This is a genomic window from Sulfitobacter profundi, from assembly GCF_042661425.1.
Taxonomy (GTDB): domain Bacteria; phylum Pseudomonadota; class Alphaproteobacteria; order Rhodobacterales; family Rhodobacteraceae; genus Sulfitobacter; species Sulfitobacter profundi.
The window spans coordinates 1-57,011 of sequence record NZ_JBHSWA010000002.1; the positions used below are offsets into that span (position 1 = coordinate 1).

The 57,011-nt window shown below is 54.1% G+C and carries 51 protein-coding genes and 8 pseudogenes (1 of these 59 running past the window's edge); 34 read left to right on the forward strand and 25 right to left on the reverse strand.

The features are described 5' to 3' along the window. The 4 genes from ACFQAU_RS17820 to ACFQAU_RS17835 all read left to right on the forward strand — a co-directional run. The coding region (locus ACFQAU_RS17820; protein WP_386284133.1) for a glycosyltransferase family 2 protein at positions 1-322 on the forward strand (322 nt) is incomplete at its 5' end. Positions 323-335: 13 nt separating this feature from the next. Next, the gene (locus ACFQAU_RS17825) at positions 336-2,768 is read left to right on the forward strand and encodes a glycosyltransferase (protein WP_386284137.1); all 2,433 of its coding nucleotides are present in this window, start codon (positions 336-338) and stop codon (positions 2,766-2,768) included. Positions 2,769-2,879: 111 nt separating this feature from the next. Next, positions 2,880-3,716: a nucleotide sugar dehydrogenase gene (locus ACFQAU_RS17830; protein ID WP_386284140.1), complete on the forward strand. Its 837-nt coding sequence runs from the start codon at positions 2,880-2,882 to the stop codon at positions 3,714-3,716. Continuing rightward, positions 3,716-4,183, forward strand: coding sequence for a UDP binding domain-containing protein (locus ACFQAU_RS17835; RefSeq protein ID WP_386284220.1), 468 nt, complete (start codon positions 3,716-3,718; stop codon positions 4,181-4,183). The genes ACFQAU_RS17830 and ACFQAU_RS17835 overlap by 1 nt, the downstream gene beginning before the upstream one ends. Before the next feature lie 123 nt (positions 4,184-4,306). Here ACFQAU_RS17835 and rfbA (ACFQAU_RS17840) read toward each other — a convergent pair whose 3' ends face one another. The 5 genes and pseudogenes from rfbA (ACFQAU_RS17840) to rfbC (ACFQAU_RS17860) all read right to left on the reverse strand — a co-directional run bounded on the left by rfbA (ACFQAU_RS17840) (position 4,307) and on the right by rfbC (ACFQAU_RS17860) (position 8,489). Continuing rightward, on the reverse strand, positions 4,307-5,182 hold the full coding sequence (gene rfbA / locus ACFQAU_RS17840) for a glucose-1-phosphate thymidylyltransferase RfbA (RefSeq protein WP_132446745.1): 876 nt from the start codon (positions 5,180-5,182) through the stop codon (positions 4,307-4,309). A 52-nt stretch (positions 5,183-5,234) separates the two neighbouring features. Then, a pseudogene (gene rfbD, locus ACFQAU_RS17845) lies at positions 5,235-6,109 on the reverse strand (dTDP-4-dehydrorhamnose reductase). Then, positions 6,106-6,846: a class I SAM-dependent methyltransferase gene (locus ACFQAU_RS17850; RefSeq protein ID WP_132446741.1), complete on the reverse strand. Its 741-nt coding sequence runs from the start codon at positions 6,844-6,846 to the stop codon at positions 6,106-6,108. Before ACFQAU_RS17850 ends, rfbD (ACFQAU_RS17845) begins: the two are co-directional and overlap by 4 nt. Before the next feature lie 33 nt (positions 6,847-6,879). Then, entirely contained in the window at positions 6,880-7,920 is a 1,041-nt protein-coding gene (rfbB, locus tag ACFQAU_RS17855; RefSeq protein ID WP_132446739.1) for a dTDP-glucose 4,6-dehydratase, read from the reverse strand. After that, positions 7,917-8,489 (reverse strand): dTDP-4-dehydrorhamnose 3,5-epimerase, encoded by a 573-nt coding sequence (rfbC, locus tag ACFQAU_RS17860; RefSeq protein WP_132446737.1) that lies wholly within the window; start codon positions 8,487-8,489, stop codon positions 7,917-7,919. Before rfbC (ACFQAU_RS17860) ends, rfbB (ACFQAU_RS17855) begins: the two co-directional genes overlap by 4 nt. A 267-nt stretch (positions 8,490-8,756) precedes the next feature. Here rfbC (ACFQAU_RS17860) and ACFQAU_RS17865 point away from each other — a divergent pair. Next, a pseudogene (locus tag ACFQAU_RS17865) lies at positions 8,757-9,496 on the forward strand (IS5 family transposase). Positions 9,497-9,505: 9 nt separating this feature from the next. Here ACFQAU_RS17865 and ACFQAU_RS17870 read toward each other — a convergent pair. Further along, positions 9,506-10,262, reverse strand: a protein-coding gene (locus ACFQAU_RS17870) for an IS5 family transposase (RefSeq protein ID WP_386284148.1) whose coding sequence is annotated in 2 segments (ribosomal slippage) — positions 9,506-9,932 and positions 9,931-10,262 — 759 coding nt in all. Because the reading frame shifts where the segments join, the coding sequence is not laid out codon by codon here. A gap of 829 nt (positions 10,263-11,091) precedes the next feature. Here ACFQAU_RS17870 and ACFQAU_RS17875 point away from each other — a divergent pair. From ACFQAU_RS17875 to ACFQAU_RS17890, 4 genes are read left to right on the forward strand one after another with little or no spacing between them, the layout of a single operon-like run. Next, the gene (locus ACFQAU_RS17875; protein WP_386284223.1) at positions 11,092-12,810 is read left to right on the forward strand and encodes a glycosyltransferase family 2 protein; all 1,719 of its coding nucleotides are present in this window, start codon (positions 11,092-11,094) and stop codon (positions 12,808-12,810) included. Then, positions 12,807-13,391 carry a glycosyltransferase family protein gene (locus ACFQAU_RS17880; protein ID WP_386284151.1) on the forward strand — a complete coding sequence of 195 codons (585 nt, stop codon included), beginning with the start codon at positions 12,807-12,809 and terminating at the stop codon, positions 13,389-13,391. Before ACFQAU_RS17875 ends, ACFQAU_RS17880 begins: the two co-directional genes overlap by 4 nt. Positions 13,392-13,398: 7 nt before the next feature. Then, the gene (locus ACFQAU_RS17885; protein WP_386284155.1) at positions 13,399-14,136 is read left to right on the forward strand and encodes a CatB-related O-acetyltransferase; all 738 of its coding nucleotides are present in this window, start codon (positions 13,399-13,401) and stop codon (positions 14,134-14,136) included. Next, on the forward strand, positions 14,133-14,909 hold the full coding sequence (locus tag ACFQAU_RS17890; RefSeq protein ID WP_132446729.1) for a sulfotransferase family 2 domain-containing protein: 777 nt from the start codon (positions 14,133-14,135) through the stop codon (positions 14,907-14,909). Before ACFQAU_RS17885 ends, ACFQAU_RS17890 begins: the two co-directional genes overlap by 4 nt. A gap of 33 nt (positions 14,910-14,942) precedes the next feature. Here the strand turns inward: ACFQAU_RS17890 and ACFQAU_RS17895 are convergent, their stop codons facing one another. Continuing rightward, complete coding sequence (locus ACFQAU_RS17895) at positions 14,943-15,590, reverse strand: ABC transporter permease (RefSeq protein WP_386284160.1); 648 nt, start codon at positions 15,588-15,590, stop codon at positions 14,943-14,945. Then, a complete protein-coding gene (locus ACFQAU_RS17900) occupies positions 15,584-15,763 on the reverse strand; it encodes a hypothetical protein (RefSeq protein WP_386284163.1) in 180 nt (59 codons plus the stop codon). The genes ACFQAU_RS17895 and ACFQAU_RS17900 overlap by 7 nt, the downstream gene beginning before the upstream one ends. Positions 15,764-16,014: 251 nt before the next feature. Here ACFQAU_RS17900 and ACFQAU_RS17905 point away from each other — a divergent pair, with 251 nt between their 5' ends. Further along, positions 16,015-17,091 (forward strand): KpsE/RkpR family capsule polysaccharide export protein, encoded by a 1,077-nt coding sequence (locus ACFQAU_RS17905; RefSeq protein ID WP_132446725.1) that lies wholly within the window; start codon positions 16,015-16,017, stop codon positions 17,089-17,091. Positions 17,092-17,100: 9 nt separating this feature from the next. Beyond that, positions 17,101-17,760 carry an ABC transporter ATP-binding protein gene (locus tag ACFQAU_RS17910; protein ID WP_132446723.1) on the forward strand — a complete coding sequence of 220 codons (660 nt, stop codon included), beginning with the start codon at positions 17,101-17,103 and terminating at the stop codon, positions 17,758-17,760. 4 nt (positions 17,761-17,764) lie between these two features. Here ACFQAU_RS17910 and ACFQAU_RS17915 read toward each other — a convergent pair whose 3' ends face one another. Further along, entirely contained in the window at positions 17,765-18,688 is a 924-nt protein-coding gene (locus ACFQAU_RS17915) for a glycosyltransferase (protein WP_132446721.1), read from the reverse strand. Positions 18,689-18,860: 172 nt separating this feature from the next. Here ACFQAU_RS17915 and ACFQAU_RS17920 point away from each other — a divergent pair, with 172 nt between their 5' ends. The 4 genes and pseudogenes from ACFQAU_RS17920 to ACFQAU_RS17935 form a co-directional block, all read left to right on the forward strand. Beyond that, positions 18,861-19,676: a PPC domain-containing protein gene (locus ACFQAU_RS17920; RefSeq protein ID WP_386284169.1), complete on the forward strand. Its 816-nt coding sequence runs from the start codon at positions 18,861-18,863 to the stop codon at positions 19,674-19,676. A 211-nt stretch (positions 19,677-19,887) separates the two neighbouring features. After that, positions 19,888-20,766: pseudogene (locus tag ACFQAU_RS17925) on the forward strand (calcium-binding protein); the annotation flags it as partial. A gap of 188 nt (positions 20,767-20,954) precedes the next feature. Further along, positions 20,955-21,104, forward strand: coding sequence for a hypothetical protein (locus ACFQAU_RS17930; RefSeq protein ID WP_386284172.1), 150 nt, complete (start codon positions 20,955-20,957; stop codon positions 21,102-21,104). 99 nt (positions 21,105-21,203) lie between these two features. Continuing rightward, positions 21,204-21,542 (forward strand): annotated as a pseudogene (locus ACFQAU_RS17935) (IS6 family transposase); the annotation flags it as partial. Positions 21,543-21,616: 74 nt separating this feature from the next. On the opposite strand, the gene ACFQAU_RS17940 reads toward ACFQAU_RS17935, so the two are convergent. Continuing rightward, the gene (locus ACFQAU_RS17940; RefSeq protein WP_132446717.1) at positions 21,617-22,501 is read right to left on the reverse strand and encodes an ArdC family protein; all 885 of its coding nucleotides are present in this window, start codon (positions 22,499-22,501) and stop codon (positions 21,617-21,619) included. 488 nt (positions 22,502-22,989) lie between these two features. On the opposite strand from ACFQAU_RS17940, the gene ACFQAU_RS17945 reads away from it, so the two are divergent. Next, complete coding sequence (locus ACFQAU_RS17945; protein ID WP_132446715.1) at positions 22,990-23,328, forward strand: hypothetical protein; 339 nt, start codon at positions 22,990-22,992, stop codon at positions 23,326-23,328. Here the strand turns inward: ACFQAU_RS17945 and mobQ are convergent. Continuing rightward, the gene (gene mobQ, locus ACFQAU_RS17950) at positions 23,318-24,604 is read right to left on the reverse strand and encodes a MobQ family relaxase (RefSeq protein ID WP_132446713.1); all 1,287 of its coding nucleotides are present in this window, start codon (positions 24,602-24,604) and stop codon (positions 23,318-23,320) included. The genes ACFQAU_RS17945 and mobQ overlap by 11 nt on opposite strands. Positions 24,605-25,246: 642 nt before the next feature. Between mobQ and ACFQAU_RS17955 the strand changes: the two genes are divergently transcribed. The 3 genes from ACFQAU_RS17955 to ACFQAU_RS17965 are packed head-to-tail and all read left to right on the forward strand — an operon-like array spanning position 25,247 to position 27,220. Then, positions 25,247-25,570, forward strand: a complete 324-nt coding sequence (locus tag ACFQAU_RS17955; RefSeq protein WP_386284180.1) for a mobilization protein — start codon at positions 25,247-25,249, stop codon at positions 25,568-25,570. Further along, positions 25,545-26,168: a type IV secretory system conjugative DNA transfer family protein gene (locus ACFQAU_RS17960; RefSeq protein WP_386284183.1), complete on the forward strand. Its 624-nt coding sequence runs from the start codon at positions 25,545-25,547 to the stop codon at positions 26,166-26,168. Before ACFQAU_RS17955 ends, ACFQAU_RS17960 begins: the two co-directional genes overlap by 26 nt. Further along, positions 26,132-27,220 carry a type IV secretory system conjugative DNA transfer family protein gene (locus ACFQAU_RS17965; RefSeq protein ID WP_386284188.1) on the forward strand — a complete coding sequence of 363 codons (1,089 nt, stop codon included), beginning with the start codon at positions 26,132-26,134 and terminating at the stop codon, positions 27,218-27,220. Before ACFQAU_RS17960 ends, ACFQAU_RS17965 begins: the two co-directional genes overlap by 37 nt. Here ACFQAU_RS17965 and ACFQAU_RS17970 read toward each other — a convergent pair. Continuing rightward, positions 27,205-28,320: an alpha/beta hydrolase family protein gene (locus ACFQAU_RS17970; protein WP_132446707.1), complete on the reverse strand. Its 1,116-nt coding sequence runs from the start codon at positions 28,318-28,320 to the stop codon at positions 27,205-27,207. The genes ACFQAU_RS17965 and ACFQAU_RS17970 overlap by 16 nt on opposite strands. Before the next feature lie 170 nt (positions 28,321-28,490). Between ACFQAU_RS17970 and ACFQAU_RS17975 the strand changes: the two are divergent. Together ACFQAU_RS17975 and ACFQAU_RS17980 are read left to right on the forward strand one after the other, a co-directional pair. Next, a pseudogene (locus ACFQAU_RS17975) lies at positions 28,491-28,778 on the forward strand (DDE-type integrase/transposase/recombinase); the annotation flags it as partial. Positions 28,779-29,641: 863 nt separating this feature from the next. Further along, on the forward strand, positions 29,642-30,928 hold the full coding sequence (locus ACFQAU_RS17980; RefSeq protein WP_386284192.1) for a replication initiation protein: 1,287 nt from the start codon (positions 29,642-29,644) through the stop codon (positions 30,926-30,928). 40 nt (positions 30,929-30,968) lie between these two features. Here the strand turns inward: ACFQAU_RS17980 and ACFQAU_RS17985 are convergent, their stop codons facing one another. Then, positions 30,969-31,226: a hypothetical protein gene (locus tag ACFQAU_RS17985; protein WP_132446703.1), complete on the reverse strand. Its 258-nt coding sequence runs from the start codon at positions 31,224-31,226 to the stop codon at positions 30,969-30,971. Continuing rightward, positions 31,219-31,857, reverse strand: a complete 639-nt coding sequence (locus ACFQAU_RS17990) for a P-loop NTPase family protein (RefSeq protein ID WP_132446701.1) — start codon at positions 31,855-31,857, stop codon at positions 31,219-31,221. Before ACFQAU_RS17990 ends, ACFQAU_RS17985 begins: the two co-directional genes overlap by 8 nt. A 312-nt stretch (positions 31,858-32,169) precedes the next feature. Between ACFQAU_RS17990 and ACFQAU_RS17995 the strand changes: the two genes are divergently transcribed. Beyond that, complete coding sequence (locus ACFQAU_RS17995) at positions 32,170-32,883, forward strand: IS6 family transposase (RefSeq protein ID WP_132446699.1); 714 nt, start codon at positions 32,170-32,172, stop codon at positions 32,881-32,883. 133 nt (positions 32,884-33,016) lie between these two features. Here ACFQAU_RS17995 and ACFQAU_RS18000 read toward each other — a convergent pair whose 3' ends face one another. The 3 genes and pseudogenes from ACFQAU_RS18000 to ACFQAU_RS18010 all read right to left on the reverse strand — a co-directional run bounded on the left by ACFQAU_RS18000 (position 33,017) and on the right by ACFQAU_RS18010 (position 36,720). After that, a complete protein-coding gene (locus tag ACFQAU_RS18000; RefSeq protein ID WP_132446697.1) occupies positions 33,017-33,574 on the reverse strand; it encodes a recombinase family protein in 558 nt (185 codons plus the stop codon). A 282-nt stretch (positions 33,575-33,856) separates the two neighbouring features. Next, positions 33,857-34,612: an IS5-like element ISPso2 family transposase gene (locus ACFQAU_RS18005; RefSeq protein WP_386284200.1), complete on the reverse strand. Its 756-nt coding sequence runs from the start codon at positions 34,610-34,612 to the stop codon at positions 33,857-33,859. A 239-nt stretch (positions 34,613-34,851) separates the two neighbouring features. Beyond that, a pseudogene (locus ACFQAU_RS18010) lies at positions 34,852-36,720 on the reverse strand (polysaccharide biosynthesis protein). Positions 36,721-36,901: 181 nt separating this feature from the next. Between ACFQAU_RS18010 and ACFQAU_RS18015 the strand changes: the two are divergent. The 5 genes from ACFQAU_RS18015 (at position 36,902) to ACFQAU_RS18035 (ending at position 44,036) form a co-directional block, all read left to right on the forward strand. Further along, positions 36,902-38,323: a mannose-1-phosphate guanylyltransferase/mannose-6-phosphate isomerase gene (locus ACFQAU_RS18015; protein WP_132446691.1), complete on the forward strand. Its 1,422-nt coding sequence runs from the start codon at positions 36,902-36,904 to the stop codon at positions 38,321-38,323. Between the two features lie 436 nt (positions 38,324-38,759). Beyond that, positions 38,760-39,587, forward strand: coding sequence for a hypothetical protein (locus ACFQAU_RS18020; RefSeq protein ID WP_386284203.1), 828 nt, complete (start codon positions 38,760-38,762; stop codon positions 39,585-39,587). Continuing rightward, positions 39,548-42,577, forward strand: a complete 3,030-nt coding sequence (locus ACFQAU_RS18025) for a glycosyltransferase (protein ID WP_386284228.1) — start codon at positions 39,548-39,550, stop codon at positions 42,575-42,577. Before ACFQAU_RS18020 ends, ACFQAU_RS18025 begins: the two co-directional genes overlap by 40 nt. 155 nt (positions 42,578-42,732) lie before the next feature. Then, the gene (locus ACFQAU_RS18030) at positions 42,733-43,569 is read left to right on the forward strand and encodes a nucleotide sugar dehydrogenase (protein ID WP_386284140.1); all 837 of its coding nucleotides are present in this window, start codon (positions 42,733-42,735) and stop codon (positions 43,567-43,569) included. Continuing rightward, on the forward strand, positions 43,569-44,036 hold the full coding sequence (locus ACFQAU_RS18035) for a UDP binding domain-containing protein (RefSeq protein WP_386284220.1): 468 nt from the start codon (positions 43,569-43,571) through the stop codon (positions 44,034-44,036). The genes ACFQAU_RS18030 and ACFQAU_RS18035 overlap by 1 nt, the downstream gene beginning before the upstream one ends. A 124-nt stretch (positions 44,037-44,160) precedes the next feature. On the opposite strand, the gene rfbA (ACFQAU_RS18040) is transcribed toward ACFQAU_RS18035, so the two are convergent. The 5 genes and pseudogenes from rfbA (ACFQAU_RS18040) to rfbC (ACFQAU_RS18060) form a co-directional block, all read right to left on the reverse strand. Further along, positions 44,161-45,036 carry a glucose-1-phosphate thymidylyltransferase RfbA gene (rfbA, locus tag ACFQAU_RS18040; RefSeq protein ID WP_132446745.1) on the reverse strand — a complete coding sequence of 292 codons (876 nt, stop codon included), beginning with the start codon at positions 45,034-45,036 and terminating at the stop codon, positions 44,161-44,163. Positions 45,037-45,088: 52 nt separating this feature from the next. Continuing rightward, complete coding sequence (rfbD, locus tag ACFQAU_RS18045; protein ID WP_132446743.1) at positions 45,089-45,964, reverse strand: dTDP-4-dehydrorhamnose reductase; 876 nt, start codon at positions 45,962-45,964, stop codon at positions 45,089-45,091. Continuing rightward, on the reverse strand, positions 45,961-46,701 hold the full coding sequence (locus ACFQAU_RS18050) for a class I SAM-dependent methyltransferase (protein ID WP_132446741.1): 741 nt from the start codon (positions 46,699-46,701) through the stop codon (positions 45,961-45,963). The genes rfbD (ACFQAU_RS18045) and ACFQAU_RS18050 overlap by 4 nt, the downstream gene beginning before the upstream one ends. A gap of 33 nt (positions 46,702-46,734) precedes the next feature. Beyond that, positions 46,735-47,775: a dTDP-glucose 4,6-dehydratase gene (gene rfbB / locus ACFQAU_RS18055; protein ID WP_132446739.1), complete on the reverse strand. Its 1,041-nt coding sequence runs from the start codon at positions 47,773-47,775 to the stop codon at positions 46,735-46,737. Continuing rightward, positions 47,772-48,343 (reverse strand): annotated as a pseudogene (gene rfbC / locus ACFQAU_RS18060) (dTDP-4-dehydrorhamnose 3,5-epimerase). The gene rfbB (ACFQAU_RS18055) and the pseudogene rfbC (ACFQAU_RS18060) overlap by 4 nt, the downstream one beginning before the upstream one ends. 267 nt (positions 48,344-48,610) lie before the next feature. Here rfbC (ACFQAU_RS18060) and ACFQAU_RS18065 point away from each other — a divergent pair. Next, a pseudogene (locus tag ACFQAU_RS18065) lies at positions 48,611-49,350 on the forward strand (IS5 family transposase). Between the two features lie 9 nt (positions 49,351-49,359). On the opposite strand, the gene ACFQAU_RS18070 reads toward ACFQAU_RS18065, so the two are convergent. Continuing rightward, positions 49,360-50,116 (reverse strand): IS5 family transposase gene (locus ACFQAU_RS18070; protein ID WP_386284148.1). Its coding sequence is split into 2 segments (ribosomal slippage): positions 49,360-49,786 and positions 49,785-50,116, totalling 759 coding nucleotides; the frame shifts between segments, so codons are not numbered across the junction. Positions 50,117-50,945: 829 nt separating this feature from the next. On the opposite strand from ACFQAU_RS18070, the gene ACFQAU_RS18075 reads away from it, so the two are divergent. The 4 genes from ACFQAU_RS18075 to ACFQAU_RS18090 are packed head-to-tail and all read left to right on the forward strand — an operon-like array spanning position 50,946 to position 54,763. Further along, on the forward strand, positions 50,946-52,664 hold the full coding sequence (locus ACFQAU_RS18075) for a glycosyltransferase family 2 protein (RefSeq protein WP_386284223.1): 1,719 nt from the start codon (positions 50,946-50,948) through the stop codon (positions 52,662-52,664). Continuing rightward, positions 52,661-53,245 (forward strand): glycosyltransferase family protein, encoded by a 585-nt coding sequence (locus ACFQAU_RS18080; RefSeq protein WP_386284151.1) that lies wholly within the window; start codon positions 52,661-52,663, stop codon positions 53,243-53,245. The genes ACFQAU_RS18075 and ACFQAU_RS18080 overlap by 4 nt, the downstream gene beginning before the upstream one ends. 7 nt (positions 53,246-53,252) lie before the next feature. Then, the gene (locus ACFQAU_RS18085) at positions 53,253-53,990 is read left to right on the forward strand and encodes a CatB-related O-acetyltransferase (protein WP_386284155.1); all 738 of its coding nucleotides are present in this window, start codon (positions 53,253-53,255) and stop codon (positions 53,988-53,990) included. Further along, complete coding sequence (locus ACFQAU_RS18090; RefSeq protein WP_132446729.1) at positions 53,987-54,763, forward strand: sulfotransferase family 2 domain-containing protein; 777 nt, start codon at positions 53,987-53,989, stop codon at positions 54,761-54,763. The genes ACFQAU_RS18085 and ACFQAU_RS18090 overlap by 4 nt, the downstream gene beginning before the upstream one ends. 33 nt (positions 54,764-54,796) lie before the next feature. Here ACFQAU_RS18090 and ACFQAU_RS18095 read toward each other — a convergent pair whose 3' ends face one another. Then, positions 54,797-55,444, reverse strand: a complete 648-nt coding sequence (locus ACFQAU_RS18095; RefSeq protein ID WP_386284160.1) for an ABC transporter permease — start codon at positions 55,442-55,444, stop codon at positions 54,797-54,799. Then, positions 55,438-55,617: a hypothetical protein gene (locus ACFQAU_RS18100; protein WP_386284163.1), complete on the reverse strand. Its 180-nt coding sequence runs from the start codon at positions 55,615-55,617 to the stop codon at positions 55,438-55,440. The genes ACFQAU_RS18095 and ACFQAU_RS18100 overlap by 7 nt, the downstream gene beginning before the upstream one ends. Before the next feature lie 251 nt (positions 55,618-55,868). Between ACFQAU_RS18100 and ACFQAU_RS18105 the strand changes: the two genes are divergently transcribed. Together ACFQAU_RS18105 and ACFQAU_RS18110 are read left to right on the forward strand one after the other, a co-directional pair. Then, positions 55,869-56,945 carry a KpsE/RkpR family capsule polysaccharide export protein gene (locus ACFQAU_RS18105; RefSeq protein WP_132446725.1) on the forward strand — a complete coding sequence of 359 codons (1,077 nt, stop codon included), beginning with the start codon at positions 55,869-55,871 and terminating at the stop codon, positions 56,943-56,945. Positions 56,946-56,954: 9 nt separating this feature from the next. Next, positions 56,955-57,011: the 5' portion of an ABC transporter ATP-binding protein gene (locus ACFQAU_RS18110; RefSeq protein WP_132446723.1), read on the forward strand. The gene runs 603 nt beyond the window's last position; the window shows 57 of its 660 coding nt (coding positions 1-57); it begins with the start codon at positions 56,955-56,957; its stop codon lies beyond the right edge, outside the window.

The following is a 57,011-nucleotide window of genomic DNA, read 5'->3' on the forward strand; positions in this document are numbered from 1 at the left end:
TTTTTCCGCGCCTGATATTGGCAACGAGAACGATTTGCCGCCCAGCATCTCTGAAGAAGTTTATGCACGTGCTTTTCGTCGTCGCCAAGTGGGACGCTACCCAGAAGTGCCTACGGGCAATGGATTTTGCATGTTGATCCGGCGCGCCGCTCTCAACAAGTTCGGCGGTCTTGACGCCGAAGCCTTTCCACGCGGCTATGGGGAAGAAAACGATTTTTGCATGCGCCCTGCGGGCCGGATGGAAGAATCTCATCGACGACAGAACCTATGTCTTTCACGATCGCTCCAAGAGCTTTGGCGAAACCAAAGACGCAAACGCTAGGCAGGGGGCTGAAGTGTTAGCCGGTCGCTACCCTGAATATAAGCTTGCCACACGAGCTTTTCACGAAGACGAAGCAATCAGATTCAGCCGCATGCAAGCTCGTCAGGCGCTAAAAGACTGTACTCGTGCAGAATCAGTGAAGCCTCGCGCACTTTTTGTGTTTTCGACCCAGTCTGGTGGCACGCCGCAGACCAACAAAGATTTGATGGGGGCTCTTGCTCAAGATTACGATTGCTGGGCATTGCGCTGCAGCGGCGACGTACTCGAACTTAGCCACATGGCCGACGGAGAATTAGAAAGTGTAGTAATACAGCAGCTCAATCGGCCATTAACACCCCTGACTCATATCTCGCAAGAATACGACGAGATCGTCGAGGCTTGGCTGTTACACTATGATATCGAGCTTGTGCATATACGGCATTTACTATGGCACAGCCTTAACCTACCACACATCGTCAGAAAGCTAGGAATTCCTTCAGTTTTCTCATTTCACGATTTCTACACGCTATGTCCTTCGGTCAATCTAGTAAAAGAAGGTGTCTTCTGTGGCGGGGCCTGTACGCAGGTAGGCGGAAGCTGCGATCAAGTACTTTGGCCAGCCAAAATGATGCCAAAAGTTGACTTTGATTGGATCGGAGTTTGGCGAACTCGTTTTGCCGAAGCGCTTGAAGCCTGCGACGCTTTTGTTACCACGTCAAAGGCGGTGCGGGATCGAATACTGACCCACTTGCCCTTGCTACCGCGAGATAGGTTCTTCGTGATCCCGCATGGCCGAAATTTTCCTTTTATTGGCAATGTTGCCGCCGAGCCACAAGCTACTAATGCTCCAATCCGTATCCTCGTACCCGGAAATATTGGATTTAATAAGGGTAGCGATATTATTAAAGAAATTGCCAGACTTGATCAAGGAGAGCGAATCGAGTTTCACGTGTTAGGCAGAATGACTAAGGCGGTGGAACAGCCCGGCATTGTGCTTCACGATCCTTACACACGCGATAGCTTCCTCAGCAAAGTGCAGGAGATCCGCCCGCATTTTGGCGCAGTATTTACAATCTGCGAAGAAACTTTCTGTCATACACTCACCGAAATGTGGATGGCGGGACTGCCAGTCGCGGTATTTGATTTCCCCACTGTTGGAGGGCGCGTGCGCGAATCCGGCGCAGGTTGGGTAATCGATCATACAGATATCCCTACCTTACGCACATCCCTAATCGAAATTGGTGCCCGGCCGGAAGAACTTCGGACCAAGGTGGATTCGGCCATTCGCTGGCGCAACGGCCCAGGCAAAGGTCTTACCACCAATTGGATGGCTGCCCAATATCTTGATGTTTACCGCGTCGCTACCACCCACAGGGCGGGGAAACTACGCATCGACCGGGTGGTGGCCGAAGCCTCCACACCGCGACCCAAGATCGCAGTGGTGGTTCCGCAATCAAACGTAAATTTTACCCGAGGAAATGCTTCCTCACATATTCGGGTGTGGGAACGCACTCGTAATGAGCTCGACCGTGACGTCGTATATATACGAATGCGGCCCGATAACTTGATGGCAGCACTGCATGCAGGTCGAGTAGATGGCGTCATTATTCAACGAAATGCTATCCCCAATCATTGGATAGAAGAATTCTTAGAGACTTTTAAAAAAACAGGTGTTCCCTATGTAGTTGAACTTGATGACGATCTGTTTGACGTCCCGACAGACAAGGATCCAAAAGGACGTTACGCGGCTGCAGCACAAGGATTGGAGCGTTTCGCCAAACAGGCTGCAGGGCTAATCACTTCAACCGAATCCTTAGCTGGGAGGGTGCGGCGGATTCACGATCGAGTAGAGGTTGCACCAAACCTACTCTCCCGGGCGATCTGGTCACTGCCAATTAGCACTCGCCGCTCAGATGGGATGATACGGGCGCTCTACATGGGCTCCTTTACTCATGCCGAAGATCTAAAGATGATACTATCGGCGGTGGAAGGAGTTGCGATGCGTACGCCAGAGTTCCGGTTGCGCTTAATAGGTGTGTGTGAATTGCCGTTACCAGAATGGGTCGAGCGGACCGACCCGCCCGACTCTGCGCGCAATTATCCCGAATTTATTCACTTCCTCGCCGAGCAGAGGTCCGACCTCGATTTCGCTATCGCGCCCTTGATGGATTCACCGTTTAACAACCAGAAATCAGATCTAAAAATCTTAGAGCAGGGAGCGTTAGGCCTTCCAGTGCTTGCCTCGGATACACAGGTGTTTTCTAGTTTTGCCTCCGTCGAGGGCGTGTATCTCGTGAAAAACACCCCCTCTGCTTGGCAAGCTGCGCTCGAAGATCGGATCGCAAAAATTGGCAACTGCCACGCGGAGGGTCGCGCATTGCAGAGCTGGATCCACGCGCATCGAGAACTTGAGCCTTCTCTAGGGGCTTTCGATCGATGCGTAGTAGAACTCTTGAACCTAAAATGAAGGTAGCGGACGCAAACTCAAGACCAATGGAAATAATAGTATGGCCACAGCGAGACCTGTAAATCTGCAGCTTCAGCCGAATTCCCAAGTTCGTACAAACAGGAAAACACGATGACTAATTTATCCGCCAACACAGAGAGCCTACCGGATCCAGATGCTGTGAAAATAGCCGTGCTGGGACTAGGATATGTTGGACTTCCACTCGCTTTAGAATTTTCCAAGGTCTTTCCCACCATTGGTTTCGACGTGCACGAAGAGCGCGTTGCGATGCTTTCAAAGAACGTAGATCTCACTAGAGAGGTGACTTCTGAGGAACTGGCTGCGGCAAAGGGTCTACACTTTAGCGCTCGGCTCGACGATATTTCAGATTGTAACGTTTATATTGTCGCTGTTCCGACACCAATTGATATTAATCATCAGCCCGATCTGCTGCCTCTCCTCAAGGTATCAGAAACTATCGGCCACGTGCTTAAGCGAGGCGATGTGGTGATCTATGAATCGACTGTCTACCCGGGCGCCACCGAAGAAGATTGTATCCCCGTCCTTGAAAAACTATCTGGTCTGACGCTTAACCGAGACTTCTATGCGGGCTATAGTCCCGAGCGGATTAACCCTGGAGACAAGTCTAGACCATTGCCTATGATCCTTAAGGTCACCTCTGGATCCACTCCTCAAGCCGCCCGATTTGTCGATGACCTCTATAAGCGCATTATTTCCGCTGGGACCTATTGTGCCTCTTCAATCAAAGTCGCGGAGGCGGCCAAGATAATTGAAAATACCCAACGAGATTTGAATATCGCCTTGATCAATGAATTATCAATTATCTTTTCGCGATTAGGCCTCGACACCAATGAGGTGCTTGATGCCGCCGCGACGAAGTGGAACTTCGTACGCTATACACCCGGCTTGGTGGGGGGCACTGTATTGGGGTCGATCCTTATTATTTGATGCACCGTGCGACGGCGGCGGGGCACATCCCCGACCTCATCCGCATTGGCCGTGAAATCAACAATGGCATGGCACGAGAAAGCGCAAACCGTCTCGTGCGCGCCATGACAAAAGCGGGTCATCAGATTCTTAATGCCCGCGTTCTAATCCAAGGAGTGACGTTCAAAGAAAATTGTCCTGATATCCGCAACACCAAGGTATTTGAGCTTGCGACAGCGCTTCAAGAATGGGGGATGGAAGTTGATATTTCAGATTCTTGGGCCGATCCAGATGAAGTTGATCATGAGTATGGCATCCGACTGATCCAAGCTCCTAAAGGGACCTATGATGCGTTGATCCTCGCAGTCCCACATAGCAATACTATCTCGGCAGGGAGCGAACCTCTACGTGCACTGTTGAAACAAGGCGGTCTTCTTTTTGATTTAAAAGCAGCCTTCCCCAAGGAGCTGTCAGACCTGCGGCTGTAAACCTTTGACAAAAGGTAACTACGCCATTGACAGCTTACCACAAAGCAGGCCGATGAGGATGAGGCATCCACATCGGCAGTGTCGAAATTTCGTGGCCAGGGCCGGGGAGGGGGAGCTCAAGGATTACCCTTCTAGCAACTCTACCAAGTGCCGCCCGTATGAATTTTTATGGTACCGCATGCCACGCTCGCGCAAAGTCTCCGAGGATATCCAACCCTGAGAATACGCGACCTCGTCCGGACTGCCAGTTTGCAATCCTTGGCGTTTTTCCAAAGTGCGTACGAAGTTGCCCGCATCCAACAGGCTGTCATGAGTGCCGGTGTCGAGCCAAGCATAACCGCGCCCCATTTGCTGCACATTAAGCTCGCCATCGTGAAGATAGCTTTCCAGTAGCGACGTTATTTCCAGTTCGCCTCGCGATGAAGGGCTCACTCCTCTCGCCCGGACAGATGCTGTACCATCAAGAAAATAGAGACCTGTCACCGCATAGTTTGACTGTGGTACCTTAGGTTTTTCGGTGATCCCACGCACTTTCCCGTCAGCGTCAAAGTCAACCACACCATAGCGCTCTGGGTCCGCTACGCGATAACCAAAGACAGTGCCGCCACTGCTATTAAAATTGGCCTCTTCCAACAACTTCGGGAGCCCATGGCCAAAAAAGACATTGTCCCCCAACACCATCGCGCTGGCAGCGCCAGCGAGAAAATCCTCGGCTAGAATATAGGCCTGTGCGAGCCCGTCAGGGCTGGGCTGTTCGATGTAGGTCAGGTTGATACCCCACTGGCTGCCATCGCTCAAAGTACGCTTAAACTGTTCTTGGTCCTGCGGCGTCGTGATTACCGCGATCTCTCGGATTCCCGCCAGCATCAGAACGGAAAGCGGATAATAAATCATGGGCTTATCATAGATTGGCAGAATCTGCTTGGATATCCCCAAGGTAACCGGGTAGAGTCTGGTGCCAGAGCCGCCAGCCAGAATGATACCTTTGCGTGTCTTCATTGTAGATATACCCTTATCTCGACAGTTTATTGGTCCCAAATTGAACCTCGTATCAGTCTTCTCTGTGAGGCTTACTTGTCAGGCTGCCCCCTAAGTCTTTTAGCACTCGATCCAGTCCCACACGCCAATCAGGACGCGCAATACCGAAGCACGCTGTGGTGGTGGAACAATCTAGTTGGGAGTTCAGCGGCCGAACCGCCGGGGTCGGATAGTCCCTTGAAGGTATTCGCGTCACCGCGCAATCTATGTCAGCTTGCTTGAAAATCTCAATAGCAAAGTCGGCCCAGCTGACAGCTGGGGCACCGCTAAAATGATAGGTGCCAGCCTTGCTCGCTTGCTGTCCAAGCTGGTTCGTAATTGTCAAACAAGCGGCTGCAATATCCCCTGCTGCTGTCGGCCCACCGATCTGATCCCCAACAATCGTCAAACTGTCCCGTTCACGACCCAAGCGCAGCATCGTTTTGACAAAATTGTTGCCGTGGGAGGAAAACACCCAAGATGTACGCAGGATAGCAAAGCGCCCGCCTGTTGTCCGGACCGCATCCTCCCCCACCAACTTTGTGCGCCCGTAAGCTCCCAATGGGCCAGGTGCGTCATCAGGTTTCCATGGTGTCTCCCCTGGCCGTCAAAAACGTAATCTGTTGAGATGGTTAGAAATGGTATGTCTCGCGCGGCACAGACTTGCGCCATTGCCGCGGGGGCGTCGCCATTCACCAACAATGCCTGTGCCTCTTCGTTCTCGGCGTGGTCTACGGCTGTGTACGCGGCGGCGTTGATCACAGCGCTTGGCGCATGAGCCTTTACCGCCTCCATGCAGGCAGACGGATTTGTCAGATCAACCTCGTCGCGCCCAATCGCGACAACATTTGCCTGCTGCCGCAGCTCTGTGGCGACTTGGCCAGTCTTTCCAAATACAAGAATTGTCATAAGGACCTCTCCAAGGCATCATCAATCCAAGCTATTGCCTGAGCCCATGTGATCAGCGGAAATCGCTGTACGCGCTCGCTGTAGTAAGCAAAGCTTTCTCTTCCGACCATGTCAGACAAATCGACAAGGACAGCAGCGCTCTCAGTTACCTGAAGGATGCCACATCCATGATCTATCTGAACAATTTTGAAATCAATGCCTTCAGTAACCATCAGTTCCGGCGCAACCTTCCATACATCCCCGTTCCACCGTCCGCTTATGCGAGGCATATGTTCAAACAGCCAACTAGTGGGCAGCATGTCGTGCAGAGCAATAAACCCGCCGGGTTTCAATGCAGCTATCGAATGTACGATGTCCCGATGAACCTGAGTATATTCGTGAAGCCCATCGATCCAGATGACGTCAAATTTTTTTGTGTTGCTGGCAAAGAATTCATCTGATGTTTGCCGGTGCGTACCCCCGCGAGCGGGGTCAACGCCGGTCTTGTCGGCCAGTGGGATTGAATCAAACAACTGGTTCAAGTCACAGCCAATTTCCAGATAAGCACAATTGGGGATGCGGGCTGTGATATAATTGATCAGCGCTATTCGATTATAGTTGATCGACGACCAATCCCAATTGAACTCTTTTTCGTGGGCGTGGTGGCTGAAATGATCGGTCAATGTCTGGCGCTCTAACTTATTGAGATCGCCCCAATCCTTTGCCAGAAGGGTATCAATATCAGGGTTAGCCTTCATGTCTTTTATCCTTCTAAAGGCTAACAGCACAGCCTATACTTTGCCCAAACGAACACCCACGTCGCTACGATCTAGCAGCTGGCTCCACCAATCTTCGTTGTCCAGATACCAGCGCACAGTCTTCTCTAATCCCTCCTCAACTGTAACAGAAGGGCGCCAGCCCAGTTCCTCGCGGATACGGGTGGGATCAATGGCATAACGCGCATCATGGCCAGGGCGGTCGGTCACAAATTCGATCAAATCTGCATAGGGTTTGTCGGCCGGGCGTAATCTATCAAGGATACTGCACAGCATGTGAACCAATTCCAGGTTAGTGCGCTCGTTCTCCCCACCGATGTTATAGGAACGCCCAAGCACCCCTTTTTCCAAGACCAGTAGCAGCGCATCAGCGTGGTCTTCAACATAAAGCCAGTCCCGCACATTGCCCCCGGTTCCATAGATCGGTAGCGGCTTGCCCGCCAATGCGTTTAGGATCACCACAGGTACCAGTTTTTCTGGAAAATGGAAAACACCATAGTTGTTGGAGCAGTTGGTTAGAACCACTGGTAAGCCATAGGTTTCTGCCCACGCCCGCACCAAGTGGTCGCTGGCAGCCTTGGAGGCTGAATAAGGGCTGCGAGGATCATACGGAGTTTCTTCAGTGAATTTCCCGTCGGACCCAAGCGAGCCGAAGACCTCATCTGTAGAAATATGATGGAAGCGGAAATCTTTAGGTTTTCCTTTGGTCTGCCAGTAGCTGCGCGCTGCTTCCAGCATGTTGTAGGTGCCGGTGATATTAGTTTCGATGAAGTCCCCCGGACCATCAATCGACCGGTCAACATGGGATTCCGCTGCCAGATGCATCACTGCTTGGGGAGCGTGATCAACGAAAACCTTATCCATCGCCGCGCGATCACGGATATCAGCCTTTACGAACGTATAGTTCGGTGCCTCTGCCACGCTGGCGACGTTGTCCAAGCACGCAGCATAAGTCAGGGCGTCGAGGTTAATCACCTCGTGGCCGCGCGCCACAGCAAGCCTCACCACTGCAGAGCCGATAAAGCCTGCCCCGCCGGTAATCAAAATCTTGGTCATTCGGTACCTTCGAACACAAACGGGCTTTCAAAGTTTCGCAGCAGGGGTGCTGCAGCGTCTTTTTCCGATAAGATTGGCGCCTGCGTACCTAACCCCCAATCGATGCCAATGTCGGGATCGTCGAAACGGATCGCGCCATCAGAGTCTGGAGCGTAATAATCAGTGCATTTGTAAATGATTTCGGTGTCCGGTTCACGAGTGACAAAGCCATGTAGAAAGCCTGCAGGTACCAGCAATTGCCGTCCATTCTCGGCGGTCAACTCATAACCAGTCCACTGTCCATAGGTTGGGCTCCCCCGTCGCACATCCACCGCCACGTCAAACAGAGATCCCCGACCACAACGTACCAGCTTAGTTTGGGCGTGGGGAGGCGATTGGAAATGTAATCCCCTAACAGTGCCGACCTCACGGCTCAGCGAGAGGTTGTCTTGTACAAAATCGAAATCAAGCCCCGCCTTGGACATGCGGCCTCGGTTCCAGCTTTCACTGAAAAAGCCTCGGGCATCCCCAAAGCGACGCGGTGTTATTAGCACCACTCCCGGTAGGGTGGTTGGCTCAATTTCCAGCATGTGTGGTTCCTTATCTATCGCCACGCCCTGCCTACTGCAGAAAGCGGTTTTCCCAGAGTCCACTATCAATTGCTTGCGCAGATGTCAGCCCGCTTCGTTAAGACACAAGGGCTGTCGATTGAGCAGATGTGGGATCGCCACGAAGCCACTCGATAGCGTAGCGTTGAATGTCAGCCCATCGCCCAGCTAGGCAGCACACCTATTAATTCTTGTTTATGGGCATAGGTTTGTGATTCATTTCGTCCAAACAACGGGGGGAGGATGCAAGTGGCGCGATCAGACATGGGCGATCTGGAATGGGAATTCATCAATCCGTCTTGCCTAACAAAACGCGCGGCAAGAAGCGGGTTGATGACCGCCGCGTGATCAACGGCACTTTCTACGTCCTGCGCACCGGCATCCCTTGGGCCGATCTGCCCAGCGACAACGGTCTATAATCGCTTCAACCGGTGGAGCTACGCGGGCCACTGGGACCGGATCATGGACGCCATCGCCGACGACACAGTGATGGTCGACAGGACTAGCGTGCGCGCGCATCATTCCGCCACGACTCTAAAAAAGACCCGCGCCGCTGTTTAGGTCGCTCACGGGGCGGATTAGGCACGAAAATACATGCGCTTACCAATCAGGGTGGGCTGCCGATCCGATATGAATTGACACCCGGCCAAGCTCATGACGCGCCGCCGTGCAAGACGCTACTGGGCAATTTGTAACCTGGCCAACATGTGCTCGCGGACAAAGCATATGACGCTGACTGGACCAGAGGCTTGATCTGGGAACAGGTCGCTATCGACGTGATCCTTCCCAAGACCAACCGCAAACTACCCGCCGAATTTGATGCTGAAATCTACCGCGAGCGCAACAAAATCGAGCGTTTCTTTGGCAGGCTGAAAGCCTCGTTCCGCCGTATCGCAACCCGATACGAGAAAACGTCACGCAATTTCTTGTCGATGATCAAATTGGCATCGGTCAGGCTGTGGATCGAGTTTTATGAGTCGGCTGCCTAGGGTCAGGATTCATAACCAGTAGATGACGAGGGCGGCGAGGGCGATGGCCGAAAGGAAGACCTTCGGGCATCGGTCATATCGGGTGGCCACACGCCGCCAGTCCTTGAGTCTTCCGAACATGATCTCGATGCGATTGCGCCGCTTGTATCTCCGCTTGTCGTATTTGACCAGCGTCTTGCGCTTTTTTCGGCCTGGGATGCAGGCGCGTATCCCCTTGTCCTGCAACGCTTCTCTGAACCAGTCAGCATCATAGCCGCGATCCCCGAGTAGCCATTTGACCTTTGGCAGGCTGCTCAGCAGGGCCCGTGCGCCGATGTAATCACTGACCTGTCCGGCGGTGACGAACAGGTCGATCGGTCGTCCCTGACTGTCGCAGATGGCGTGCAGCTTGGTGTTCATGCCGCCCTTGGTTCGACCGATCAGGCGACCACGCCCCCTTTTTGGCGGCCATACTGGTCGCCGTTCGGCGGGCTTTGAGATACGTCGCGTCGATCATCACGGTCGTCTTCTCGCCGTGTTCTGCCGCCAGCCCGGCCATCATCCGCGCGAAGATGCCCTTCTCGCTCCACCGCTTCCACCGGCTGTAGAGCGTCTTGTGAGGACCATAGGCAGCAGGCGCATCGCGCCACCGCAAGCCATTGCGATTGATGAAGATAATCCCGATCAGCACCCTCTTGTCATCTACCCGGGGCTTCCCGTGTGACTTGGGAAAGAAGGGCGCCAGACGCGCCATCTGCGCGTCGGTCAGCCAGAAAAGATCGCTCATATCACTGCTCCATTTTCCGAGCGGTGAATCATGCTGTGCGCGCGAAATCAATGCATCCTGACCCTAGTCAAGTGGTTCATGGGAGGTGAAAATATCCATGATACATTATCAATAATGTATCATTATTAAAGGGTTATCTGAATATGTTTCGCGCGCGAAACATTTGAACATTGTATGGGCGAAGTATCCTACGTTGAGATACTTAAGATACACATTGATTGAAGGGAAGTCGTTGAAACCCGATACCTATGACCGGACGCGGGTAGTGGCGCCTGGTTGGGACGTGCGTGTCCTTGAGCAGGAATGGCGGGCCTGGGCTAGCGAGGTTCCAAAGAGGACTGACGCTGCTTTTATTGGGTTCTACAAAAGACGGTTTGTTGAGAGGGACCTGTTCAGGGTCGACCATAGCTTCGGGGGTTAAGAACTTTATAGAAGAAGGTTCCCTCAAACGCGCCGCCTAAAATCCGGTGTAGCTGGGCAATGACATGCCGATTGTCGACTGGATTTGTCGGGCAAAGGTATGACACAAGCACTTGGCAAACAGGTGCCGGAGTGGTTGTAAGTCAATGACTTCAAGGGGCCAAATTTAATATCCTGAAGTGGAAGTAACTTTGCTGGCAAGGCTGATACAATTATTTAAGCGTTATGCTACCCAGCATGGCACGCTGAAGCGGCGTGGGTTTGAACTCATCGATACCGATGGGACGGTGTTTGGATTCCTAGAACAGATTTGCCTAAGGCGCGGCCGTTTGGTGATTGAGGGATGGGCCCATACCGAAATGGTTGGGCTTGTGTGTGGCACCGAACGAACACAGGCTGCTCCTTTTTGGTGCGCGGCGATGTGAACCAAGCGCGCGGCGAGAACAATCATGCCAGCCTTGGGTTCTTACTTGATCTTCCGCTAACGCCCGGCCCCAAGATGTTCTGGGTCAGGCATGCAGATGCACAATACGTTTATGCTCTACCTGATTTTACTGCGCGAGAATTGTCCGGAATGAAGCACCGTTTGGCGCTATCCTTCTTGTGGGATATTTTGCGCGCTCTGCCCGCTGCGGCCAGTTGGTATCGCCGTAGCGATCCCGATGCGCGCCGCCGGATTAAACATATCTTGGGTTTAAACGAACACACACTTACGCAGCTAGTGCCCTCGGAGTTGTTCGCAAAGCCCGATCTGCCACAGGCGCACTTACATCAAGACTGCGAGATTACTATCATCCTGCCCGTCTACAATGCCTTTGATCTCTTGGAAGAGGTGCTCCAGCGGGTAGTCGATTACACCGACCTGCCTTATAGAATAATTTTGATTGAGGATGCTTCGCCAGATGAGCGGGTACGTCCTTTTCTACGCCACTGGCACTCAGGGCTTACAGAAGAGACTGCTGAACGGGTCCGGATTATAGAAAACCAAGAAAATCTCGGGTTCATTCGATCAGTGAATGCGGCCTTCAACGCGGCAATGACCTATGGGAACCATGTGGTCCTACTCAATGCCGATGCATTTGTGCCTAAGGACTGGGCCAGTCGATTGATCGGACCTATTTTAAGAACTGAAAGCGTTGCCAGCGTCACTCCGATGTCCAATGATGCCGAGATTTTTAACGTACCTACCATGGGGCGACGGAGTGATCTGGCGCCGGGGCAGGGGGATGCACTAGATCAAGTTGCGGCACGACTTAATCCAACTTTTACATTGGCCGAAGCACCTACTGGAGTTGGTTTTTGCATGGCTATGAACATTAATTATCTGCAGCTGGAACCCCAGTTCGATACAGTCTTTGGTCGCGGCTATGGTGAAGAAGTCGATTGGTGCCGCCGCGTAAACGAACGACATGGGGGGCGGCATGTGGGGCAGGCGGGACTTTTCGTGGAACATCGGGGCGGTAGCTCTTTTGGGAGCGCAGAGAAGCTCAAACTGGTGCATGCCAACAATAAGATCATCTCGGGACGCTATCCTGATTATGACCAGTCCGTTCAAGATTTCATTCGCCGCGATCCGCTGAATGCAACGCGACTGGCATTAGGGCTGGCTTGGGCCGGGCTACGTCAGGCACCGGTGCCCGTTTATCTGGCGCACGACCTCGGCGGCGGTGCTGAGCATTATTTGGCACAGCGGATCAGAACCGAATTAGGCGATGCCGAGGATGCTGCCGCGGTAGTACTGCGGGTAGGAGGCGCACAGAAATGGCAGATCGAACTGCACAGCTTGGGAGGTGTGTTGCGCGGCGAAACCGATGACACGGCGTTGATTCAGCAGCTGCTGGCCCAGCTTCCCGCGCGCCATGTGGTCTACTCCTGTGGCGTGGGGGCCCGCAACCCGGTAGAGATTCCGGCCATTCTAACCGAGTTGGCCACCGGGGATGCACATTCATTAGAAGTGTTGTTTCACGACTTCCTACCGCTCAGTCCATCCTACACGCTGCTGGACGCCGATGGAGTGTTTCGGGGTCTGCCGGAGGTCGAGGGGCCTCAGGATGAAGCGCATCAGTTCACCTTACCCCAAGGGCCCACTCTGTCGCTGGCCGATTGGCGGGCTGCTTGGGGGAGATGATGCAGACGGCAGATCATCTGACTGTCTTTTCGAATGACAGCGCCAATATAGTGGCCAGTGCATATCCGCAGGTTGCCAATTTCATCCGCATCCAGCCACATGAAATATTGCATCCGGTGCCTAATGTTTCTCCAGGCAAAACCCACGACGGAGTGCCGGTGATTGGAGTGTTGGGCAACATCGGCATACAGAAAGGGGCGGGCCTGCTGCAGTCCCTTAGCCGCGAACTGGCACGCAGCGAGCAGGCGCGACTGGTGGTGATCGGGAAAATTGACCCAGCCTACGTGTTAAGCCGTCCGGCACAGGTGCATGGCAGTTATCAGTTGGAAGATATTCCTGGAATCGTTAAGCAGTACGGCATCAGCCAATGGCTGATCCCTTCAATCTGGCCCGAAACGTTTTCCTATGCGACCCATGAGGCGATCGCCACTGGGTTACCAGTCTGGTGCTTTGATCTGGGGGCGCAAGCGGAGGCGGTGGCCGCAGAAGCGGCACGCAGCGGGAAGGGTGGTACGATCCCTCTTGAAGTGGTGTGTGAGGACGTAACCAAAGTTCTCGATTTTATTTTGCCACAAAACTAGAAAGCTAATGATGAGTAAGATTTCCGTTCCCATAAGTAAGCTGCACGGCAAAGGCATTGAAGTACTGAATCGGGGTATGTCCAAGTCGGTAAACTTACCGGCAAATACCAAGCTCGAGGCCCCGTCGAGTCTGAAGTGGACCGAATATGAGCACTCCATTCATCTGGGGGCTTTTTCTTATCAAGTGTCGGGGTATTGTTTTGCAGCACGGATTGGGCGGTATTGTTCGTTTGGTGAGAATGTACAGATCGGACGCCAAGATCACCCACTGACCTGGGCATCAACCAGCCCCGCATTCTATCTGCATGACCGCTTGTTTGACCTTGATAACGGCTTTGAAGGGGCAGAGAATTACCACAGCTATCGTTTTCCGAACGAAGGCCCACCAACCAAGGTGAAGATTACCACCATTGGCAATGACGTCTGGATTGGCCATGGCGCGATGATCAAGGCTGGAGTGACGATTGGCGATGGGGCAGTCGTGGCGGCGCATTCTGTTGTGGCGCGCGATGTGCCTCCCTACGCGGTCGTGGCGGGTAACCCAGCAGTCATCAAGAAGTCCCGATTGCCGTCCAATCTCATTTCGCCGATGTTGCGCTGTGCGTGGTGGCGGTACGCGCCTTGGCAACTAGACCATCTGCAGCCCTCAAAACCGCTTGACTTCATCATGGGCGTATTCGCCATGCAGGAGAAAGAGCCTCACTTTGAACCCACTTTGGTGGACCTATCCAAGGATGAAATGTGACAACCGTCGTTTTTCTGCATATTCCAAAGACCGCCGGTCAGACCATCCACAACGCTCTGGTGAAAGCGGTTGGAGGCGTAGAGCATGTCAGCCCAGTGCGCACCCATACCCAAGCGCCAAACGGGCCGCAGATGCCAGCAGGATACAGACTTTACTCTGGGCATATTGACTGGGATGAACTCGGGAATTTGCCCCAGGACCGGTTTGTTTTTTCAGTGCTGCGTGAGCCGCGTGAACGGATCGCGTCGTTCTACCTTTATCTGCTCAAGGAAGCCCAAGCGCTGAGCCCGGCGGCTCTGCAGCGTCCTGAAAACCTCGGTAAACGCCGGATTCTCGAAATGTCTGCGGACAATTATTTTTTTGGCGGAGATGCCGCTTGGCAGAACTTTGTGCGCGACCATTACGACAACTTTTATTGCGCCTACTTCGCCACACGTAAAATGCGTGGGCGGCGTGGTCTTGCAGGGTTGAACGCGGCTGAAATGATGGCACGGGCCCGTGAGGGGATGGCACAGCTTGATGGTCTTTACACCACTACTGGACTTACAACATTGGAGACCGATATCGCTGCGCGGCTGGGGCAGCAGATTAATGTGGCACGGAGCTTTCACAATACAGGTGGCCATGCCGCGGGAGAAGCGCGTTGGCCCAAACTCTTGGCGCTGTTTGAACGCGATTCTTCTGCCGCGAAACTAGCTAAGTTCGCCAGCTTAGATACGGAGTTGATGGCCGCGACCCTGCCAAAGGATTGGGCCTTAGGTGAAGATCGGTGATGCCACGGGCCCTATTGTACGCTCATACCTCTTCTACCCATCGTTCAGCAAAGTGCGGTGTTGGCGCCGCAGCAGCAGAAGCCCCGCCATAAACAGCGCCAACGCCAACCCTAGCAGATATAAGATCGATACGTAACTAGCGTCATAGTTGGCATAAAAGCCGCGGCGCACCAGCCCGACGATATGCACCAAGGGGTTATACCACAGGATATCGCGGTAAGGCTGGGGGATGGTTTCAAATAGGAAGAAGATGCACGAAATAATAAACATCGGCCGCATCAGGATGGACCAGATCCGCTGCCAGACTGGAAACCGAGTAAAAAGATAGCAATTCATCGTGCCAACCCCCAAGGCCAGCAGCGCTGTAAAGCTAAAGGCGGCGACAACGGTTGTGTAATCGGGCAGCAACCGAGTGTCGAAAGCCAACAGGATTCCTCCGAGCGTTATATAGGCCACCAGGACTTGTGTCAGCATGTTGACCAAGAAGCGCGCGATGATTGCATCCAGATATGTCACTGCCGGGTAGGCCAATAAGGGCTTTGAGAACAGCAGCGACATCGCCAGCTTTCCGGATATATCATTGAACATCAGGAAAGGAACCATCCCCGTTGCATAGAAAATCGGAAAATTGGTTCCCAAGGCCGGAGATTGAAAGCCAGTCGAAAAGATTAGGGTCAGCAAGGCGATCCCTGCCGCCGGTTCCAGTACAGCCCAGAGATATCCCCCGGCGAGCGGCCATAGGTGGTAACCATTTCACGCAGCATGAGGGCGGTGATTGTGCGCAGGCTGGCAAAGCGCCGCCCTCGTACCACGCCGGTGGCGGACGGTTGGGCTGAAGGGAAGGTGGGCAGCATGGCAGGCCTTAGTGCTGAAGGGTTAGTCGTGGTTCATACAGGCCATTGCACTGGTATTCAAAGGGCAGGGTTTGTAAGACTGCTGAAAATGCCTAACCGGTTGGGAACTACGGATTGACACAACCTGCTGCCACCAACGCCTCGGGGACAAGAGACCCAGCCGAAAAACCTACAAATGGCCCCCCTACGATGCACCCGTGCGCGCGCCAGTGCGCCGTGCTCGGGTGCGCTCACGACACGTAGGCATCCTTATGAGCTTCGTGGCGATGGTTCTTGTGCCCGCGTCGGCAGCAGCTTTTTACTTGTGGTCAATTGCTACGGATCAATATGCTTCTACAGTGGCATTCTCAGTGCGCTCGGAAGAAGTCAGTTCGGCGGTGGAGCTCCTGGGCGGGATCACCGAACTGTCTGGGTCCAGTTCTTCTGACACCGACATCCTGTATGAGTATATCCAGAGCCAGAAGCTGGTTGCGCTGTTGAACGATGAGTTGGACCTAGAAAGTATTTGGTCACGGCCAGAGTATGACCCGGTATTTGCCTATAATCCTTCGGGCACAATAGAGGACCTGGTCGACTATTGGATCCGGATGGTAAAGATCTATTATGATAGCGGCAGTGGGTTGATTGAAATCCGTGTGTTGGCTTTTGATCCCGACGATGCTGAGGCTATTGCCACCAGCATTTTTCGCGAGAGCTCAAACATGATCAATGAGCTGAGCGCTATCGCCCGCGAGGATGCGGTGCGCTATGCGCGGATTGATCTGGACGAGGCGGTAGAGCGATTGAAGACCGCGAGAGAAGCGGTGACAGTGTTCCGAAATAAGAACCGAATGGTTGATCCGACGGTGGATTTGCAGACCCAAGCGAGTCTGCTGGGCACTTTGCAACAACAATTAGCCGAGTCCCTGATCGAACTGGATTTGCTCGATGAGACCACTCAGTCTAACGACCCACGGGTCGGACAAGCACAGCGTCGAGTTGCAGTGATCGAGAAGCGCATCGAGGAGGAACGCCGCAAACGCGGCATTAGTGGTGGGGCCGTCACAGACCAAGAGTTGTTTTCTACTCTTGTCGGCGAATACGAGCGCCTTGTCGTGGATAGGGAGTTTGCCGAAAAAACTTACGTCTCGGCCTTGGCTACTCGCGATGCCAGTCTTGCTGAAGCACGCCGCCAAAGCCGCTATCTAGCTGCACATATCGAACCAACACATGCACAACGCGCACAATATCCTCAGCGTGAGGTAATCTTGTCTCTGCTTGTGCTGTTCCTCTTTGTGTCTTGGGCGATCCTTCTGTTGGTATTTTATTCTCTGAAAGACCGGCGCTGAGGCGTGAATATGATTGAGTTTCGCGACCTTACCAAACGATTTTTCATCCGTGGCCAACGCAAGGTGGTGGCCGACAATATCAATCTGGTGTTTCCCGCCGGACGCGCAGTTGGGCTTCTGGGGCGCAATGGTGCTGGTAAATCGACCCTCCTTAAGATGATTGCCGGTACTATGGATCCGACCGAAGGTCAGATTATCTCGCACGGTACGATCTCTTGGCCGGTAGGGTTCGCTGGATCGTTTCATGGAGAATTGACGGGCGCGCAGAATGCGAGGTTTATCGCTCGGATTTATGGGGTCGATACGGAGGAAATGATCGACTTTGTGGGTGATTTTGCCAATTTGGGTGGACATTTCAACTTGCCATTTCGCACCTATTCTTCGGGTATGAAGTCACGGCTGGCCTTTGGGGTTTCCATGGCCGTACCCTTTGATACCTATCTCGTGGATGAAGTGACTTCCGTGGGGGACGCGGCGTTTCGCAAGAAAAGTGGCGAGGTGTTTCGTGCGCGGATGGAACATGCAGGTGCCGTGGTGGTCTCGCATGGCATGGGTCAGATCCGTGAGATGTGTGACGCGGGCGCGGTGCTCGAAAATGGGAAGCTTTACTATTATGATGATGTGAACGAGGCCATTGATCACCACAATGGAAATATGGCTAAAGGCTAGTGCTTCAGAGCCGTCCTAAAGCAGCAGCGGCATATAGACATGCGGTGCCAAGGCGTCCCTGCCGTGCGATGCCCAAACGACGCAGCTGCGCAATGCGGGTGGGGCCGGCTGCAGGTTCCCGGAAATTTTCAAGTATCTGTCGTGCCATTGGGTCGAGTAGCTGCGCGCGGGTTGCTAGCGCGGCGGCATTGGCGCCCACCCAGTTTCCATATTCCGACCTCAACACCTGACGAGCGCGGGTAATTCTGGCGCGCTGCCCACGATGGGCACCCATCAAGTTGCTGTCATGCTGACGGTAAAGGAGGGCAGTGGCATCATCAACTATAACCTGCCCACCGGCGCCTGAAATCAACAGGTAAAGCCACCAGTCGTGATAAGGGACGCCCATTGGCACTCCAGCGCGGCGCACCAGCTCCAATGCCTCAGCAGAGAGCACGCAGCTGTGGCCGCTGATTACATTCTGCACCAGCGCATTGCCGAAGCTCGGGCGGCTTCCTAAGGTTCTGGAGCGACCGATCGCCCGGAGTGTGTTATCCACATGGAGGCTCTGCGCGCCGTAAATCACCAGCCCCTCATAGTCTTGGATTTGTGCTATCGCGCGGGTGAGTTTGTGATCAAGCCAGACATCGTCTTGATCTGACAGTGCCACCGGACCGGTGGGGAATTCAGGATGACAGAGCAGCGACATAAAATTTGTGGCCACGCCTTGTCCTGGACCCTTGATTACGCGCACCGGATGCCGATTGCCATGGCGGCGATCAAACTCCTGTAGAATGTCGAGAGTGGCATCATTGGAGCCGTCATCACTGACCCAAAGCTGCCAATGTGTATGATTCTGAACCAGATAGCTGTCCAATTGCTCCCGTAGATAAGCCGCCCCGTTAAAAGTGCAAAGCGCTATGGTCAGTAAAGGGGTTTTGGTGAGCATATGTGTATAATTAAACGGTTTTTACATAGAATCCATAGCCTTGCTGTAGAAATGGATCTCTCGCCCTGGTCGAACATTGGAAACAGCTCAGGAAGACTTTACTTCGTGGGTTTAGCTTTAAGGTAAAATAGGCATTAATAGAGTAACGTTCATTTGTTTTAGGAGCAGCACAATGCCCTCAACAGCTTTTGCCAATGTCATAACTGGTCCAGAGGACGATTTGGGACGGCTGAGCTCTGTTACTTCCGAAATCGCGTCGGGGGATGATTTCCCTGCAAGCCCGGCTACGACTGGGGAAGTGACAGTGGATGGCACCGCCACTGGTGATATCGAAACAGCCAACGATCGCGATTGGTTCGCCGTGACTCTAACAGAGGGGCAAACCGTGCAGATTTCGCAGAACGGCGTGGGATTAACTGACCCCTACCTACGGCTGCGCAATGCGAGTGGCACAGAGCTGGCTGCCAACGATGATGGTGGCGCGGGCCTTGATTCCCTGATCACGTTCACCGTTCCCTCCAACGGTCTATATTATATCGAGGCTGGGGCATATGGAAGCAACACTGGAACCTATCAGATCGAAGTGACTGAGGTGCAGCCTGAGGCATATGACCCGCTTGATACGATCAATTGGGGTACACGCGTCTCCAATAATAATGTGACCGTTTATTTTGGCACGGCCGGATTCTCGGAGGGTGGGTTCATCGCCGAAGGTTTCAATGCCTATGAAGTCGCCCGCTTTCGCGCAGCCTTTGACGAGATCGAGGCGGTGAGCAACCTAACCTTCACATTTGCAAACGCACCTTCCGGTGCCGATTTCCGCATGATCTTGGATACCAACGAAATGGAATCCGGGCTGCTGGGTCTATTCTATCCGCCGGGAAATGGATTGCTCAGTGGCCTGGGTGTTTTCAATGGTTCCGAGTGGGACCGCTCATCCGGCGGCACACTGGAAGCGGGGGCTGGGATATCAAACCATCGCACATGAAGTCTTGCATGGCCTTGGATTGGCGCATCCGCATGATACGGGTGGCTCCTCCGAGATCATGCCGGGGGTGAGCGCGCCGTTTAACACCTACGGCCAAGACGGGTTGAATCAAGGCGTCTATACTACGATGTCTTATAACCGTGGCTTTAATCTTGGCGAGGCGGGGACTGGCACATCCTTTGATTACGTGTACGGGGCTGAGGCCGGACCAATGGCGCTGGATATCGCGCTGCTCCAACAGGCCTATGGGGCTAACACAACTACGGCATCGGGCAATAATGTCTATGCCCTTGACAGAACCAACGGCGCGGGAACGCACTGGCATGCCATCTGGGATACCGGGGGCATTGACGTGGTGCGGTATGTCGGGACACAGGATGTCTTTATTGATCTGCGGGCAGCAACGTTGCTCGGGGAAGAAGGTGGTGGCGGATACTTGTCGCGCGCTACAGGGATTGCGGGAGGTTTTACGATTGCTGCGGGGGTGGAGATCGAAAATGCCACTGGCGGATCCGGTGATGACACATTGATCGGCAATGCTGGCGACAACATTTTGCGCGGGGGTGCGGGCGCTGATTCCCTGATTGGCGGCGCTGGTATCGACACAGTGGACTACACAGGCTCTCGGGGATCGCTCCGGGTTGATCTGATGTTTGCCGACATCAACACCAACATCGCTGAGGGCGATACATATGACAGCATTGAGAACCTGATTGGCTCGCAAGGGTTTGATAACCTGCGAGGCACATTTGGCGATAACCAGATCCAAGGGATGGCCAATGTAGATTACATCTTTGGGCGACGTGGTGTTGATACGCTGGAGGGTGGCATTGGCGATGACGTGTTGTTCGGTGGTGTGGGGGCTGATATGCTGATCGGAGGCGTTCATCGCGACAGGGCACAGTATTCCGAAAGCCTAACGGCGCTTGTGTTGGATCTCATGAACAGCGGCAACAATACCGGTGAGGCGGCGGGCGACAGCTATGATTCCATCGAGGATCTGGCAGGCGGGTCTTTTGCAGATGTGATTTATGGAGATCTTAGCGACAATCGGCTGTTTGGCCGTGAAGGATCTGATCAGCTCTTTGGTCGGGCGGGGGATGATTACCTCAATGGTGGAGCCCATGCGGATCGTTTGGATGGGGGGCTGGTAACGACACCCTCCGTGGGGGCAGCCATAATGATACCTTTGTGTTCAACGGCGGCAATGATGTGGTGGAGGACTTCAACCATGCCCATACTGACCGTATCGCGATCCAAGCCTCGGAGATCACTTCCGTGGCAGGACTGACAGCCCAGCAGGTCGTGGATAACTTCGCCAATATCGTTGGTGGGCAGGTGGTGTTCGACTTTGGCGGCGGAAATGCCCTGAGACTGGAATCGTTGGATAGCCTGTCGGACCTCGCAGAGGATGTGCTGATATTCTGAAGCGACGTCGTCGATACTGCGGCCATTCTGTAGGCCCCCAGACGGGGGCTGTTGCGTTAATTGCAGTTCTTAGGGGGATTGTGATTTGTGAGTTCGAACATGCCGCGCAAATCGCCGTTCAAGCATCACCGCTTTCCACGTGAGATCATACTGTGTGCCGTGCGCTGGTATCTGCGATATCCCCTGTCTTACCAAGATGTTGTCGATCTTCTGGAAGAGCGCGGCACGATAGTCGACCGATCAACCGTGTATAGCTGGGTCCAGAAGTTTGGCCCCGAGCTGACCAAGCGAACGGAAAAGCATCTACGCCGGGCCAGCGTCGACTGGCATGTCGATGAGACCTACATCCGTGTCGGCGGCAAGTGGCGCTATCTGTGGAGGGCTGTCGATGCAAACGAACAGATGATTGACTTCCGCCTGACCGCTCGGCGGGATGCCACTAGGATCGCGCCATAACGCAAACGCACCCCGCCTACTGATGGGGGCCTTGATCATTTCGGCGGAACGAGCGTTTACTCTGCGGCCATCCGGTCGGCCTGCGCGGTGCGGTCCATGATGTAATCCACTGCCTTCTGCGCCTCGGACGCGGCGCAGAAAATCGCGCGGCTGTCTTCCTGCATAGCCTCAAGCCATCCTTCGACATAAGCCGCGCTCTGATCAAATTCAGGCTCCACCCCGATTTGCGCGCAAAGCATGCAGTTTCCGATTTCCGCGACCAGCTCTTCGAACGCATAGGCCTTGCGATCACTGAACCGCTCCAAACGGTCCAGCCGCTTTGTCGCCCCTGTCCAGTGGGTCAGCTCATGCGCCAAGGTGCCGTAATACCCTGAGGCCCGATAGAACGTACCAATCGGCGGCATGTGGATGCAGTCGGTCTTGATGTTGTAATAGGCGCGCGGCTCCTCAGTCACGTCGATCTGCGCACCGGTCGCAGCAAATAACGCCTCCAGCTCGGGGTCGGCTACGGTGCCAAGATCACGGGGCGGATCGGGCAGGATGTAGAATTCAGCGGGCAAGCCCTCGATCTGGTCGGCGTTGAACACGCGGTAGGCCTTGGCATAGGGGATCTGGCGTTCTTCGCCGTTCTCGTCCTCGCGCTCGACGGTGCCGTATTTCACCACGGTTGCGGATTTCTCGCCCTTACGGACATGACCCCCAAGCTGCTTGGCCTGATTGAACGTCATCCAGCGGGCTGAGCTGTAATCCTTGGCCATCGCGGTTGCCCAAAGCATCAGGATGTTGATGCCCCGATAGGCCTCGCCGTTGAACCGTTCCGGCAGGCTGACCCCTCCCCCGCCGCCGGTCCACGGCTTGCGCCAAGGCGGCGTTCCCGCCTCGATCTGCGCGATGATCTGATTGGTGACATGGGAATAAACGTCAAACTTCTCTGCGGTCATTTGTGACCCTCCTTCGCGTGACGCGGTCCGGGTCTGCTCCCCTTTCCGCCAATGGGCGGGCCTTCCTGTTCTGATCTTTGGAATGCCCATGCAGTCCGAAGGGCAGAGTAGGTAAGGGCAAAGCCCGTCCTGCGGCCTGGCGGGGCCGTGACAACCGGGTGGAGGGCGTGAATTTGGGAGGGAACCGCGCGCCTGCGCGTGGGAGGAACCGGAATTCTCGACCGGAACCGACGCCAAGGGCGGCGCTTGCCGGTTTTCTCGGACCTGCCGGGATGGCAGGCGGATCAACAGGATTTGGAACCTGTCAGGACCGGGGTGAGTGGGTGTCAGCCCGTCGAACCCCTGCCCTGTCTATCGCTCAAAGCGAGACCGGCGTGCGCCGGGATCACTGAACTCTATCGAGCCACATCTAACTCGATAATATACGATTGATGCCTTCGTTAGATTCAGGCACAAGACGACCATCATTGTTTCTGTTGGTATGCGCGATGAACCAGACGATTGACCTCGAACTAAACGTCACCACCGAACAAGGCCTTCGGGCACTTGCTGAGGAGGGACACACGGTCGAAGTGCTGTGCAAAGCCGATCCTGAACGCAAGGGACCAAGCTGGTACGGCCTGTGGATCATGCGGACGGTTGGGAGTGATGGGCAGGAGAAAATCCTTGTCACTGCCAGAACGCGCATGACGCAGAATGCGATCAGGATGCGCGAATTCAAGACGGCAACCGGCGTGATTTCATTCCTTGTTGGTGTCGGGTTCTCTCAGGCGAGCATTCCCATGAAGAATGGGGAAACGACCTCTCATCGCCTCGTCAGTGACTGAGACCTGGATCACGGTCGATATCCCTATCCTTCTCGACCTCCTGATCCTTCTCCTGGTCGCGCTCGTCCTCAATTTCTAGCCGCTCGCGCGGTTTGTTCAGCACATCCTTCAGCCGCTCGTTGACGGACGGCTTGCGCGCCTCGCGGCTTGTGTCCTCGCCCAGATCATACTCGCTGTGACCGTCCAGCTTGTGAACCGCCGCCTGGCCGTCGCGCCCGGCGTCCTTCTCCATGATCTCCTTCAGCCGCTCTCGCGCGTAATTGCGGCCTTCCGGCTTCGGCGTGTCGTCCTGATCCCGTGACCGGCCCACGACCTGCGCCAGACGCTCCCCGAAATCCTCCGGGTTGCGTTCGCCGCGTTCTTTCGAAGTCGCAGCCCTGAGTGCGGCCAGACCGGCAGAGACACGCCCCTGCCCCGCCTCGCGCTCGATGCTATAGGTCTCCCGCACGATATCCAGCCGCTCACGCATTTCGCGGAAAGCGGCGCGCGCCTGGCGGGCGGCATGGACCACGGCCCCGCGCTCGGTGACGGGAACGTATTCCCGGCCCTGACGCTCGGCCACAGCTTTCGCCCGCCGCTCCATGGAATTGGCCGCGGGCCCCAGCTTCAGCTCGGGGTCGCGGTCCAGCTCCTCAGCCGCCAGCTTGTCGCCACGATCCAGCGCCGTCTTGCGCTGCTTCTCAAGCGACCGGTGATCGACACGCTCCACTTTGCCGACACGCTCCAGCGCGCGGTTCTGCAACTCGGCCCAGAGGCCGCGCATCTGCTCGATCTCCACGCCGCCGGTCTTGGCGGAATCGAGCACGCGGGTTTTGGCGGTAAAGCCCCCGGCTTCCAGCTTGCGGGTGGACGTCAGAACATGGGCGTGGTGATTGCGCTGATCACCTTCGCGGTGGGGCGCATGGATCGCCACATCGACGGCCACGCCGTAGCGGCTGACCAGCTTTTGGGCGAAGTCGCGGGTGATCTGCGAGCGGTCCTCGGCGCTGATCTCGGACGGCAGGGCCAGCTCCCATTCGCGGGCGGTGACGGAGTTGCGGCGGGTCTCGCTGGCCTCGACCTCGTTCCAGAGGCGGGACCGGTCCGAGGCCCAGTCCGGCGCGTCCTTGGGCGTCAGAATGAAGGTCTCCTCGATCCCCTGCTTGCGGGTGTAATCGTGGACGCGGCCTTCGCGCTGGCACTCGATGCGCTCTCCGACACGGTAGGCCGCTGCCGCCGTGGCGGAGCGCCCGGCACTGCGTTTGATCGTCTTCACGGAGAGGTGGTAGCTGGCCATGCGCCCTCCCCTCGCCTGTGATGCAAACGCGCCCACGCGCCGGAGCTGATCCGTGCCGGTGTCCCGATATTGGCCACCGGATCAGCCGTCTTTTCTTCGCAAGAGTGCGCCCGTAACCGGCGCGGTCCGAGGGGAAAAGACAGCCCGGTTGAAGGGGTGCAACACACCTCTGAGGCACGGGCTTGCCAGTGATCTGCCTCCAGATCCCCAGCCTCATGGGGGGCGGGATATGGGGACAGATCACTGGCGGTTTGCCGGGGGCAAACCCGGTTCGTGTTGGCACCGTCAGGTCCGACGACACGAACCTCCCGCAAGGGAGACGCCAGCGGCAGACCGGCCCCCACCGTGGGGCATCGGGCTAAACGCTGGCGTAACCTTGCGGGACGCGATCCAACCGCTGAGGTTGGGCTGGGATGGTTTGGAAGGGGCAGCGCGCCCTTCCATGTCGCGGCGGCACGCAGCGAAGGGGATGGCCATCGGCCGGGGCTTTGCCCCAGAGAGATCGCACGCAAATCTCGGAACCGTAGGTGAAGAGTTTGCATAAGTGCGCCCTTGTCCTTTACAGGCCTACGGGTAAGCGCTATCGCTCGATCTGACAAGACCAACCTGTCCACCTGCTCTTTTCAAAGATGGAGACGCGCATTGGCAGAAACAGAACTTGAGCGCGCCGAGAAACGCTACGCCCAGGCCAAGGCCCGTCTTCAGGCGCTGAAGAACCGGGAAGCCACCAAACAGCGCAAGCTGGATACGCGGCGCAAGGTGATCCTGGGCGGCGCGCTCCTCGATCTGGCGGAACGGGATTCCGGTGCCGCCACCATGCTCGACCGGCTGATCCGCAACCTCGCCCGTGAACAGGACCGCAAGGCCTTCGCGGACTGGGTGGCCCCTCTGGTACTGCCTCCCCTGCCCCGTCCAGCTCTGACCCGGACACGCCGTCCTGATGCGGGGCGTGATCCGCCTCTTTGACGGCCTGTTCCGGTTCTTCGGTCGGATGATCTTCACCCCCATCCTGTTGGGCTGGATGATCGGCGCTGTTCTGTTCGGTGCGATGATCGGGTTCATCATCGGGGGCGTCGTGGCCATGACAGCCTTCGGACCTCCGCTTGGTCACTCTGCCTGGGAATGGGTCATCATCGCGCCGCCTGTCCTCATCGGCGCTGTCTTCGGGTTCCAGTATTGGCGCAAGACCTCCGGGGCCGATGCCTTCTTCGGGCTGACCGGCGACAGCCACGGCTCGGCCCGCTTCGCCAGCCGCAAGGAGCTGAAGAAGCTCCAGGGGAATGACGGCCTCCTGATCGGGCGCAACCCGCACACCGGGCGGCTGCTGCGCTACAACGGCCCCGCCCATCTGATCACCCTCGCCCCGACACGGGCCGGGAAAGGCGTCGGCACCGTCATCCCGAACCTGCTGGCGGCGGAGCGCTCGGTGCTGGTCATCGATCCCAAGGGCGAGAATGCCCGGATCGCGGGGAAGCCCGGCGGCGGTTCGGAACGGTCCATGTCCTCGATCCCTTCGAAGTCTCCGGGATGCCGTCTGCTGCCTACAACCCGCTCGACCGGCTGACACCGGACAGCCTTGATCTGGGCGAGGATGCAGCCTCCCTGACAGAGGCGCTGGTCATGGACCCGCCGGGACAGGTCACGGAAGCGCATTGGAACGAGGAGGCCAAGGCCATCCTCGGCGGTCTGATCATGTTCTGCGTCTGCCACGAGGATCGCGACCGCCGGTCTCTCGCCACCGTCCGGGAATATCTCACCCTGCCCCCGGAAAAGCTGCGCGCGCTGCTGGAGCTGATGCAGGACAGCGATGCGGCGGGTGGGCTTATCGCCCGCGCCGCCAACCGCTTCCTTGGCAAAGCGGATCGGGAAGCCGCCTCGGTCCTGTCGAACGCACAGCGGCACACGCATTTCCTGGACAGCCCGCGCATTGCCAAGGTCACGGCGCGGTCGGATTTCCACTTCTCCGATCTGCGCCACCGTATCACCTCGGTGTTCTTGGTGCTGCCACCTAACCGAATGGATGCTTACAGCCGCTGGCTGCGCCTTCTGGTGTCTCAGGCCCTTCAGGACATTGCACGGGATGCCGAGGCGTCCGTGAAGCCTCTCAGTGGCCCTGCAGGCGCTCAGGGGGACACACAGCGCCTCAGGACGCCCACGCTGTTCCTGCTGGATGAGTTTGCTGCTCTGGGCCGTCTGGAGGCCGTGGAGCGCGCCATGGGGCTTATGGCAGGCTATGGCTTGCAGCTCTGGCCGATCCTGCAGGACATGAGCCAGCTCAAGGACCTCTACGGCGAACGTGCGGGCACCTTCATTGCCAATGCCGGGGTGCAGCAGGTCTTCGGGGTGAATGACTTTGAGACGGCCAAGTGGCTGAGCCAGATGATGGGACAAGAAACTGCCGGGTTCCAGACCGACAGCTTCAAGCCGGGTGATAGCCCCAGCTTCTCGAACAACATCACGGGCCGCGATCTGCTCACCCCCGATGAAATCATGCAGCTCCGCCCGGAAAACCAGCTCCTGCGCGTGCAGGGCCACGCCACCGCCGTCGCGCAAAAGCTGCGCTACTATGTTGATCCCGAGTTCAAGGGGCTGTTCGTCCCTCAAGATCTCCAGTGATCAAAAAATCTGTATTTCCGTGGTCCTTCGGTCAAGTCAATACCACCTATCAAAAGGCGCGCATCCCATAGCTCTTGCCATGTTGGCCATTCCTTCAAGAAATGCAGAACCTTCCAGGCCGCAACCAGATTGTACGGAAAGACTCCGATGGATGAATGTCCACAGCCAAGCCGTAGAAGCTCGGGTGAGTGTCCGGTTTCTTGTAAAAACTTTATCATCCATTCTGACCTTTCCGGGCGCGCGATAGTGTCCTCTTCACCCAGGATGACCATCTTTTCCAGCCCCCGGCGGGTGAGACCAAACGTGTGCATGTTCAGGCTGATGATGCTCCAGGCAGCTCTCAGCTCCTCTAGAGACATGTTGGGTTCGATACGTTCCCGAAGCGGTTTCATGGTCTCGGCGGTCCAGACAAGATCGGCAGGACTCATTGGCGTCACCATTAGAACGGCTTTGTCGACCTTCTCGTCTTGCGCGGCGATCAAACCGGCAACGGTGCCACCGATACACATGCCCACGACAGATATCTTCGCAAAGCCAAGCTCATGAAGCCAGCCAACGATTTTACGGCCATCCACCACGGCTTGCCTCATTGCCCGAACAGTGCGTCCGATATCCGCGCTCAAAAAATTGTCTTCGGCAGAGTCACTGCTGCCACGACCAAAGTGGTACGGAAGCGTTGCCTCGACGACTGTTATTCCCTTCGATGCGAAGAATTTCGCAAATTTCGGGTATCGGTTCCGGGCGTACCAATGATGAAAGACAACAATTGCATGCTCTTTTGAGCCACTGCCGGTTACGACACACTCAAACGTGTTGTTTTCAATCATGGATGTAGTGATGTCTGACTGAAATAGAACGCTGTTGCCTGTGACCTCTAGTGGCTCAGGCAAGAAGATCGGAGAATAAAACTGTTCCCCTTCGTTGATAGACCAACAGGTCAGGTCAAAGTCTGGCGAGTATTGGTCAGCGAGTTCATTGACCGCGAAGGCAGCAGAGGTGTCATGATTAAAATCGATGCGATTATGAGCAAGACGTTCCTGCCGATCCAAGGATTTTTGGATGTGCTTACAGTCATGGCGGCGCGCTAGCTGTTGGAACATATGGCTCTCCTGATTTTCGTATCAGATCGGTTTTTTAGATAAACAAATAAATATTGCTGATAGCTCAAATGTTCCAGATGGTTGACAAATTTGAACCCCAAGAAAAGGTTGATCACTTGAAATTCTGCCTGCTTTAGCTCGGTCCGGGTGTTGTCATTTGACTTTAGGAATTTCGACGTGTCATCCGCGAGATCAATCGCCGGTATGACCCACATTTCGACAGCATCCGGCATATCGACAAGAAGTTGCGCAACAACCTCATCGAGAGCGATCACGCGGCTATGAAACGGATCCTTGGATACCGTCAGAGCTTTCGATCCTTACGATCCGCCAAGGCGACCTTAAGTGGGCTCGAGACAATACGAACGATCAAACGCGGTCACGTCCATCACAGACAACCAAGAGTTACGGGCGAGATCGCGTTCATCGAGGGACTGTTCGACCCCGCCCCTGCATAGCCCTGTCTCCAATGTCGGCATCCTTGCGGGCCGTAGTCGATTAACGCAACAGTCCCTGATGGAGAGGTTTCGTGAAGAGCTTGCAGAAGCCGGGAATTTTCGTCTGCAAAGGGCGGTTTGGTTGATCTGGACCGGATCGCACGGGAATTGGATCGTGAATGGTGAGTAAATCTACAGCCGCAAACTTAACGCGTGGTTACTCGGTGAGACAGTTCCCTTCCATATTTTTTATTTTTAAAAACAGAAAACATCAACCAAACCGCAGGGTGCCGAAAGACTCCCTGTTGTTGTTTAATATGTTTAATAGAACAACGTTTAATACGTTTAGGAGATAAATAACGGTTTTTAAACAAGACGTTGCGGGGTTTTAGGTGTATGTTTATGGGGCAACAGGTGTATGTTTATGGGTTTTTTCGCTCCCTGAGGTGTATGTTTGTGGGGCGACAGGTGTATAAATATGGGGCTTTGGGTGTATGTTTATGGGGTCACCATGCCTGACCCTTAAAACCCTGATAAGTAAGCCAAAAAAATGATGTTTGCCGCCGATAGGTGTATATTTGTGGGGTGAAGGTGTATGTTTATGGGGTCACTGACATAACCCCTTCATTTTCTTCAAAAAACAAAGCGGCTTTCGAGCGGAGTGATCTCGCTCAGGTGTATGTTTATGGGGTGAGAGGCTTCCTTCAGGTGTACGTTTATGGGGCAGCTTACTTGTTTCTGTCGGTCCTCTCTGCTGACCAACATAGAAAAACCTGCGTTCTTAGAAAAAGCGATAGAATGGTGTAAAGATATCGTTTAGAATTTACACCATGAGAAGTGAACTAAAAAGACCTAATAAAAACAATCAGATACTGAAGAAGCACGTGGCAGCGATTCATATCGGTGCGAAACTTTCGCTGCTTCAGAGGAAGCTTGTCAATGCTCTGCTCTACAATGCCTATGACCAACTTCTCACCGGGAAAGAGCATCATATCAGCGCTTCAGTGCTCTGTGAGATGATAGGTTTCGATAGCAAGAATATCGGCTACCTCAAGGGAGCTCTCAAGGGTCTCATGGAGACTGTTGTGGAGTTTGACGTGCTTGAAGAGGATGGCGAACGATCTTGGGAAGCGATGGTGCTGCTTCCATACGCAAAGATCAAAGGCGGAACCTGCACCTATCGTTATGAACGTGCTTTGGCCGAAAAACTCTATCACCCTGATGTGTACTCTAAAATCAATCTGAGCGTTTTGCGTGAGATGAACAGCGCCCATGCGTTGGTGCTCTATGAAAACTGCTATCGTTTTGAAGGGATTGGTCACACCGCTTGGTGGGATATCGAAGTGTTCCGCAAGCTCATGGCGGTAGATATGATGCCCAGTTACAAGCCGTTCAAAGCCCTCAATCGCAACGTGATCCAACCTGCGATGAAGGAAGTGAATAAGCTCTCAAACATCCAAATTGAGATGGAAACACGCATGAAAGGTCGAATGGTCACCGGCCTGCGTTTCATCGTGAGACCGAATGCTCAACAGTCTTTGGTCGGCATGGATACTGAGGATGAGATTACTGACCGAAGTGCATATAAAGCGTTGTTAGCGCAGGGAATCTCCAAAACTCTCGCCCGCGCCTGGGTGATTGAGTATGATGAAGAGTATATCTTCGATAAGTTGGACCTAGCCGGTAATGAGGCCGCAAGAGGCAAAATTAAGTCATCCAAGGCGGGGTTCCTCAAGTCGGCTATCGAGGAAGATTATCACAACGAAAACGCGGTGAAAAAGAAGGCTCAAAGTGTAGCGCAAAGCGCAAAACAAACCCGCGAGAAGCTAGAGCGTAAGCTCGAAGCGCTCAAAACGGCACAGAGAGAGGCGGAAACCGCATACCGCTGGCATACAGCGGAAATCATCGAAGAAGCCTTCCAGCTGCTCTCTGAGGGCGAGAGAGAGGCAGTTACAGCAAAGTTTCAACTCAGCCTAGGAAGCAGCATATACGTGAACGCCTTCAAAAAGGATGGTTGGAAAGATCGTTTGACCTTCCTAGATATCAAGAAATTTTGGGAAGCGCGTGGGCTCACCCTCCCCTCCCCTGCCGCTTGGGCACAAAAAAACGGCTCTCAGGAGCCGGATATCATAAAAGCGCAAATTAATGAGATTAAAGAACAACTAAAATAACTGGTTAAATAGGTTAAACCGAAATACAAGTTTAATCGATTCAATCGAAAATATCGGTTTTGCTTCGTAGGATATGTTTGAGGTAGGTGGACTTCGGAACGAGGCCCGCCTTTTCTTCGAGCTTCGCAAGCTCAGCTTTGGTGAACTTGATCGCTACAATCTCAGACTCTTTATCTTCAGCACTTTTCGGTTTTCGCCCAACAGTTTTGGGCGCGAGTATGGATTTAGGTTCACTCGGTTTAACCGAATTACCCGATTCAACTTTTTTGAATATGGAAAGGTCATTTTTCTTAGGCATAATGCTGCTCAAGGTAAGAAAGTAAGATGTCGAACTGTGCTGCCACGTCCCGATAAGTATAGCGTGCAAGGGCGTCTTTCTCCATCATCTGACGGATAGAAAGCTCTTGTTCAAAGATGGTATCAAACACGCGTGAGAACTTGAGTGGAAGGACCGTTATCCCCTGCCCTATCGCATGATCCACGACGGCTTTGATATTCTTTGCGTCCTCACTGTCAGCCCAATCCTTGAAGGCTTCACCCTTCCGCTTCACCAGCTTCGTCGCCACAACGACGATGTTCTTGTTGTAGAGCAGAAGCTCGTTGATTGTGTGTATCCCGGCATGAATGCACTTTAGCTCATTGTAGATGGGTACCAACACCACATCGGACTGTGAGACCGCTGATACAATACTAGGCCGTGCATCGCGCGACATAAGACCGGCTAGGTCAAACACCACGTCTATTCCTTCAGGAAAGTCCGGAAACTCTTCATCGGGTTGTAGTGAGAAAAGCCGCTCTTCGGGCAGGATGGTGTCCAAGAGGTTGTAGGGCTCGTTGGTCGCCAAGGCGTATTCCCGGTCAAGCGCGATGTTCACGGCAAGCGGGGTTTTCCCCGCTGAGCCCTTCATGTTGTAGATGGTTATTTTCATGTTGCTGATTATATGGGTAAACTGAAATAACGAAAATAACTTGTTGCTTCGATTTTTCAAGTTAAATCGATTAAACTGAAATTTCTTTTTTTCGCTGGAAAGTTAGTATCGGGTAGAGGATAAACCTGTTTAACTGGGTAAATAGGTATAACCAAAATAACAGAAACTTTGAGCGAGCTAGGGAGCCTCGAGGAGACGATTAAAGCTCAGGCAATGTGATCGCCGGGTCAGAGAGCTCTTGGTTCAGGCTGATCGAATGGGGCTGTTGCGTTAATTGCAGTTCTTAGGGGGATTGTGATTTGTGAGTTCAACATGCCGCGCAAATCGCCGTTCAAGCATCACCGCTTTCCACGTGAGATCATACTGTGTGCCGTGCGCTGGTATCTGCGATATCCCCTGTCTTACCAAGATGTTGTCGATCTTCTGGAAGAGCGCGGCACGATAGTCGACCGATCAACCGTGTATAGCTGGGTCCAGAAGTTTGGCCCCGAGCTGACCAAGCGAGCGGAAAAGCATCTACGCCGGGCCAGCGTCGACTGGCATGTCGATGAGACCTACATCCGTGTCGGCGGCAAGTGGCGCTATCTGTGGAGGGCTGTCGATGCAAACGAACAGATGATTGACTTCCGCCTGACCGCTCGGCGGGATGCCAAGGCAGCCAAGGCCTTCCTTAACAAAGCGATTGAGCGTGTAAGGCTCCATCGCCCGGTCACTATCGTCACCGATAAAGCCCCGACCTATCGACGTGTCATCCGCGAGATCAATCGCCGGTATGACCCACATTTCGACAGCATCCGGCATATCGACAAGAAGTTGCGCAACAACCTCATCGAGAGCGATCACGCGGCTATGAAACGGATCCTTGGATACCGTCAGAGCTTTCGATCCTTACGATCCGCCAAGGCGACCTTAAGCGGGCTCGAGACAATACGAACGATCAAACGCGGTCACGTCCATCACAGACAACCAAGAGTTACGGTCGAGATCGCGTTCATCGAGGGACTGTTCGACCCCGCCCCTGCATAGCCCTGTCTCCAATGTCGGCATCCTTGCGGGCCGTAGTCGATTAACGCAACAGTCCCGTCTGCTTGTTAGACCACTGCAATATGCGGGAACCCCTTTATTTTTCCCAGTAGGGCAGGGAGCTTAGGAGATACATTTACTGCGCTCCGGTAGCTCTCTGAAGAGTCCGGATCGAGATGGCGTTGGGCCCTCCGAATAACTGCTGAATCTGCCTCCAGGATTGGCCTTCAGCTCTCCAAGTGACGATCTGCTCGCGTTGACTGGCATTGAGTGATCTGCGACGGCCGAGTTCTGCACCACGGCGTCGGGCGGCCTCGAGTCCGCTCTTCACCCGCTCCCGCAACGTTTCCCGCTCGAGTTCAGCCAGGCTCGCCATGATGGTTAACATCGTTTTTCCCATTGGGGTGCCGGTGTCGAAGTTTCCCTCGAGGGTAACGAACCGGATCCCGCGATGCTGGAGATCCTCGAGCTGCTCCAACACATCGAGTGTCGACCGGCCGAGCCTGTCTAGGCGCCAAACCACGAGTTCGTCACCCTCGACCAGCCGAGAAAGTAGGGCATCCCGTTTCGCCAGTGATTTGGCACCACTCATCACCTCCTGGACGATCTCCTCGCATCCTCTCTGCTGGAGAGCGTCGACTTGTAGGTCGTGCCTCTGATCAGCCGTCGAAACCCTCGCATATCCGCATCTCATTCTGTCACCCTGTTTTTGGCGCTTTTTGAAGACATACAGATTGAAGCTTAAAAAGACGACAAAAACTAGAGTTTTTGGCTAGGGTGTTCTGGCAAGAGGTTTTCGTCTGAAAGCAGCCGTCCATGCTCAAAGGGGCGAAATTACGGCTCTGCGCGTTGAGGATTGGTGTGATCAGCTGTTTAATTGGCACCTATGAGCGCGACGGGCGCTTTCACGTATTTCCAGCAATGGCAGATCGCTATCGTTGAAAGAACTAATTGCCAATGCCATTAGGGTCAGGATTCATAGCCAGTAGATGACGAGGGCGGCGAGGGCGATGGCCGAAAGGAAGACCTTCGGGCATCGGTCATATCGGGTGGCCACACGCCTCCAGTCCTTGAGTCTTCCGAACATGATCTCAATGCGATTGCGCCGCTTGTATCTCCGCTTGTCGTATTTGACCGGCGTCTTGCGCTTCTTTCGGCCTGGGATGCAGGCGCGTATGCCCTTGTCCTGCAACGCTTCTCTGAACCAATCGGCATCATAGCCGCGATCCCCGAGTAGCCATTTGACCTTTGGCAGGCCGCTCAGCAGGGCCCGTGCGCCGATGTAATCACTGACCTGTCCGGCGGTGACGAACAGGTCGATCGGTCGTCCCTGACTGTCGCAGATGGCGTGCAGCTTGGTGTTCATGCCGCCTTTGGTTCGACCGATCAGGCGACCACGCCCCTTTTTGGCGGCCATACTGGTCGCCGTTCGGTGGGCTTTAAGATACGTCGCGTCGATCATCACGGTCGTCTTCTCGCCGTGTTCTGCCGCCAGCCCGGCCATCATCCGCGCGAAGATCCCCTTCTCGCTCCAACGCTTCCACCGGCTGTAGAGCGTCTTGTGAGGACCATAGGCAGCAGGCGCATCGCGCCACCGCAAGCCATTGCGATTGATGAAGATAATCCCGCTCAGCACCCTCTTGTCATCTACCCGGGGCTTCCCGTGTGACTTGGGAAAGAAGGGAGCCAGACGGGCCATCTGCGCGTCGGTCAGCCAGAAAAGATCGCTCATATCACTGCTCCATTTTCCGAGCGGTGAATCATGCTGTGCGAGCGAAATCAATGCATCCTGACCCTAGAGCAGCGCTACCGCGCTCTGGGTTAACCTTTTCCAGAAACCGCATAACGAGAACACCATTGCCCTAATAGTTCCTATCCGCAACAACAGGCTCGTTCGGTGTCCTATCTTTCCGGCTATGGACAACAATGGCTGCAGCAAAGGAGATCTATGTATCCGCAGAGCCTGCGCAGTCATTGCGTAACTTGTGTTGGAAGAGGGCTCTCAACCCATCGACCCACTACGCCGCGCGCTTTGTCTTCGTCACTGGCGATGAGCGCCTCGCGCAAGTCACGTAAAGCAGCGGCGACTTCAAACTCCTTTAGTCCGCCTTCTCGGGCCGAAAAAATCTTGGGATGCGTGGTGCCAATCAACTCATTACAAAGTGTCAGTTCTTCGGTCATCTTTTCACCCGGACGCAAACCAATGATTTCAATCATGATATCGCCATCGGGAGTGGCGTCGTCCCGCACAGTATATCCGGAAGCCTCCACCACTTGCCGCGCTAATTGGAGAATAGATACTGGTTTACCCATATCGAGTACGAAGACCTCCCCCCTGCGCGAAAGCACCGGCCTGCAAAACCAGCCGCACAGCTTCCTGAATGGTCATGAAGTAACGGTTTACACTACGGTCAGTCACCGTCAGAGGCCCCCCTGCTCAGCTGCTCTTGGAACAGCGGCACAACTGAACCCGACGATCCTAACACGTTGCCAAAACGCACCATTGAGAAGATCGTATTCCTCGTGCCTGTGTTCTTGCGTGCCATATTTTGGATCACCAGCTCGGCCAGCCGCTTAGAACCACCCATGACATTGGTAGGGCGCACAGCCTTATCGGAAGATATTAAAATAAACCTCTCCACCCCTACTTTGACGGACTGTTCGGCCAGCGTTTGTGTACCCAGTACGTTGTTTACTAGGCCCGCCAACGGATTTGTCTCCACCAATGACACATGTTTATAGGCGGCGGCATGCAAGACTACATTAACATCGTGACCTGTCAGAACCCTCTGCATCTGCCGGGCATCAGTGACCGAACCCAGTATCGGCACCACTTCGATTCCCGAGCCTTCTACAAGCTGGCCCAGCTCCATATGGATGGTATAGAGGGCAAGTTCGCTCAACTCGAACAAGATCAGCTTGGAAGGTCGGCACTCTAGGATCTGGCGGCAAAGCTCCGAGCCAATTGACCCCCGGCGCCCGAGATGAAAACCACCTTGTCCTTGTAGCAAGCCGCGGCATCGCCGATACCTCGCGACACCTCGTCCCGGTTGAGAAAACGGTGCGGTGAGAGGGGGTCAGCTGTTCCACTAACGCCTCTTCGCCGACAAGCTGAGCAAAGGAAGGCAGGGCCTGTACTTCCAGACCCATTTTCTCAATTTGGCGGGCGATCTGTGCCTGTTTTGGTACGCTCAGTGACGGCATTGCCAGCAATACGCGGTCAATCTGCTTTTCTTGCACTAGCGCTTTGAGCTTCACCGAAGAATGAACCTGAAGATGGGCAACCCTAAGGCCTTGCAAGGCCGCATTGTCATCAATGAAGGCGATTGGCTCTATGGTCTCATGGCTCCGCAGCGCCGAAACCAGCTGTGTCCCAGTAGTTCCCGCACCATAAATCAGCACGCGGCAGCTCGCTGCGCTGTGGCGGTAGATCGCCAATACAGCTCGCAACATTGCAGCGCGTGAGATCACCACTAGTGCAAAGAAAATAACGCCGAGCATCACATGCAACCCAATCGGTAGATCAAGCCGGGAAAGGCCTGTCGCAATCCAAGAGGTGACGCTAAGGACCAGAGCCAAGGCGGCCGTAATGCCAACGGCAGTCTTGTCAAAGGCATTCAGTGAAACTGTGCAGACACCCAGCCAGATTGAGCAAATAGCTGTTACAATCACGAGGTAGGGTAAAATCGGCACATATCCGCCAAGGGCCATCAGAAAGCCACCAGGAAATTCAAGAAGCATGAAGACAATAATGGCCGCGAGGATGACCGACATGCTATCCACTGCCAGCATGACATTGCGCTTGTGCCGCCTTGTGAGAGATTTAATCAGGTTCAACATTAGGTTGTCAGCTTCACTTTCATCTCCTTTACGACTGGTCTACTCACTATAATCAAAGATGAAATTCTTTCTCCCCCCTCAAACGCGAGGCTGATCTTTTCAAGGTTTGCTATACGGGGCAGCACCAATAACCCCTATAAGTTTCGCACAAGCTGCGCGATAGTAAAGGTAAGCATCCACAATGATTCATCCCATCATTCTTAGCGGCGGATCGGGCACACGGCTCTGGCCGTTATCCCGTAAATCCTATCCCAAACAATTTGCAGCATTGATGGGAGAAGAGAGTCTGTTTCAGACCTCCGCGAGACGACTGTCGGGTGAGGGCTTTGCCGCCCCGGTGATCCTGACGGGAGAGCCGTTTCGTTTTATCGTGTCCGAGCAACTTGCACAGATCGAGCAGTCGCCCCAAGGCATTTTGATCGAACCTGAGGGACGCAATACCGCGCCTGCAGTGCTGGCAGCCGCGCTATGGGTGGCTGAACGCAATCCAAATGCGCTGATGTTGGTAGCTCCTTCGGACCACGTGATTAACAATCCGGAAGCTTTTCGAGCCACAGTTCAGGCGGCGATGCCACGCGCCCAAGCAGGAGATCTGGTAACCTTTGGTATCACTCCCGACCGCGCGGAGATTGGCTATGGGTATTTAGAGCTGGCGCCTGGAGGGCACCCAACGGCTGTAGAACCGCAAACCTTAGCCCGTTTTGTTGAAAAGCCCGATGAAGCAAAGGCCAAAAAGATGCTGGCGGCGGGAACATTCTTGTGGAACGCGGGTGTTTTCCTCTTCACAGCGGAAGCTATTTTGAAGGCCTACCATCGCCATGCCCCGGAACTGGTTAAGGCCGTTACGCTCGCAGTCGACGCTGCCAGCCATGATCTGGGGTTCACTCGACTGGCTCCAGACGCCTGGGCTCAGGTTGAAAATATCTCGATCGATTATGCCATCATGGAAAAGGCAGACAATCTGGCTGTCATGCCCTTTGCTGAGGGGTGGTCTGATCTCGGGAGCTGGGATGCGGTCTGGCTTCAAAGTGGTCCTGATGCGCAAGGCAATGTCTGTACCCCACGGGCCACGGCAATTGACTGCAGTGACACTCTGCTGCGGTCGGAAAGTGAGGGGCTGGAATTGGTGGGCATTGGTCTGAACGATATCATTGCTGTGGCAATGAACGATGCGGTCCTGGTGGTGCATAAATCCCAGGCGCAGCAGGTAAAGGAAGCCGTGGCTGCGTTGAAGAAGCGTAAGGTCAGCCAAGCAGTACAGTTACCCCGCGACTACCGGCCCTGGGGCTGGTATGAAAGCTTGGTGACCGGCGGGCGGTTCCAAGTCAAGCGGATCGTGGTTAATCCCGGGGCGGCGCTGAGTCTACAAAGTCATCATCATAGGTCTGAGCATTGGATTGTGGTCGAGGGGACCGCGCGAGTTACCGTTAACGAGAATATACGGCTGATCTCAGAAAATGAGTCCCTCTACATCCCGCTAGGGGCAACGCACCGGATGGAAAATCCGGGCAAGGTCCCTATGGTATTAATTGAAGTTCAGACTGGCAGCTATTTGGGCGAAGATGATATTATCCGATATGAAGATGTTTATGCGCGAGAATAACCCACATATTGTGGTTGAATCTTGCTAGGGTCAGTTCTCGGCGACACTCAACACCATTGCGGCGCTGAGCCTGTAAAGTTATCATTATAGATCGGAACATTGGGCGCTTGTCGAAAGGGGCAGCACAGATCACCATTAAGGAGCGGTGTGCGACTGATCACGGAAAACAAGTTCATCTAATATACCACGCTAAGGCATTGTTGCCAGCCCTTAACGTGTATAAGAGGCAACCTAGATTGAAGGCTCAAAAGTGCTGCACACCGTAGCAGTGTCTCTCCGGAAAAAATCTCCAGGCAAGTCTCTACACAAGGGTAAAGCAATGCCGGCACCACTCAGAATAAATAGCCCGGAATAGTTTCAGGCTGAAACCCGCCGTATGGCGAAGGCGCGTTCGTTTCCTTCGGCACAATTTACGCAAGGCAAAGGTCCCCTTCTTATGAAACTTAAACTTAGATCGCGCGCTGGATTTCGGGAAGAAGGTGCTATGCAGGAAGGCCATATCGATCTGATCAATGCGAACCGTGTGGTCGGCTGGGTGGCGCCTCGCGATCGTGCCGAGCCTCAGATTCTCAATGTCAGCGTCAACGGCACAAGGCTTGGGCGCAGAATCGTTGCCGACATATTCCGCAAAGATCTCCTAGATGCTGGCATCGGAGACGGCCGGTTTGGCTTCGACCTGCGTATTCCATCTGACTTATGTATGGACGTTGAGACCATCGTAGTAGAGGTAGTAGACGCTATTACAGGAAATCGTATTCTTGAGGGAACCTGGACGGCGCCGCCGAAATTAGAAAATGCAATTCTCCCTGAGCCTCAAACATACCAAAAGGTTCGTATCGACTACGTGTCGGAGGATTATGAGATGTTCGCTTGGGCCGTCGACACCAATGATAAGACGATGGTCTTCGAAATAGATTTGCTGATCAACGGGGAGTTCTACAAAAAAGTATATAACGACAGATCGCGTGGAGATCTGCGGCGTAAAAACGTGTCTGGGGGATTAGGCGGGATCCAGACTAAGTTGCCTTTAGAGTGGCTGGGTCCCGGCGTGCACGAAGTCTCACTTAGACCTTCGCATGGGACCGCTTGTTCTATAGAGGTCGAGGTCAAGCAGGCGTGCGCCCCCGTGCCGTGCTGCAGTATTGCGATACACAACTGTCCACTACCACTGTTATCGTACCAATCTACAATGCCTTTGAAGACCTCAAAATATGCATCGAACGACTGCGCCGCTATACCCCGCGGGAGACACCGATTCTGCTGATCGACGACGCATCTCCTGATCCGCGCATTGAGCAATTCTTAGAAACCGTGTGCGACGATCCGCAGTTTCGGATTGAGCGCAATCTTGAGAACCTAGGTTTCACTCGAACCATAAACAGGGGTTTTGAGCTATCAGGGGATAATGACATCATTATGCTCAACAGTGATGCGCGTGTCACATCGAATTGGCTCCCCTCAATGTTAGCAGCGGCGCGCTCGACGCCGAATGTGGCCACGGTCACTGCTATGTCAGACAGGGCGGGAGCTTTTTCCGCGCCTGATATTGGCAACGAGAACGATTTGCCGCCCAGCATCTCTGAAGAAGTTTATGCACGTGCTTTTCGTCGTCGCCAAGTGGGACGCTACCCAGAAGTGCCTACGGGCAATGGATTTTGCATGTTGATCCGGCGCGCCGCTCTCAACAAGTTCGGCGGTCTTGACGCCGAAGCCTTTCCACGCGGCTATGGGGAAGAAAACGATTTTTGCATGCGGGCCCTGCGGGCCGGATGGAAGAATCTCATCGACGACAGAACCTATGTCTTTCACGATCGCTCCAAGAGCTTTGGCGAAACCAAAGACGCAAACGCTAGGCAGGGGGCTGAAGTGTTAGCCGGTCGCTACCCTGAATATAAGCTTGCCACACGAGCTTTTCACGAAGACGAAGCAATCAGATTCAGCCGCATGCAAGCTCGTCAGGCGCTAAAAGACTGTACTCGTGCAGAATCAGTGAAGCCTCGCGCACTTTTTGTGTTTTCGACCCAGTCTGGTGGCACGCCGCAGACCAACAAAGATTTGATGGGGGCTCTTGCTCAAGATTACGATTGCTGGGCATTGCGCTGCAGCGGCGACGTACTCGAACTTAGCCACATGGCCGACGGAGAATTAGAAAGTGTAGTAATACAGCAGCTCAATCGGCCATTAACACCCCTGACTCATATCTCGCAAGAATACGACGAGATCGTCGAGGCTTGGCTGTTACACTATGATATCGAGCTTGTGCATATACGGCATTTACTATGGCACAGCCTTAACCTACCACACATCGTCAGAAAGCTAGGAATTCCTTCAGTTTTCTCATTTCACGATTTCTACACGCTATGTCCTTCGGTCAATCTAGTAAAAGAAGGTGTCTTCTGTGGCGGGGCCTGTACGCAGGTAGGCGGAAGCTGCGATCAAGTACTTTGGCCAGCCAAAATGATGCCAAAAGTTGACTTTGATTGGATCGGAGTTTGGCGAACTCGTTTTGCCGAAGCGCTTGAAGCCTGCGACGCTTTTGTTACCACGTCAAAGGCGGTGCGGGATCGAATACTGACCCACTTGCCCTTGCTACCGCGAGATAGGTTCTTCGTGATCCCGCATGGCCGAAATTTTCCTTTTATTGGCAATGTTGCCGCCGAGCCACAAGCTACTAATGCTCCAATCCGTATCCTCGTACCCGGAAATATTGGATTTAATAAGGGTAGCGATATTATTAAAGAAATTGCCAGACTTGATCAAGGAGAGCGAATCGAGTTTCACGTGTTAGGCAGAATGACTAAGGCGGTGGAACAGCCCGGCATTGTGCTTCACGATCCTTACACACGCGATAGCTTCCTCAGCAAAGTGCAGGAGATCCGCCCGCATTTTGGCGCAGTATTTACAATCTGCGAAGAAACTTTCTGTCATACACTCACCGAAATGTGGATGGCGGGACTGCCAGTCGCGGTATTTGATTTCCCCACTGTTGGAGGGCGCGTGCGCGAATCCGGCGCAGGTTGGGTAATCGATCATACAGATATCCCTACCTTACGCACATCCCTAATCGAAATTGGTGCCCGGCCGGAAGAACTTCGGACCAAGGTGGATTCGGCCATTCGCTGGCGCAACGGCCCAGGCAAAGGTCTTACCACCAATTGGATGGCTGCCCAATATCTTGATGTTTACCGCGTCGCTACCACCCACAGGGCGGGGAAACTACGCATCGACCGGGTGGTGGCCGAAGCCTCCACACCGCGACCCAAGATCGCAGTGGTGGTTCCGCAATCAAACGTAAATTTTACCCGAGGAAATGCTTCCTCACATATTCGGGTGTGGGAACGCACTCGTAATGAGCTCGACCGTGACGTCGTATATATACGAATGCGGCCCGATAACTTGATGGCAGCACTGCATGCAGGTCGAGTAGATGGCGTCATTATTCAACGAAATGCTATCCCCAATCATTGGATAGAAGAATTCTTAGAGACTTTTAAAAAAACAGGTGTTCCCTATGTAGTTGAACTTGATGACGATCTGTTTGACGTCCCGACAGACAAGGATCCAAAAGGACGTTACGCGGCTGCAGCACAAGGATTGGAGCGTTTCGCCAAACAGGCTGCAGGGCTAATCACTTCAACCGAATCCTTAGCTGGGAGGGTGCGGCGGATTCACGATCGAGTAGAGGTTGCACCAAACCTACTCTCCCGGGCGATCTGGTCACTGCCAATTAGCACTCGCCGCTCAGATGGGATGATACGGGCGCTCTACATGGGCTCCTTTACTCATGCCGAAGATCTAAAGATGATACTATCGGCGGTGGAAGGAGTTGCGATGCGTACGCCAGAGTTCCGGTTGCGCTTAATAGGTGTGTGTGAATTGCCGTTACCAGAATGGGTCGAGCGGACCGACCCGCCCGACTCTGCGCGCAATTATCCCGAATTTATTCACTTCCTCGCCGAGCAGAGGTCCGACCTCGATTTCGCTATCGCGCCCTTGATGGATTCACCGTTTAACAACCAGAAATCAGATCTAAAAATCTTAGAGCAGGGAGCGTTAGGCCTTCCAGTGCTTGCCTCGGATACACAGGTGTTTTCTAGTTTTGCCTCCGTCGAGGGCGTGTATCTCGTGAAAAACACCCCTCTGCTTGGCAAGCTGCGCTCGAAGATCGGATCGCAAAAATTGGCAACTGCCACGCGGAGGGTCGCGCATTGCAGAGCTGGATCCACGCGCATCGAGAACTTGAGCCTTCTCTAGGGGCTTTCGATCGATGCGTAGTAGAACTCTTGAACCTAAAATGAAGGTAGCGGACGCAAACTCAAGACCAATGGAAATAATAGTATGGCCACAGCGAGACCTGTAAATCTGCAGCTTCAGCCGAATTCCCAAGTTCGTACAAACAGGAAAACACGATGACTAATTTATCCGCCAACACAGAGAGCCTACCGGATCCAGATGCTGTGAAAATAGCCGTGCTGGGACTAGGATATGTTGGACTTCCACTCGCTTTAGAATTTTCCAAGGTCTTTCCCACCATTGGTTTCGACGTGCACGAAGAGCGCGTTGCGATGCTTTCAAAGAACGTAGATCTCACTAGAGAGGTGACTTCTGAGGAACTGGCTGCGGCAAAGGGTCTACACTTTAGCGCTCGGCTCGACGATATTTCAGATTGTAACGTTTATATTGTCGCTGTTCCGACACCAATTGATATTAATCATCAGCCCGATCTGCTGCCTCTCCTCAAGGTATCAGAAACTATCGGCCACGTGCTTAAGCGAGGCGATGTGGTGATCTATGAATCGACTGTCTACCCGGGCGCCACCGAAGAAGATTGTATCCCCGTCCTTGAAAAACTATCTGGTCTGACGCTTAACCGAGACTTCTATGCGGGCTATAGTCCCGAGCGGATTAACCCTGGAGACAAGTCTAGACCATTGCCTATGATCCTTAAGGTCACCTCTGGATCCACTCCTCAAGCCGCCCGATTTGTCGATGACCTCTATAAGCGCATTATTTCCGCTGGGACCTATTGTGCCTCTTCAATCAAAGTCGCGGAGGCGGCCAAGATAATTGAAAATACCCAACGAGATTTGAATATCGCCTTGATCAATGAATTATCAATTATCTTTTCGCGATTAGGCCTCGACACCAATGAGGTGCTTGATGCCGCCGCGACGAAGTGGAACTTCGTACGCTATACACCCGGCTTGGTGGGGGGCACTGTATTGGGGTCGATCCTTATTATTTGATGCACCGTGCGACGGCGGCGGGGCACATCCCCGACCTCATCCGCATTGGCCGTGAAATCAACAATGGCATGGCACGAGAAAGCGCAAACCGTCTCGTGCGCGCCATGACAAAAGCGGGTCATCAGATTCTTAATGCCCGCGTTCTAATCCAAGGAGTGACGTTCAAAGAAAATTGTCCTGATATCCGCAACACCAAGGTATTTGAGCTTGCGACAGCGCTTCAAGAATGGGGGATGGAAGTTGATATTTCAGATTCTTGGGCCGATCCAGATGAAGTTGATCATGAGTATGGCATCCGACTGATCCAAGCTCCTAAAGGGACCTATGATGCGTTGATCCTCGCAGTCCCACATAGCAATACTATCTCGGCAGGGAGCGAACCTCTACGTGCACTGTTGAAACAAGGCGGTCTTCTTTTTGATTTAAAAGCAGCCTTCCCCAAGGAGCTGTCAGACCTGCGGCTGTAAACCTTTGACAAAAGGTAACTACGCCATTGACAGCTTACCACAAAGCAGGCCGATGAGGATGAGGCATCCACATCGGCAGTGTCGAAATTTCGTGGCCAGGGCCGGGGGAGGGGGAGCTCAAGGATTACCCTTCTAGCAACTCTACCAAGTGCCGCCCGTATGAATTTTTATGGTACCGCATGCCACGCTCGCGCAAAGTCTCCGAGGATATCCAACCCTGAGAATACGCGACCTCGTCCGGACTGCCAGTTTGCAATCCTTGGCGTTTTTCCAAAGTGCGTACGAAGTTGCCCGCATCCAACAGGCTGTCATGAGTGCCGGTGTCGAGCCAAGCATAACCGCGCCCCATTTGCTGCACATTAAGCTCGCCATCGTGAAGATAGCTTTCCAGTAGCGACGTTATTTCCAGTTCGCCTCGCGATGAAGGGCTCACTCCTCTCGCCCGGACAGATGCTGTACCATCAAGAAAATAGAGACCTGTCACCGCATAGTTTGACTGTGGTACCTTAGGTTTTTCGGTGATCCCACGCACTTTCCCGTCAGCGTCAAAGTCAACCACACCATAGCGCTCTGGGTCCGCTACGCGATAACCAAAGACAGTGCCGCCACTGCTATTAAAATTGGCCTCTTCCAACAACTTCGGGAGCCCATGGCCAAAAAAGACATTGTCCCCCAACACCATCGCGCTGGCAGCGCCAGCGAGAAAATCCTCGGCTAGAATATAGGCCTGTGCGAGCCCGTCAGGGCTGGGCTGTTCGATGTAGGTCAGGTTGATACCCCACTGGCTGCCATCGCTCAAAGTACGCTTAAACTGTTCTTGGTCCTGCGGCGTCGTGATTACCGCGATCTCTCGGATTCCCGCCAGCATCAGAACGGAAAGCGGATAATAAATCATGGGCTTATCATAGATTGGCAGAATCTGCTTGGATATCCCCAAGGTAACCGGGTAGAGTCTGGTGCCAGAGCCGCCAGCCAGAATGATACCTTTGCGTGTCTTCATTGTAGATATACCCTTATCTCGACAGTTTATTGGTCCCAAATTGAACCTCGTATCAGTCTTCTCTGTGAGGCTTACTTGTCAGGCTGCCCCCTAAGTCTTTTAGCACTCGATCCAGTCCCACACGCCAATCAGGACGCGCAATACCGAAGCACGCTGTGGTGGTGGAACAATCTAGTTGGGAGTTCAGCGGCCGAACCGCCGGGGTCGGATAGTCCCTTGAAGGTATTCGCGTCACCGCGCAATCTATGTCAGCTTGCTTGAAAATCTCAATAGCAAAGTCGGCCCAGCTGACAGCTGGGGCACCGCTAAAATGATAGGTGCCAGCCTTGCTCGCTTGCTGTCCAAGCTGGTTCGTAATTGTCAAACAAGCGGCTGCAATATCCCCTGCTGCTGTCGGCCCACCGATCTGATCCCCAACAATCGTCAAACTGTCCCGTTCACGACCCAAGCGCAGCATCGTTTTGACAAAATTGTTGCCGTGGGAGGAAAACACCCAAGATGTACGCAGGATAGCAAAGCGCCCGCCTGTTGTCCGGACCGCATCCTCCCCCACCAACTTTGTGCGCCCGTAAGCTCCCAATGGGCCAGGTGCGTCATCAGGTTTCCATGGTGTCTCCCCCTGGCCGTCAAAAACGTAATCTGTTGAGATGGTTAGAAATGGTATGTCTCGCGCGGCACAGACTTGCGCCATTGCCGCGGGGGCGTCGCCATTCACCAACAATGCCTGTGCCTCTTCGTTCTCGGCGTGGTCTACGGCTGTGTACGCGGCGGCGTTGATCACAGCGCTTGGCGCATGAGCCTTTACCGCCTCCATGCAGGCAGACGGATTTGTCAGATCAACCTCGTCGCGCCCAATCGCGACAACATTTGCCTGCTGCCGCAGCTCTGTGGCGACTTGGCCAGTCTTTCCAAATACAAGAATTGTCATAAGGACCTCTCCAAGGCATCATCAATCCAAGCTATTGCCTGAGCCCATGTGATCAGCGGAAATCGCTGTACGCGCTCGCTGTAGTAAGCAAAGCTTTCTCTTCCGACCATGTCAGACAAATCGACAAGGACAGCAGCGCTCTCAGTTACCTGAAGGATGCCACATCCATGATCTATCTGAACAATTTTGAAATCAATGCCTTCAGTAACCATCAGTTCCGGCGCAACCTTCCATACATCCCCGTTCCACCGTCCGCTTATGCGAGGCATATGTTCAAACAGCCAACTAGTGGGCAGCATGTCGTGCAGAGCAATAAACCCGCCGGGTTTCAATGCAGCTATCGAATGTACGATGTCCCGATGAACCTGAGTATATTCGTGAAGCCCATCGATCCAGATGACGTCAAATTTTTTTGTGTTGCTGGCAAAGAATTCATCTGATGTTTGCCGGTGCGTACCCCCGCGAGCGGGGTCAACGCCGGTCTTGTCGGCCAGTGGGATTGAATCAAACAACTGGTTCAAGTCACAGCCAATTTCCAGATAAGCACAATTGGGGATGCGGGCTGTGATATAATTGATCAGCGCTATTCGATTATAGTTGATCGACGACCAATCCCAATTGAACTCTTTTTCGTGGGCGTGGTGGCTGAAATGATCGGTCAATGTCTGGCGCTCTAACTTATTGAGATCGCCCCAATCCTTTGCCAGAAGGGTATCAATATCAGGGTTAGCCTTCATGTCTTTTATCCTTCTAAAGGCTAACAGCACAGCCTATACTTTGCCCAAACGAACACCCACGTCGCTACGATCTAGCAGCTGGCTCCACCAATCTTCGTTGTCCAGATACCAGCGCACAGTCTTCTCTAATCCCTCCTCAACTGTAACAGAAGGGCGCCAGCCCAGTTCCTCGCGGATACGGGTGGGATCAATGGCATAACGCGCATCATGGCCAGGGCGGTCGGTCACAAATTCGATCAAATCTGCATAGGGTTTGTCGGCCGGGCGTAATCTATCAAGGATACTGCACAGCATGTGAACCAATTCCAGGTTAGTGCGCTCGTTCTCCCCACCGATGTTATAGGAACGCCCAAGCACCCCTTTTTCCAAGACCAGTAGCAGCGCATCAGCGTGGTCTTCAACATAAAGCCAGTCCCGCACATTGCCCCCGGTTCCATAGATCGGTAGCGGCTTGCCCGCCAATGCGTTTAGGATCACCACAGGTACCAGTTTTTCTGGAAAATGGAAAACACCATAGTTGTTGGAGCAGTTGGTTAGAACCACTGGTAAGCCATAGGTTTCTGCCCACGCCCGCACCAAGTGGTCGCTGGCAGCCTTGGAGGCTGAATAAGGGCTGCGAGGATCATACGGAGTTTCTTCAGTGAATTTCCCGTCGGACCCAAGCGAGCCGAAGACCTCATCTGTAGAAATATGATGGAAGCGGAAATCTTTAGGTTTTCCTTTGGTCTGCCAGTAGCTGCGCGCTGCTTCCAGCATGTTGTAGGTGCCGGTGATATTAGTTTCGATGAAGTCCCCCGGACCATCAATCGACCGGTCAACATGGGATTCCGCTGCCAGATGCATCACTGCTTGGGGAGCGTGATCAACGAAAACCTTATCCATCGCCGCGCGATCACGGATATCAGCCTTTACGAACGTATAGTTCGGTGCCTCTGCCACGCTGGCGACGTTGTCCAAGCACGCAGCATAAGTCAGGGCGTCGAGGTTAATCACCTCGTGGCCGCGCGCCACAGCAAGCCTCACCACTGCAGAGCCGATAAAGCCTGCCCCGCCGGTAATCAAAATCTTGGTCATTCGGTACCTTCGAACACAAACGGGCTTTCAAAGTTTCGCAGCAGGGGTGCTGCAGCGTCTTTTTCCGATAAGATTGGCGCCTGCGTACCTAACCCCCAATCGATGCCAATGTCGGGATCGTCGAAACGGATCGCGCCATCAGAGTCTGGAGCGTAATAATCAGTGCATTTGTAAATGATTTCGGTGTCCGGTTCACGAGTGACAAAGCCATGTAGAAAGCCTGCAGGTACCAGCAATTGCCGTCCATTCTCGGCGGTCAACTCATAACCAGTCCACTGTCCATAGGTTGGGCTCCCCGTCGCACATCCACCGCCACGTCAAACAGAGATCCCCGACCACAACGTACCAGCTTAGTTTGGGCGTGGGGAGGCGATTGGAAATGTAATCCCCTAACAGTGCCGACCTCACGGCTCAGCGAGAGGTTGTCTTGTACAAAATCGAAATCAAGCCCCGCCTTGGACATGCGGCCTCGGTTCCAGCTTTCACTGAAAAAGCCTCGGGCATCCCCAAAGCGACGCGGTGTTATTAGCACCACTCCCGGTAGGGTGGTTGGCTCAATTTCCAGCATGTGTGGTTCCTTATCTATCGCCACGCCCTGCCTACTGCAGAAAGCGGTTTTCCCAGAGTCCACTATCAATTGCTTGCGCAGATGTCAGCCCGCTTCGTTAAGACACAAGGGCTGTCGATTGAGCAGATGTGGGATCGCCACGAAGCCACTCGATAGCGTAGCGTTGAATGTCAGCCCATCGCCCAGCTAGGCAGCACACCTATTAATTCTTGTTTATGGGCATAGGTTTGTGATTCATTTCGTCCAAACAACGGGGGGAGGATGCAAGTGGCGCGATCAGACATGGGCGATCTGGAATGGGAATTCATCAATCCGTCTTGCCTAACAAAACGCGCGGCAAGAAGCGGGTTGATGACCGCCGCGTGATCAACGGCACTTTCTACGTCCTGCGCACCGGCATCCCTTGGGCCGATCTGCCCAGCGACAACGGTCTATAATCGCTTCAACCGGTGGAGCTACGCGGGCCACTGGGACCGGATCATGGACGCCATCGCCGACGACACAGTGATGGTCGACAGGACTAGCGTGCGCGCGCATCATTCCGCCACGACTCTAAAAAAGACCCGCGCCGCTGTTTAGGTCGCTCACGGGGCGGATTAGGCACGAAAATACATGCGCTTACCAATCAGGGTGGGCTGCCGATCCGATATGAATTGACACCCGGCCAAGCTCATGACGCGCCGCCGTGCAAGACGCTACTGGGCAATTTGTAACCTGGCCAACATGTGCTCGCGGACAAAGCATATGACGCTGACTGGACCAGAGGCTTGATCTGGGAACAGGTCGCTATCGACGTGATCCTTCCCAAGACCAACCGCAAACTACCCGCCGAATTTGATGCTGAAATCTACCGCGAGCGCAACAAAATCGAGCGTTTCTTTGGCAGGCTGAAAGCCTCGTTCCGCCGTATCGCAACCCGATACGAGAAAACGTCACGCAATTTCTTGTCGATGATCAAATTGGCATCGGTCAGGCTGTGGATCGAGTTTTATGAGTCGGCTGCCTAGGGTCAGGATTCATAACCAGTAGATGACGAGGGCGGCGAGGGCGATGGCCGAAAGGAAGACCTTCGGGCATCGGTCATATCGGGTGGCCACACGCCGCCAGTCCTTGAGTCTTCCGAACATGATCTCGATGCGATTGCGCCGCTTGTATCTCCGCTTGTCGTATTTGACCAGCGTCTTGCGCTTTTTTCGGCCTGGGATGCAGGCGCGTATCCCCTTGTCCTGCAACGCTTCTCTGAACCAGTCAGCATCATAGCCGCGATCCCCGAGTAGCCATTTGACCTTTGGCAGGCTGCTCAGCAGGGCCCGTGCGCCGATGTAATCACTGACCTGTCCGGCGGTGACGAACAGGTCGATCGGTCGTCCCTGACTGTCGCAGATGGCGTGCAGCTTGGTGTTCATGCCGCCCTTGGTTCGACCGATCAGGCGACCACGCCCCCTTTTTGGCGGCCATACTGGTCGCCGTTCGGCGGGCTTTGAGATACGTCGCGTCGATCATCACGGTCGTCTTCTCGCCGTGTTCTGCCGCCAGCCCGGCCATCATCCGCGCGAAGATGCCCTTCTCGCTCCACCGCTTCCACCGGCTGTAGAGCGTCTTGTGAGGACCATAGGCAGCAGGCGCATCGCGCCACCGCAAGCCATTGCGATTGATGAAGATAATCCCGATCAGCACCCTCTTGTCATCTACCCGGGGCTTCCCGTGTGACTTGGGAAAGAAGGGCGCCAGACGCGCCATCTGCGCGTCGGTCAGCCAGAAAAGATCGCTCATATCACTGCTCCATTTTCCGAGCGGTGAATCATGCTGTGCGCGCGAAATCAATGCATCCTGACCCTAGTCAAGTGGTTCATGGGAGGTGAAAATATCCATGATACATTATCAATAATGTATCATTATTAAAGGGTTATCTGAATATGTTTCGCGCGCGAAACATTTGAACATTGTATGGGCGAAGTATCCTACGTTGAGATACTTAAGATACACATTGATTGAAGGGAAGTCGTTGAAACCCGATACCTATGACCGGACGCGGGTAGTGGCGCCTGGTTGGGACGTGCGTGTCCTTGAGCAGGAATGGCGGGCCTGGGCTAGCGAGGTTCCAAAGAGGACTGACGCTGCTTTTATTGGGTTCTACAAAAGACGGTTTGTTGAGAGGGACCTGTTCAGGGTCGACCATAGCTTCGGGGGTTAAGAACTTTATAGAAGAAGGTTCCCTCAAACGCGCCGCCTAAAATCCGGTGTAGCTGGGCAATGACATGCCGATTGTCGACTGGATTTGTCGGGCAAAGGTATGACACAAGCACTTGGCAAACAGGTGCCGGAGTGGTTGTAAGTCAATGACTTCAAGGGGCCAAATTTAATATCCTGAAGTGGAAGTAACTTTGCTGGCAAGGCTGATACAATTATTTAAGCGTTATGCTACCCAGCATGGCACGCTGAAGCGGCGTGGGTTTGAACTCATCGATACCGATGGGACGGTGTTTGGATTCCTAGAACAGATTTGCCTAAGGCGCGGCCGTTTGGTGATTGAGGGATGGGCCCATACCGAAATGGTTGGGCTTGTGTGTGGCACCGAACGAACACAGGCTGCTCCTTTTTGGTGCGCGGCGATGTGAACCAAGCGCGCGGCGAGAACAATCATGCCAGCCTTGGGTTCTTACTTGATCTTCCGCTAACGCCCGGCCCCAAGATGTTCTGGGTCAGGCATGCAGATGCACAATACGTTTATGCTCTACCTGATTTTACTGCGCGAGAATTGTCCGGAATGAAGCACCGTTTGGCGCTATCCTTCTTGTGGGATATTTTGCGCGCTCTGCCCGCTGCGGCCAGTTGGTATCGCCGTAGCGATCCCGATGCGCGCCGCCGGATTAAACATATCTTGGGTTTAAACGAACACACACTTACGCAGCTAGTGCCCTCGGAGTTGTTCGCAAAGCCCGATCTGCCACAGGCGCACTTACATCAAGACTGCGAGATTACTATCATCCTGCCCGTCTACAATGCCTTTGATCTCTTGGAAGAGGTGCTCCAGCGGGTAGTCGATTACACCGACCTGCCTTATAGAATAATTTTGATTGAGGATGCTTCGCCAGATGAGCGGGTACGTCCTTTTCTACGCCACTGGCACTCAGGGCTTACAGAAGAGACTGCTGAACGGGTCCGGATTATAGAAAACCAAGAAAATCTCGGGTTCATTCGATCAGTGAATGCGGCCTTCAACGCGGCAATGACCTATGGGAACCATGTGGTCCTACTCAATGCCGATGCATTTGTGCCTAAGGACTGGGCCAGTCGATTGATCGGACCTATTTTAAGAACTGAAAGCGTTGCCAGCGTCACTCCGATGTCCAATGATGCCGAGATTTTTAACGTACCTACCATGGGGCGACGGAGTGATCTGGCGCCGGGGCAGGGGGATGCACTAGATCAAGTTGCGGCACGACTTAATCCAACTTTTACATTGGCCGAAGCACCTACTGGAGTTGGTTTTTGCATGGCTATGAACATTAATTATCTGCAGCTGGAACCCCAGTTCGATACAGTCTTTGGTCGCGGCTATGGTGAAGAAGTCGATTGGTGCCGCCGCGTAAACGAACGACATGGGGGGCGGCATGTGGGGCAGGCGGGACTTTTCGTGGAACATCGGGGCGGTAGCTCTTTTGGGAGCGCAGAGAAGCTCAAACTGGTGCATGCCAACAATAAGATCATCTCGGGACGCTATCCTGATTATGACCAGTCCGTTCAAGATTTCATTCGCCGCGATCCGCTGAATGCAACGCGACTGGCATTAGGGCTGGCTTGGGCCGGGCTACGTCAGGCACCGGTGCCCGTTTATCTGGCGCACGACCTCGGCGGCGGTGCTGAGCATTATTTGGCACAGCGGATCAGAACCGAATTAGGCGATGCCGAGGATGCTGCCGCGGTAGTACTGCGGGTAGGAGGCGCACAGAAATGGCAGATCGAACTGCACAGCTTGGGAGGTGTGTTGCGCGGCGAAACCGATGACACGGCGTTGATTCAGCAGCTGCTGGCCCAGCTTCCCGCGCGCCATGTGGTCTACTCCTGTGGCGTGGGGGCCCGCAACCCGGTAGAGATTCCGGCCATTCTAACCGAGTTGGCCACCGGGGATGCACATTCATTAGAAGTGTTGTTTCACGACTTCCTACCGCTCAGTCCATCCTACACGCTGCTGGACGCCGATGGAGTGTTTCGGGGTCTGCCGGAGGTCGAGGGGCCTCAGGATGAAGCGCATCAGTTCACCTTACCCCAAGGGCCCACTCTGTCGCTGGCCGATTGGCGGGCTGCTTGGGGGAGATGATGCAGACGGCAGATCATCTGACTGTCTTTTCGAATGACAGCGCCAATATAGTGGCCAGTGCATATCCGCAGGTTGCCAATTTCATCCGCATCCAGCCACATGAAATATTGCATCCGGTGCCTAATGTTTCTCCAGGCAAAACCCACGACGGAGTGCCGGTGATTGGAGTGTTGGGCAACATCGGCATACAGAAAGGGGCGGGCCTGCTGCAGTCCCTTAGCCGCGAACTGGCACGCAGCGAGCAGGCGCGACTGGTGGTGATCGGGAAAATTGACCCAGCCTACGTGTTAAGCCGTCCGGCACAGGTGCATGGCAGTTATCAGTTGGAAGATATTCCTGGAATCGTTAAGCAGTACGGCATCAGCCAATGGCTGATCCCTTCAATCTGGCCCGAAACGTTTTCCTATGCGACCCATGAGGCGATCGCCACTGGGTTACCAGTCTGGTGCTTTGATCTGGGGGCGCAAGCGGAGGCGGTGGCCGCAGAAGCGGCACGCAGCGGGAAGGGTGGTACGATCCCTCTTGAAGTGGTGTGTGAGGACGTAACCAAAGTTCTCGATTTTATTTTGCCACAAAACTAGAAAGCTAATGATGAGTAAGATTTCCGTTCCCATAAGTAAGCTGCACGGCAAAGGCATTGAAGTACTGAATCGGGGTATGTCCAAGTCGGTAAACTTACCGGCAAATACCAAGCTCGAGGCCCCGTCGAGTCTGAAGTGGACCGAATATGAGCACTCCATTCATCTGGGGGCTTTTTCTTATCAAGTGTCGGGGTATTGTTTTGCAGCACGGATTGGGCGGTATTGTTCGTTTGGTGAGAATGTACAGATCGGACGCCAAGATCACCCACTGACCTGGGCATCAACCAGCCCCGCATTCTATCTGCATGACCGCTTGTTTGACCTTGATAACGGCTTTGAAGGGGCAGAGAATTACCACAGCTATCGTTTTCCGAACGAAGGCCCACCAACCAAGGTGAAGATTACCACCATTGGCAATGACGTCTGGATTGGCCATGGCGCGATGATCAAGGCTGGAGTGACGATTGGCGATGGGGCAGTCGTGGCGGCGCATTCTGTTGTGGCGCGCGATGTGCCTCCCTACGCGGTCGTGGCGGGTAACCCAGCAGTCATCAAGAAGTCCCGATTGCCGTCCAATCTCATTTCGCCGATGTTGCGCTGTGCGTGGTGGCGGTACGCGCCTTGGCAACTAGACCATCTGCAGCCCTCAAAACCGCTTGACTTCATCATGGGCGTATTCGCCATGCAGGAGAAAGAGCCTCACTTTGAACCCACTTTGGTGGACCTATCCAAGGATGAAATGTGACAACCGTCGTTTTTCTGCATATTCCAAAGACCGCCGGTCAGACCATCCACAACGCTCTGGTGAAAGCGGTTGGAGGCGTAGAGCATGTCAGCCCAGTGCGCACCCATACCCAAGCGCCAAACGGGCCGCAGATGCCAGCAGGATACAGACTTTACTCTGGGCATATTGACTGGGATGAACTCGGGAATTTGCCCCAGGACCGGTTTGTTTTTTCAGTGCTGCGTGAGCCGCGTGAACGGATCGCGTCGTTCTACCTTTATCTGCTCAAGGAAGCCCAAGCGCTGAGCCCGGCGGCTCTGCAGCGTCCTGAAAACCTCGGTAAACGCCGGATTCTCGAAATGTCTGCGGACAATTATTTTTTTGGCGGAGATGCCGCTTGGCAGAACTTTGTGCGCGACCATTACGACAACTTTTATTGCGCCTACTTCGCCACACGTAAAATGCGTGGGCGGCGTGGTCTTGCAGGGTTGAACGCGGCTGAAATGATGGCACGGGCCCGTGAGGGGATGGCACAGCTTGATGGTCTTTACACCACTACTGGACTTACAACATTGGAGACCGATATCGCTGCGCGGCTGGGGCAGCAGATTAATGTGGCACGGAGCTTTCACAATACAGGTGGCCATGCCGCGGGAGAAGCGCGTTGGCCCAAACTCTTGGCGCTGTTTGAACGCGATTCTTCTGCCGCGAAACTAGCTAAGTTCGCCAGCTTAGATACGGAGTTGATGGCCGCGACCCTGCCAAAGGATTGGGCCTTAGGTGAAGATCGGTGATGCCACGGGCCCTATTGTACGCTCATACCTCTTCTACCCATCGTTCAGCAAAGTGCGGTGTTGGCGCCGCAGCAGCAGAAGCCCCGCCATAAACAGCGCCAACGCCAACCCTAGCAGATATAAGATCGATACGTAACTAGCGTCATAGTTGGCATAAAAGCCGCGGCGCACCAGCCCGACGATATGCACCAAGGGGTTATACCACAGGATATCGCGGTAAGGCTGGGGGATGGTTTCAAATAGGAAGAAGATGCACGAAATAATAAACATCGGCCGCATCAGGATGGACCAGATCCGCTGCCAGACTGGAAACCGAGTAAAAAGATAGCAATTCATCGTGCCAACCCCCAAGGCCAGCAGCGCTGTAAAGCTAAAGGCGGCGACAACGGTTGTGTAATCGGGCAGCAACCGAGTGTCGAAAGCCAACAGGATTCCTCCGAGCGTTATATAGGCCACCAGGACTTGTGTCAGCATGTTGACCAAGAAGCGCGCGATGATTGCATCCAGATATGTCACTGCCGGGTAGGCCAATAAGGGCTTTGAGAACAGCAGCGACATCGCCAGCTTTCCGGATATATCATTGAACATCAGGAAAGGAACCATCCCCGTTGCATAGAAAATCGGAAAATTGGTTCCCAAGGCCGGAGATTGAAAGCCAGTCGAAAAGATTAGGGTCAGCAAGGCGATCCCTGCCGCCGGTTCCAGTACAGCCCAGAGATATCCCCCGGCGAGCGGCCATAGGTGGTAACCATTTCACGCAGCATGAGGGCGGTGATTGTGCGCAGGCTGGCAAAGCGCCGCCCTCGTACCACGCCGGTGGCGGACGGTTGGGCTGAAGGGAAGGTGGGCAGCATGGCAGGCCTTAGTGCTGAAGGGTTAGTCGTGGTTCATACAGGCCATTGCACTGGTATTCAAAGGGCAGGGTTTGTAAGACTGCTGAAAATGCCTAACCGGTTGGGAACTACGGATTGACACAACCTGCTGCCACCAACGCCTCGGGGACAAGAGACCCAGCCGAAAAACCTACAAATGGCCCCCCTACGATGCACCCGTGCGCGCGCCAGTGCGCCGTGCTCGGGTGCGCTCACGACACGTAGGCATCCTTATGAGCTTCGTGGCGATGGTTCTTGTGCCCGCGTCGGCAGCAGCTTTTTACTTGTGGTCAATTGCTACGGATCAATATGCTTCTACAGTGGCATTCTCAGTGCGCTCGGAAGAAGTCAGTTCGGCGGTGGAGCTCCTGGGCGGGATCACCGAACTGTCTGGGTCCAGTTCTTCTGACACCGACATCCTGTATGAGTATATCCAGAGCCAGAAGCTGGTTGCGCTGTTGAACGATGAGTTGGACCTAGAAAGTATTTGGTCACGGCCAGAGTATGACCCGGTATTTGCCTATAATCCTTCGGGCACAATAGAGGACCTGGTCGACTATTGGATCCGGATGGTAAAGATCTATTATGATAGCGGCAGTGGGTTGATTGAAATCCGTGTGTTGGCTTTTGATCCCGACGATGCTGAGGCTATTGCCACCAGCATTTTTCGCGAGAGCTCAAACATGATCAATGAGCTGAGCGCTATCGCCCGCGAGGATGCGGTGCGCTATGCGCGGATTGATCTGGACGAGGCGGTAGAGCGATTGAAGACCGCGAGAGAAGCGGTGACAGTGTTCCGAAATAAGAACCGAATGGTTGATCCGACGGTGGATTTGCAGACCCAAGCGAGTCTGCTGGGCACTTTGCAACAACAATTAGCCGAGTCCCTGATCGAACTGGATTTGCTCGATGAGACCACTCAGTCTAACGACCCACGGGTCGGACAAGCACAGCGTCGAGTTGCAGTGATCGAGAAGCGCATCGAGGAGGAACGCCGCAAACGCGGCATTAGTGGTGGGGCCGTCACAGACCAAGAGTTGTTTTCTACTCTTGTCGGCGAATACGAGCGCCTTGTCGTGGATAGGGAGTTTGCCGAAAAAACTTACGTCTCGGCCTTGGCTACTCGCGATGCCAGTCTTGCTGAAGCACGCCGCCAAAGCCGCTATCTAGCTGCACATATCGAACCAACACATGCACAACGCGCACAATATCCTCAGCGTGAGGTAATCTTGTCTCTGCTTGTGCTGTTCCTCTTTGTGTCTTGGGCGATCCTTCTGTTGGTATTTTATTCTCTGAAAGACCGGCGCTGAGGCGTGAATATGATTGAGTTTCGCGACCTTACCAAACGATTTTTCATCCGTGGCCAACGCAAGGTG

Bases quoted from the DNA above. Each gene is read 5' to 3' on its own strand.
- ACFQAU_RS17830 (WP_386284140.1), top strand. From the start codon at position 2,880: ATGACTAATTTATCCGCCAACACAGAGAGCCTACCGGATCCAGATGCT.
- ACFQAU_RS17835 (WP_386284220.1), top strand. From the start codon at position 3,716: ATGCACCGTGCGACGGCGGCGGGGCACATCCCCGACCTCATCCGCATT.
- rfbA (WP_132446745.1), bottom strand. From the start codon at position 5,182: ATGAAGACACGCAAAGGTATCATTCTGGCTGGCGGCTCTGGCACCAGA.
- ACFQAU_RS17850 (WP_132446741.1), bottom strand. From the start codon at position 6,846: ATGAAGGCTAACCCTGATATTGATACCCTTCTGGCAAAGGATTGGGGC.
- rfbB (WP_132446739.1), bottom strand. From the start codon at position 7,920: ATGACCAAGATTTTGATTACCGGCGGGGCAGGCTTTATCGGCTCTGCA.
- rfbC (WP_132446737.1), bottom strand. From the start codon at position 8,489: ATGCTGGAAATTGAGCCAACCACCCTACCGGGAGTGGTGCTAATAACA.
- ACFQAU_RS17880 (WP_386284151.1), top strand. From the start codon at position 12,807: ATGATGCAGACGGCAGATCATCTGACTGTCTTTTCGAATGACAGCGCC.
- ACFQAU_RS17885 (WP_386284155.1), top strand. From the start codon at position 13,399: ATGATGAGTAAGATTTCCGTTCCCATAAGTAAGCTGCACGGCAAAGGC.
- ACFQAU_RS17900 (WP_386284163.1), bottom strand. From the start codon at position 15,763: ATGCTGCCCACCTTCCCTTCAGCCCAACCGTCCGCCACCGGCGTGGTA.
- ACFQAU_RS17905 (WP_132446725.1), top strand. From the start codon at position 16,015: ATGAGCTTCGTGGCGATGGTTCTTGTGCCCGCGTCGGCAGCAGCTTTT.
- ACFQAU_RS17910 (WP_132446723.1), top strand. From the start codon at position 17,101: ATGATTGAGTTTCGCGACCTTACCAAACGATTTTTCATCCGTGGCCAA.
- ACFQAU_RS17915 (WP_132446721.1), bottom strand. From the start codon at position 18,688: ATGCTCACCAAAACCCCTTTACTGACCATAGCGCTTTGCACTTTTAAC.
- ACFQAU_RS17920 (WP_386284169.1), top strand. From the start codon at position 18,861: ATGCCCTCAACAGCTTTTGCCAATGTCATAACTGGTCCAGAGGACGAT.
- ACFQAU_RS17940 (WP_132446717.1), bottom strand. From the start codon at position 22,501: ATGACCGCAGAGAAGTTTGACGTTTATTCCCATGTCACCAATCAGATC.
- ACFQAU_RS17945 (WP_132446715.1), top strand. From the start codon at position 22,990: ATGAACCAGACGATTGACCTCGAACTAAACGTCACCACCGAACAAGGC.
- mobQ (WP_132446713.1), bottom strand. From the start codon at position 24,604: ATGGCCAGCTACCACCTCTCCGTGAAGACGATCAAACGCAGTGCCGGG.
- ACFQAU_RS17960 (WP_386284183.1), top strand. From the start codon at position 25,545: ATGCGGGGCGTGATCCGCCTCTTTGACGGCCTGTTCCGGTTCTTCGGT.
- ACFQAU_RS17965 (WP_386284188.1), top strand. From the start codon at position 26,132: ATGCCGTCTGCTGCCTACAACCCGCTCGACCGGCTGACACCGGACAGC.
- ACFQAU_RS17970 (WP_132446707.1), bottom strand. From the start codon at position 28,320: ATGTTCCAACAGCTAGCGCGCCGCCATGACTGTAAGCACATCCAAAAA.
- ACFQAU_RS17985 (WP_132446703.1), bottom strand. From the start codon at position 31,226: ATGCCTAAGAAAAATGACCTTTCCATATTCAAAAAAGTTGAATCGGGT.
- ACFQAU_RS17990 (WP_132446701.1), bottom strand. From the start codon at position 31,857: ATGAAAATAACCATCTACAACATGAAGGGCTCAGCGGGGAAAACCCCG.
- ACFQAU_RS17995 (WP_132446699.1), top strand. From the start codon at position 32,170: ATGCCGCGCAAATCGCCGTTCAAGCATCACCGCTTTCCACGTGAGATC.
- ACFQAU_RS18000 (WP_132446697.1), bottom strand. From the start codon at position 33,574: ATGAGATGCGGATATGCGAGGGTTTCGACGGCTGATCAGAGGCACGAC.
- ACFQAU_RS18005 (WP_386284200.1), bottom strand. From the start codon at position 34,612: ATGAGCGATCTTTTCTGGCTGACCGACGCGCAGATGGCCCGTCTGGCT.
- ACFQAU_RS18015 (WP_132446691.1), top strand. From the start codon at position 36,902: ATGATTCATCCCATCATTCTTAGCGGCGGATCGGGCACACGGCTCTGG.
- ACFQAU_RS18020 (WP_386284203.1), top strand. From the start codon at position 38,760: ATGAAACTTAAACTTAGATCGCGCGCTGGATTTCGGGAAGAAGGTGCT.
- ACFQAU_RS18030 (WP_386284140.1), top strand. From the start codon at position 42,733: ATGACTAATTTATCCGCCAACACAGAGAGCCTACCGGATCCAGATGCT.
- ACFQAU_RS18035 (WP_386284220.1), top strand. From the start codon at position 43,569: ATGCACCGTGCGACGGCGGCGGGGCACATCCCCGACCTCATCCGCATT.
- rfbA (WP_132446745.1), bottom strand. From the start codon at position 45,036: ATGAAGACACGCAAAGGTATCATTCTGGCTGGCGGCTCTGGCACCAGA.
- rfbD (WP_132446743.1), bottom strand. From the start codon at position 45,964: ATGACAATTCTTGTATTTGGAAAGACTGGCCAAGTCGCCACAGAGCTG.
- ACFQAU_RS18050 (WP_132446741.1), bottom strand. From the start codon at position 46,701: ATGAAGGCTAACCCTGATATTGATACCCTTCTGGCAAAGGATTGGGGC.
- rfbB (WP_132446739.1), bottom strand. From the start codon at position 47,775: ATGACCAAGATTTTGATTACCGGCGGGGCAGGCTTTATCGGCTCTGCA.
- ACFQAU_RS18080 (WP_386284151.1), top strand. From the start codon at position 52,661: ATGATGCAGACGGCAGATCATCTGACTGTCTTTTCGAATGACAGCGCC.
- ACFQAU_RS18085 (WP_386284155.1), top strand. From the start codon at position 53,253: ATGATGAGTAAGATTTCCGTTCCCATAAGTAAGCTGCACGGCAAAGGC.
- ACFQAU_RS18100 (WP_386284163.1), bottom strand. From the start codon at position 55,617: ATGCTGCCCACCTTCCCTTCAGCCCAACCGTCCGCCACCGGCGTGGTA.
- ACFQAU_RS18105 (WP_132446725.1), top strand. From the start codon at position 55,869: ATGAGCTTCGTGGCGATGGTTCTTGTGCCCGCGTCGGCAGCAGCTTTT.